This window comes from Stenotrophomonas sp. 22DLJC03 (genome assembly GCF_056861405.1).
The window spans coordinates 114377-172047 of sequence record NZ_JBSPUG010000002.1 but is presented as its reverse complement, the minus strand read 5'-3'; the positions used below and the strand labels follow the sequence as shown (position 1 = coordinate 172047).

Annotated in this window: 49 protein-coding genes (1 of these 49 cut by a window edge); 22 read left to right on the top strand and 27 right to left on the bottom strand. The window is 65.8% G+C overall.

Annotated features, from left to right (window positions below; translation table 11 throughout):
- Positions 1-329 carry the beginning of a tryptophan synthase subunit beta gene (gene trpB / locus AC13GA_RS06635; protein ID WP_006381255.1) on the bottom strand. It extends 889 nt beyond the left edge of the window, so the window shows 329 of its 1218 coding nt (coding positions 1-329); its start codon is at positions 327-329; its stop codon lies beyond the left edge, outside the window.
- A gap of 97 nt (positions 330-426) precedes the next feature.
- On the opposite strand from trpB, the gene AC13GA_RS06630 reads away from it, so the two are divergent.
- Positions 427-1314, top strand: coding sequence for a LysR family transcriptional regulator (locus AC13GA_RS06630; RefSeq protein ID WP_482997743.1), 888 nt, complete (start codon positions 427-429; stop codon positions 1312-1314).
- 48 nt (positions 1315-1362) lie between these two features.
- On the opposite strand, the gene AC13GA_RS06625 is transcribed toward AC13GA_RS06630, so the two are convergent.
- The 10 genes from AC13GA_RS06625 to prmB form a co-directional block, all read right to left on the bottom strand.
- The gene (locus AC13GA_RS06625; RefSeq protein ID WP_482997742.1) at positions 1363-3219 is read right to left on the bottom strand and encodes a C40 family peptidase; all 1857 of its coding nucleotides are present in this window, start codon (positions 3217-3219) and stop codon (positions 1363-1365) included.
- A gap of 48 nt (positions 3220-3267) precedes the next feature.
- Positions 3268-3957 (bottom strand): hypothetical protein, encoded by a 690-nt coding sequence (locus tag AC13GA_RS06620; protein ID WP_482997741.1) that lies wholly within the window; start codon positions 3955-3957, stop codon positions 3268-3270.
- 309 nt (positions 3958-4266) lie between these two features.
- A complete protein-coding gene (locus tag AC13GA_RS06615; protein ID WP_135274607.1) occupies positions 4267-4923 on the bottom strand; it encodes a phosphoribosylanthranilate isomerase in 657 nt (218 codons plus the stop codon).
- Entirely contained in the window at positions 4920-5690 is a 771-nt protein-coding gene (gene truA / locus AC13GA_RS06610; protein ID WP_136639381.1) for a tRNA pseudouridine(38-40) synthase TruA, read from the bottom strand. The genes AC13GA_RS06615 and truA overlap by 4 nt, the downstream gene beginning before the upstream one ends.
- 32 nt (positions 5691-5722) lie before the next feature.
- On the bottom strand, positions 5723-6085 hold the full coding sequence (locus AC13GA_RS06605; protein WP_253078243.1) for a VOC family protein: 363 nt from the start codon (positions 6083-6085) through the stop codon (positions 5723-5725).
- 26 nt (positions 6086-6111) lie between these two features.
- Positions 6112-8157: a FimV/HubP family polar landmark protein gene (locus AC13GA_RS06600; RefSeq protein WP_482997740.1), complete on the bottom strand. Its 2046-nt coding sequence runs from the start codon at positions 8155-8157 to the stop codon at positions 6112-6114.
- 150 nt (positions 8158-8307) lie between these two features.
- The gene (locus tag AC13GA_RS06595; protein WP_482997739.1) at positions 8308-9336 is read right to left on the bottom strand and encodes an aspartate-semialdehyde dehydrogenase; all 1029 of its coding nucleotides are present in this window, start codon (positions 9334-9336) and stop codon (positions 8308-8310) included.
- Positions 9337-9428: 92 nt separating this feature from the next.
- Positions 9429-10466, bottom strand: coding sequence for a 2-hydroxyacid dehydrogenase (locus AC13GA_RS06590; RefSeq protein ID WP_136639378.1), 1038 nt, complete (start codon positions 10464-10466; stop codon positions 9429-9431).
- The gene (gene aroC / locus AC13GA_RS06585; protein ID WP_136639377.1) at positions 10459-11562 is read right to left on the bottom strand and encodes a chorismate synthase; all 1104 of its coding nucleotides are present in this window, start codon (positions 11560-11562) and stop codon (positions 10459-10461) included. Before aroC ends, AC13GA_RS06590 begins: the two co-directional genes overlap by 8 nt.
- The gene (prmB, locus tag AC13GA_RS06580) at positions 11559-12488 is read right to left on the bottom strand and encodes a 50S ribosomal protein L3 N(5)-glutamine methyltransferase (RefSeq protein ID WP_136639376.1); all 930 of its coding nucleotides are present in this window, start codon (positions 12486-12488) and stop codon (positions 11559-11561) included. Before prmB ends, aroC begins: the two co-directional genes overlap by 4 nt.
- A gap of 122 nt (positions 12489-12610) precedes the next feature.
- Between prmB and AC13GA_RS06575 the strand changes: the two genes are divergently transcribed.
- The gene (locus tag AC13GA_RS06575; RefSeq protein WP_136639375.1) at positions 12611-13261 is read left to right on the top strand and encodes an SCO family protein; all 651 of its coding nucleotides are present in this window, start codon (positions 12611-12613) and stop codon (positions 13259-13261) included.
- A complete protein-coding gene (gene asd / locus AC13GA_RS06570) occupies positions 13258-14100 on the top strand; it encodes an archaetidylserine decarboxylase (protein WP_482997738.1) in 843 nt (280 codons plus the stop codon). Before AC13GA_RS06575 ends, asd begins: the two co-directional genes overlap by 4 nt.
- 92 nt (positions 14101-14192) lie before the next feature.
- Here the strand turns inward: asd and AC13GA_RS06565 are convergent, their stop codons facing one another.
- Both AC13GA_RS06565 and AC13GA_RS06560 read right to left on the bottom strand, forming a co-directional pair.
- A complete protein-coding gene (locus AC13GA_RS06565) occupies positions 14193-14540 on the bottom strand; it encodes a ribonuclease E inhibitor RraB (RefSeq protein ID WP_136639373.1) in 348 nt (115 codons plus the stop codon).
- Positions 14541-14564: 24 nt separating this feature from the next.
- On the bottom strand, positions 14565-16169 hold the full coding sequence (locus AC13GA_RS06560; RefSeq protein WP_006381476.1) for a transglycosylase SLT domain-containing protein: 1605 nt from the start codon (positions 16167-16169) through the stop codon (positions 14565-14567).
- A 122-nt stretch (positions 16170-16291) separates the two neighbouring features.
- Between AC13GA_RS06560 and AC13GA_RS06555 the strand changes: the two genes are divergently transcribed.
- A complete protein-coding gene (locus AC13GA_RS06555) occupies positions 16292-17797 on the top strand; it encodes a helicase HerA-like domain-containing protein (protein ID WP_136639371.1) in 1506 nt (501 codons plus the stop codon).
- Between the two features lie 87 nt (positions 17798-17884).
- Positions 17885-18391, top strand: coding sequence for a transcription elongation factor GreB (gene greB / locus AC13GA_RS06550; protein ID WP_006381559.1), 507 nt, complete (start codon positions 17885-17887; stop codon positions 18389-18391).
- A 67-nt stretch (positions 18392-18458) separates the two neighbouring features.
- Here greB and AC13GA_RS06545 read toward each other — a convergent pair whose 3' ends face one another.
- Together AC13GA_RS06545 and rimO are read right to left on the bottom strand one after the other, a co-directional pair.
- Positions 18459-19304, bottom strand: coding sequence for a DUF3025 domain-containing protein (locus tag AC13GA_RS06545; RefSeq protein ID WP_253078231.1), 846 nt, complete (start codon positions 19302-19304; stop codon positions 18459-18461).
- The gene (rimO, locus tag AC13GA_RS06540) at positions 19301-20662 is read right to left on the bottom strand and encodes a 30S ribosomal protein S12 methylthiotransferase RimO (protein WP_049436796.1); all 1362 of its coding nucleotides are present in this window, start codon (positions 20660-20662) and stop codon (positions 19301-19303) included. Before rimO ends, AC13GA_RS06545 begins: the two co-directional genes overlap by 4 nt.
- Positions 20663-20866: 204 nt before the next feature.
- Here rimO and AC13GA_RS06535 point away from each other — a divergent pair, with 204 nt between their 5' ends.
- Genes AC13GA_RS06535 through AC13GA_RS06525 form a run of 3 tightly spaced genes read left to right on the top strand, consistent with a single transcriptional unit; the run spans position 20867 to position 22139 of the window.
- Positions 20867-21538, top strand: coding sequence for a dienelactone hydrolase family protein (locus tag AC13GA_RS06535; protein WP_046983627.1), 672 nt, complete (start codon positions 20867-20869; stop codon positions 21536-21538).
- Positions 21535-21957, top strand: coding sequence for an HIT domain-containing protein (locus tag AC13GA_RS06530; protein ID WP_006381641.1), 423 nt, complete (start codon positions 21535-21537; stop codon positions 21955-21957). Before AC13GA_RS06535 ends, AC13GA_RS06530 begins: the two co-directional genes overlap by 4 nt.
- Before the next feature lie 14 nt (positions 21958-21971).
- A complete protein-coding gene (locus AC13GA_RS06525; RefSeq protein ID WP_005418011.1) occupies positions 21972-22139 on the top strand; it encodes a LiaI-LiaF-like domain-containing protein in 168 nt (55 codons plus the stop codon).
- A gap of 98 nt (positions 22140-22237) precedes the next feature.
- On the opposite strand, the gene dcd is transcribed toward AC13GA_RS06525, so the two are convergent.
- Complete coding sequence (gene dcd, locus AC13GA_RS06520) at positions 22238-22810, bottom strand: dCTP deaminase (protein ID WP_012511735.1); 573 nt, start codon at positions 22808-22810, stop codon at positions 22238-22240.
- A gap of 79 nt (positions 22811-22889) precedes the next feature.
- The gene (apbC, locus tag AC13GA_RS06515; protein WP_046983626.1) at positions 22890-23783 is read right to left on the bottom strand and encodes an iron-sulfur cluster carrier protein ApbC; all 894 of its coding nucleotides are present in this window, start codon (positions 23781-23783) and stop codon (positions 22890-22892) included.
- A 175-nt stretch (positions 23784-23958) separates the two neighbouring features.
- Here apbC and AC13GA_RS06510 point away from each other — a divergent pair, with 175 nt between their 5' ends.
- A complete protein-coding gene (locus AC13GA_RS06510) occupies positions 23959-26748 on the top strand; it encodes a TonB-dependent receptor plug domain-containing protein (RefSeq protein ID WP_046983579.1) in 2790 nt (929 codons plus the stop codon).
- 385 nt (positions 26749-27133) lie between these two features.
- Positions 27134-29941: a TonB-dependent receptor domain-containing protein gene (locus AC13GA_RS06505; protein WP_253078233.1), complete on the top strand. Its 2808-nt coding sequence runs from the start codon at positions 27134-27136 to the stop codon at positions 29939-29941.
- A 117-nt stretch (positions 29942-30058) separates the two neighbouring features.
- Here the strand turns inward: AC13GA_RS06505 and AC13GA_RS06500 are convergent, their stop codons facing one another.
- The gene (locus tag AC13GA_RS06500; protein WP_337302893.1) at positions 30059-33175 is read right to left on the bottom strand and encodes a TonB-dependent receptor domain-containing protein; all 3117 of its coding nucleotides are present in this window, start codon (positions 33173-33175) and stop codon (positions 30059-30061) included.
- Between the two features lie 569 nt (positions 33176-33744).
- Between AC13GA_RS06500 and AC13GA_RS06495 the strand changes: the two genes are divergently transcribed.
- From AC13GA_RS06495 to AC13GA_RS06480, 4 genes are all read left to right on the top strand, one after another.
- On the top strand, positions 33745-35847 hold the full coding sequence (locus tag AC13GA_RS06495) for a M13-type metalloendopeptidase (protein ID WP_046983625.1): 2103 nt from the start codon (positions 33745-33747) through the stop codon (positions 35845-35847).
- 203 nt (positions 35848-36050) lie between these two features.
- A complete protein-coding gene (locus AC13GA_RS06490) occupies positions 36051-38057 on the top strand; it encodes a M13 family metallopeptidase (RefSeq protein WP_046983575.1) in 2007 nt (668 codons plus the stop codon).
- Positions 38058-38180: 123 nt separating this feature from the next.
- A complete protein-coding gene (locus AC13GA_RS06485) occupies positions 38181-38675 on the top strand; it encodes a VOC family protein (RefSeq protein ID WP_482997737.1) in 495 nt (164 codons plus the stop codon).
- Positions 38676-38750: 75 nt separating this feature from the next.
- A complete protein-coding gene (locus tag AC13GA_RS06480) occupies positions 38751-40334 on the top strand; it encodes a phytoene desaturase family protein (RefSeq protein WP_482997736.1) in 1584 nt (527 codons plus the stop codon).
- 229 nt (positions 40335-40563) lie between these two features.
- Here AC13GA_RS06480 and AC13GA_RS06475 read toward each other — a convergent pair whose 3' ends face one another.
- The 6 genes from AC13GA_RS06475 to AC13GA_RS06450 form a co-directional block, all read right to left on the bottom strand.
- Complete coding sequence (locus tag AC13GA_RS06475; protein ID WP_005410509.1) at positions 40564-41238, bottom strand: rhomboid family intramembrane serine protease; 675 nt, start codon at positions 41236-41238, stop codon at positions 40564-40566.
- 93 nt (positions 41239-41331) lie between these two features.
- On the bottom strand, positions 41332-41760 hold the full coding sequence (locus AC13GA_RS06470; RefSeq protein ID WP_482997735.1) for an MGMT family protein: 429 nt from the start codon (positions 41758-41760) through the stop codon (positions 41332-41334).
- Complete coding sequence (locus AC13GA_RS06465; RefSeq protein WP_482997734.1) at positions 41667-42587, bottom strand: DMT family transporter; 921 nt, start codon at positions 42585-42587, stop codon at positions 41667-41669. Before AC13GA_RS06465 ends, AC13GA_RS06470 begins: the two co-directional genes overlap by 94 nt.
- A gap of 564 nt (positions 42588-43151) precedes the next feature.
- Positions 43152-44510: a glutathione-disulfide reductase gene (gene gorA / locus AC13GA_RS06460; protein WP_482997733.1), complete on the bottom strand. Its 1359-nt coding sequence runs from the start codon at positions 44508-44510 to the stop codon at positions 43152-43154.
- Positions 44511-44725: 215 nt separating this feature from the next.
- The gene (locus tag AC13GA_RS06455; protein WP_482997732.1) at positions 44726-45970 is read right to left on the bottom strand and encodes a DUF418 domain-containing protein; all 1245 of its coding nucleotides are present in this window, start codon (positions 45968-45970) and stop codon (positions 44726-44728) included.
- Positions 45971-46069: 99 nt separating this feature from the next.
- Positions 46070-46552 carry an FKBP-type peptidyl-prolyl cis-trans isomerase gene (locus AC13GA_RS06450; RefSeq protein ID WP_012511747.1) on the bottom strand — a complete coding sequence of 161 codons (483 nt, stop codon included), beginning with the start codon at positions 46550-46552 and terminating at the stop codon, positions 46070-46072.
- 111 nt (positions 46553-46663) lie between these two features.
- Here AC13GA_RS06450 and AC13GA_RS06445 point away from each other — a divergent pair, with 111 nt between their 5' ends.
- Positions 46664-47203 (top strand): C40 family peptidase, encoded by a 540-nt coding sequence (locus AC13GA_RS06445; RefSeq protein WP_012511748.1) that lies wholly within the window; start codon positions 46664-46666, stop codon positions 47201-47203.
- Positions 47204-47349: 146 nt separating this feature from the next.
- Complete coding sequence (locus AC13GA_RS06440) at positions 47350-48108, top strand: C40 family peptidase (protein ID WP_426355739.1); 759 nt, start codon at positions 47350-47352, stop codon at positions 48106-48108.
- A 231-nt stretch (positions 48109-48339) separates the two neighbouring features.
- Here AC13GA_RS06440 and AC13GA_RS06435 read toward each other — a convergent pair whose 3' ends face one another.
- Entirely contained in the window at positions 48340-49674 is a 1335-nt protein-coding gene (locus AC13GA_RS06435) for a dicarboxylate/amino acid:cation symporter (protein ID WP_046988032.1), read from the bottom strand.
- 154 nt (positions 49675-49828) lie between these two features.
- Between AC13GA_RS06435 and AC13GA_RS06430 the strand changes: the two genes are divergently transcribed.
- The 5 genes from AC13GA_RS06430 (at position 49829) to AC13GA_RS06410 (ending at position 55063) form a co-directional block, all read left to right on the top strand.
- Positions 49829-51535, top strand: a complete 1707-nt coding sequence (locus AC13GA_RS06430) for an alkaline phosphatase (protein WP_482997731.1) — start codon at positions 49829-49831, stop codon at positions 51533-51535.
- Complete coding sequence (locus tag AC13GA_RS06425) at positions 51532-52077, top strand: WG repeat-containing protein (protein ID WP_099589359.1); 546 nt, start codon at positions 51532-51534, stop codon at positions 52075-52077. The genes AC13GA_RS06430 and AC13GA_RS06425 overlap by 4 nt, the downstream gene beginning before the upstream one ends.
- 534 nt (positions 52078-52611) lie before the next feature.
- On the top strand, positions 52612-53898 hold the full coding sequence (gene tilS / locus AC13GA_RS06420) for a tRNA lysidine(34) synthetase TilS (RefSeq protein ID WP_482997730.1): 1287 nt from the start codon (positions 52612-52614) through the stop codon (positions 53896-53898).
- A 36-nt stretch (positions 53899-53934) separates the two neighbouring features.
- Positions 53935-54195: an exodeoxyribonuclease VII small subunit gene (locus AC13GA_RS06415; RefSeq protein ID WP_006381978.1), complete on the top strand. Its 261-nt coding sequence runs from the start codon at positions 53935-53937 to the stop codon at positions 54193-54195.
- The gene (locus tag AC13GA_RS06410) at positions 54185-55063 is read left to right on the top strand and encodes a polyprenyl synthetase family protein (protein ID WP_295381143.1); all 879 of its coding nucleotides are present in this window, start codon (positions 54185-54187) and stop codon (positions 55061-55063) included. Before AC13GA_RS06415 ends, AC13GA_RS06410 begins: the two co-directional genes overlap by 11 nt.
- Positions 55064-55175: 112 nt before the next feature.
- On the opposite strand, the gene AC13GA_RS06405 is transcribed toward AC13GA_RS06410, so the two are convergent.
- On the bottom strand, positions 55176-55547 hold the full coding sequence (locus tag AC13GA_RS06405; protein ID WP_012511754.1) for a DUF4870 domain-containing protein: 372 nt from the start codon (positions 55545-55547) through the stop codon (positions 55176-55178).
- An 87-nt stretch (positions 55548-55634) separates the two neighbouring features.
- The gene (gene pmbA, locus AC13GA_RS06400; protein WP_482997729.1) at positions 55635-57002 is read right to left on the bottom strand and encodes a metalloprotease PmbA; all 1368 of its coding nucleotides are present in this window, start codon (positions 57000-57002) and stop codon (positions 55635-55637) included.
- Positions 57003-57070: 68 nt separating this feature from the next.
- Between pmbA and yjgA the strand changes: the two genes are divergently transcribed.
- Entirely contained in the window at positions 57071-57661 is a 591-nt protein-coding gene (gene yjgA, locus AC13GA_RS06395; RefSeq protein ID WP_012511756.1) for a ribosome biogenesis factor YjgA, read from the top strand.
- Positions 57662-57671: the final 10 nt, after the last annotated feature.

Here is a 57671-nt window from a genome sequence, read left to right as displayed (position 1 = left end):
GCCGCCAGCAGCGCCTGGCCAATGGTGTTGTTGATCTTGTGCGCGCCGGTGTGGTTCAGGTCCTCGCGCTTGAGCAGGATCTGCGCGCCACCGACGTGGTCGCTCAGGCGCTGCGCGTGGTAGATCGGGCTCGGCCGGCCCACGTAATGGGCCAGGTCGCGGTCGTAGGCCAGCTGGAATTCCGGATCCTGGCGGGCCTGGTCATAGGCCTGGGCCAGTTCCTGCAGCGGGCCGACCAGGGTTTCGGCGACGAAGCTGCCGCCGTAGCGGCCGAAGTGGCCCTGGGCATCCGGGAAGGCGTGGTAGTCGGCAATGGGGGAGGCAGACATGGAAGCGACCGCTGGTTCGAGACAGGTGGATACTCTAGCGCACGGGTCGTGACCGGAAAATCGATATTATCTCGCGTATATCGTCAGGAAATCTCACATGAGCCACTCCCTGCTGCCACCGCTCAATGCGCTGCGCGCCTTCGAGGCCACCGCCCGTCTGGGCGGGGTTGGCCGCGCTGCACAGGACCTGCACGTCACCCACGGTGCGGTCAGCCGGCAGCTGAAGCTGCTGGAAGACCACCTCGGCCTGGCGCTGTTCCAGCGTGCCGGCCGTGGCCTGCGCCTGACCGCTGCGGGCATCCGTCTACAGGCCGCCTGCAGCGAAGCCTTCACCGGCATCGAGGACTGCGTGCGCGAGCTGGGACGACCCGCGGCCTCTCCGGTACTGGTCCTGGGTTGCAGTGGCAGCGTGCTCGCGCGCTGGATGATCCCGCGCCTGCCCGCGCTGCAGGCCGCCTTGCCCGGCGTGCGCCTGCAATGGTCGGCGCTGGACGGCAGCTTCACCGAGGCGCAGGCGGCACTGGATGCGGTGCTGCTGCTTGCACAGGGACCGTGGCCACGCGGTTGGCAGGTGCGCGAACTGGCAGCGGAACGGGTCGGCGTGGTGGTGGCCCCCTCGCATCCGGCGGCACTGCGCCTGCGCAACGTGCCGCCGTCTGCACTGCTGAAGGAGACACTGCTGCACACCAGCTCACGGCCACAGGCGTGGCCGGCGTGGGCGCAGGCGCACGGCCTGGAAACGTCCAGACTGCAGCTGGGCACTGCCTTCGAGCACCTGTACTACCTGCTTGAGGCGGCTGTGGCCGGGCTGGGCCCTGCGATCGCGCCCGAGCCGCTGGTCGCGGAGGATCTGGCGGCGGGCCGGCTGGTCGCGCCGTGGGGATTTGCCGCCACGGGTGGCTTCTGGGTATTGGCGCGGCCGGACGGCCCGGTCGATGCGCGCGTGGATGCCCTGGCCGACTGGGCAGCAGCGCAACTGCGATGAGGCGAGGCCCCGGGCGGCGTTCACCCCCCGGAGCCGGCAATACATTCCTCAGCGACCGCCCATCGCGACCCGCTGCTGCTCCTCATGCACCTGCTGCTGATGCGACGGATCTGCAAGCAGCTTGGCACTGGTCTGCTCCAGCGACGGCGGCGCCTGGGCCAGGTCGACCGCGGTGCGAAAACCCGGCGTCGTGCCCATCACGAACGCCTTGCCATCCTGCACCGTGATGCTCTGCAGCTTGTCGGCCGCGTCGATACCGTTCTGCTTTGCATGCAGGGTGATATTGGCCGCAGCCTCTTCGGAGAACACGCTGGGAAGCTTGCTGCGGACGGCGTTGTGCAGTCCGTGGTCCGGATGCGATGCATCGTTCAGCGACGGCCCTTTCGGCACAGCCGCTGCAGGTTCATGGCCCTGCACACGGCCCGCCGCCAGTGCGGCAGTGGTCTGGCGACCGACAATTCCATCGGCCACCAGCCCCTGCTGTTTCTGGAGCGCAATCACCGCTTCGCGGGTGTGGTCACCGAAACGGCCATCCTCTGACAATCGATGGCCCTGTGCATCACGCACGCCGAGCTGGTTGAGGGTCTGCTGCAACGCCTGCACGTCGGCGCCACGCTGGCCCTGCTTCATCACCTCGTTGGCCGCGGGGTGCGATGCAGCCGGCTGCACGCTGGCGGCAGGCCGGGACAGCGCAGGTTCGCCACTGCCGTGCAGCGGCGCGCGCACCTGGAATTCCGGCTTCGGTGTCAGCGCACCAACGATGCGGGTGCTTCCGCCATCCCAGTACCCGCCTGGCCGGATGGTCACTTCGGCCGGCCCGGTGCTTCCCTGCGAACCGATGAACTGGATGTTTCCCTGTGCATCGTAGCCTTTGAAAATGCCGACATGCTGGCCCTGCGACGAGGAGAACATCAGGATGTCGCCCTGCTTCAGCGATCCGTGCGGCTTGCGTGCTTCGGCAGCTGGGGTCACATCGAAATGCTCACGTGCATAAGCCGTGGTGTTCGCACCATTGAACAGCGTCGAGGTAGTGAACCCGGCAGCACTCTCGCCACGCACGTCGTAACCCGCGTTCTTCAGGCCGCGCCATACGAACGCCGAGCAATCCACGCCGAAGCGTCCGTCACCATCAAGGTCACGCTCCAGCCGGCTGCTGTCGCGCCCGGGACGTGGATGGTCCGGGCGCCCGTATTCGTACTGGCGGCCCGAGGCCATGAAATGCTGATAGGCCTCGTTGTAGACCGCGGCACCGCCGACTGCAGCCGCGGCCCGGCCCACAGCGGGCGCCGTCACCGAAGGCGCCTGTACCTGAGCCTGGGTCGGTGTCTGCACCGGCGCGGCCGACTGAGTGCGCGTGGGTTGCTGCAACGTGGCGACCTCACCCGGCTGCCAGCCCTCGAAACGGCGGATGCCGTCTGCCAGCACCTCGCGCTCGCGCACGCTCATCTGGCCGACGGTCTTCGAGCGCAGGTCGACACCCTGGCGATCGCCCTCGGCATAGATGGTGGCCGCCTGTTCCTTGTGGTGGGTGGTGCCGCTGTAATCCTTCGTGGAGTAGCTCGGCAGCATTTCCTCCACGGTCTTGTCACCGAACCGGCGTTCGAGCAGCTGGATCTTCGCCACCCGGCCGGCTTCATAGCTCTCGAAAACCGCGTTGCCCCACTGGTCGAGATCGACCACGCCCTTGTAGCGCCCCTGCGCCGATTCCAGCGCCTGCTCGCGGGTACGCGGATTGGTGACCGTTTTGTCCGCGCTGCCGGCGAATTCGAACTTGAGATTGCCAGGATTGTTGTTGCGCCACGAGACGCTGCCACCTGATCGTTCGACGACGCTGCCATCGTCCATTTCCAGCGTGCGGGTGGTACCTACGCTGCTGACCAGCCGGGTGATTTTTGGATCCGACATGAGCTGTTCCTTTGCCAGTGGTTGATTGGACCGCTCCCCTGGCGGTGATTACATTCCGTTGGAAAACACGTCGAGCACGTCCGCACTGACCCAACCCTGTGCGCAGTTCCCGGCGTAATGTCCCGGCGCCGCCGCATGGCAGGCCTCGCCCCCCGTGTTCGCCAGGCCAGTGATCGGCCTGTCGCCATAGGTGTCACACAATGTGTTTCCCTTGCACTTCCCGACTGTCGCAGCGGGAACCGCAACGACGTAATAGAACAGCGGGTTCTGTCCGGCGCGCCCGATGCCCTGCACACAGACCAGCTGCCCCTTCGACAGCTTCGCGGTCACGCTGACCTTGCTGCCGGTGGATGGCACCGCATTCAATGTCTCCACGCCCTTGGCGTCGGCCACGCCAGCGAAGAAACCCTGGTCGCCACAGTCCGGCGACAATTCGACATCGTAGAAATCACCGCTGTCCACGTCGCCGGCCGTGCAGCCGCTGCCTGTACTCGCGTTGCTGCATTTCACACCGCTGGCCTGGATCAGCGCAGCCAGGCCGTCGGCAGCCGGTGCTGCCGACGGAACCGTGGCCGGTGCCGTGGCAGGTGCGGCTGCCGGTGTGGCAGCGGCCGGTGCCGATGTGGCCGGGGCGGATGAGTCACCGGCCGCACACGCGCCCAAGGCAAGCAGCAGGCCGGGCACGATCGCCAGGCGGGCCAGGCGGATACGGTGGGAAGAGAGATGGGGCATATCCATTGCGTCCTCGTTGGAAAGGTAAGGCGTATCTCGAGGGTGCTGCCAGCGACACGCACGCAGCGTCGCACCCAACCGTGACAGGCTGGGCGCATTGTGTCCGATCAGATGTTTGGGGGCTGTCGACTTTTTGGCGCTGGAACCTGAATCAGCCGAAAGCGTGATGCTCGTCGCATTCAGGGGGCGCCCGCCTTCAAGGCGCGGCGCGCTACAGGCCAGGCTCGCAGGCTACGCACACCCTCCAAGGAGACAGACCCGGCGGAATGCACCGTCGCCGATGACATTCCGGGCGCCCCCCTCAGGTGACGCGGATCACTCCAGAACGGTGCAATCGGCGCGGCGCACTTCCTCGACGAAGGTGCGCATCTTGTAGCCATCCTTGATGCCCGGCTCCAGTTCGATGCCGCTGGAGACGTCCACGCCCCACGGCAGCGTCGCCAGCACGGCGTCGTAGACGTTTTCCGGGTTCAGGCCTCCGGCCAGCAGGAACGGACGGTGCAGTCCGGTCGGGACGCGGCTCCAGTCGAACGCCACGCCGGTACCGCCACCGCCGCCCGGCGCATGGCTGTCGAACAGGAAGCCGGCTGCGCTGGGGTAGCGCAGCTGCAGGGTGCGTGCGTTGACCTCTTCACGCCCGCCCATGGCGATCGCCTTCAGGTACGGCATGTTGAAGCTGCGGCAGAAGCTCTCGTCTTCCTCACCGTGGAACTGCAGCAGGGTCGGCCGCACCGTGCGCAGCACCTCACGCACCTCTTCCTTGCTGTTGTTGCGGAACAGCGCCACCACGTCGACCATCGGTGCGATCGCCTGGCGCATCGCGCGCGCTTCGGCCGGAGCGACCCGGCGACTGCTCTCGCGGGCAAAGATGAAACCCACTGCGTCCACGCCCAGCTCACCGGCCAGGCGGACGTCGCCGGCACGGGTCATGCCACAGAACTTGATGCGCGTACGGTAGTAGGAACGGCTCATAGCGTGACCTCGGCGGGCAGATGCCAGTTGTCGGGGTACAGGGGCCCAAGGAACACCAGGCCCTGCGGCGGTGCGGTGGGACCGGCTACGGTTCGATCACGCCCGGCCAGCAGTTCAGCGATCCATTCCACCGGTTTTTCGCCGCTGCCCACCAGGATCAACGAACCGACGATATTGCGGACCATGTGATGAAGGAATGCATTGCCCTGTACTGAGACTTCGATCACCTCGCCGTGGCGGCTGACCTGCAGCGACTGCAGCTCACGCCGCGCGTGCAGCGCCTGGCACTGGACCGAGCGGAATGCACTGAAGTCGTTCTCACCGAGCAGGGCCTGTCCGGCGGTGTGCATGAGCGTCTCGTCCAGCGCACGCCGCTCCCAGCTCAGGGTCTGCCGCTCGAGCGCCGGCCGCACTTCGCGGTTGAGCAGTCGGTAGCGGTAGCGGCGCGCGCGCGCCGAGAAACGGGCATGGAAATCGTCGGCGACCGGAACACACCAGCGCACTGCGATTGAACGCGGCAGACGGGTGGTGGTGCCCAGCATCCAGGCGCGCGGATCGCGCACCACGTCGGTATCGAAATGCACGACCTGGCATTGGCCGTGCACACCGGCATCGGTACGACCGGCACAGACCACCTGCAGCGGCGTGTCCGCCACCGAGGACAAGGCCTGTTCAAGGCTGGCCTGCACGCTGGGACCACCTTCGCCCAGGTTCTGCCAGCCCCTGAAATCGCTGCCGTCATACTCGACGCCAAGCGCGTAACGCATGTGCTACCTCGAAGTTGCGGAGGGGGTGACGCTCAGGCCGGGTCGCGTTCGGACCAGACCGCCAGTTCATTGCCACCGGGCTCGACGAACTGGAAGCGGCTACCGCCGGGGAAAGAGAACACCGGGCGCACGATCACCCCGCCGGCATCACGCACGGCCGCTTCGACCGGCGCCAACTGATCGGCATACAGCACCAGCAGCGGTGCGCCACCTTCCGTGGCCCGCTGTGGCTGGCCGCGGAAGAAACCGCCCTGCAGGCGGCCGTCGTCGAAGGCGGTGTAATCGCTGCCGTAGTCGACGAATGACCAGCCAAACACTTTCTCGAAGAATGCACGGCTGGCGGCCGGATCGCTGGAAGCGAATTCAACGTAATCGATGCGGCGCTCGCGGCTCATGGCACAGTCCTTGTCGGCAGGTTCGGTCACGGCAGGCGGGCCAGCAGTTCCCGGGCCTGTGCCTGGCTGTGCAGGTCGCCGCCTTCGGCGACTTCCAGCAGCAGGGTACGCGCAGTCTGTGCGTCACCCAGGTCGAGATAGGCGATGGCCAGTTCCAGGCGCTCCTGGCCAGCACGCGGTGACCAGCCAGCATCGTTGGTGGGTGCGGCATCCGTCGTAGCGACGTCATCAGTGTGCGCGTTGTCGATGCGGTCATGGTGGACGCGGTCGACCACGGCCTCGACCTCATGCGACTCCGCCGGCAGGTCAAATACGCCACGGAACTGCGGCTGTTGTTCGGCGTGCAGCGCATAGTCCGGCACACCGACGTCGGCAGCGGCTTCCTGCACCGCCGGTTCGTCAGGGTGCTGTTCGACGACAAGCCCGTCGTCATGTCCGGACGCTGGCTCGTCCCAGCGCGGCTGTTCGGTCACTGCCGCAGGCAGCTCCACCACATCCTCTGCGCGCAGCGTCCCGACCTGCCAGTCGGCCTGCACTGCGTGATCGGCCGTCGGCTCGGCATGCGACGGGTCATGCGTTTCGAGCTCGGTTTCGGTGGCCCAGGCTGGCATCGCCGGCTCCTGGCGGCCCCCTTCGGCAACCACCGACGACCATGAAGACTGCTCGGCCAGGGTATCCAGCGCGGCTCCAGCCGGAACCGCCGCAGCAAGCCCGGTGGCATCGTCTTCTTCACGCAACGGCGGCAATGGCGACGGCTTGCGACGGCGCAGCAGCCACGCCGCAGCGGCCGCCAGCAGCAGCACCGGCAGGCCCAGCCAGTACCATGGCGTTGCTGCGTCGCGGGCACCGGGGGCCTGCGCGAGGCGTTGCTGCGCGGCGGCCAGATCGTTGTCCTTCATGGCAATCAGCGACTGCTGCTGCTGCTTCAGCGCTTCCAGGTCGGCCACGCGCTGCTTCAGCTCGCCGATCTCGGCATCGCGGGTGGCGATGTCCTCACGCGCCTGGCGCAGTTGTTCGTTGCCCAGCATGTCACCCTCGCTGCCGGCAGCGGTGCCGGTGGTTGTGCCCGCACGCGCGGCGTCGGACGCCAGCGCCGGAGCGATCTCAAGTCGTGCCCCGTTGGCCGCAGCCGGGGAGGAATCGGTGGCCGCGACCGCCTTGGCGACCGGGGCGACCGTGCCCGCGGGTTGCGGCACGGTACGCGCCTGCCGCCATTGCGCGGCGTGCTCGCGCACCAGCGCAGCGGCCTCGGCGGCATCGACGGCTGCCAGCGCATCACTGCCCGGCATGCGCAGCACCGCGCCCTGCTTGAGCAGGTTCACGTTGCCCCGGATGAAGGCTTCGGGATTGGCGCGCAGCAGGGCGATCATCGCGCGGTCGCGGCTGATCTGGTTGCCACGTGCCACCGCGCCGGCGATCTGCGACAGGGTCTGCCCGCGCTGCACGGTGACACTGCCATCGGCTGACGGCGCGGCAACCGGTGTAGCTGCTGTACGCGGGCGAGCCGGCACCGGCTCAGCGGTGGATGCACGCACGGGCGCTGGCACGCTTGCCGTTTCGGCTGCTGCAGGCTCAGGCGCCACGTCGCGGGTGATGGTGTTGGACAGGGTGCCTGCAGGAGCAACGATCTCCGGTTCGGCCACGGCCAGCGCACTGGACGGTGCATCGACCAGCGCCGAGTACTCGCGCACCAGTCGGCCCTGGCCCCAGTCGGCCTCGATCAGGAAGCTCAGCGACGGGGTCTCGACCGGTGCCTGCGAGGTCACCCGCACCACTGCCCTGCCCTGTGCATTGCGGGTCAGTTCGAACTGCAGCTCGCTGACCAGCCCGGTCGGCCGTTGCAGGCCCACGCGTTCGAAGGTGACCGGTGACGCCAGCGCCACGCGCAGGTTTTCCAGCTCGGACGGGTCGGCAGAGATCACCGGGATTTCTGCCAGCAGGGGCTGGCCCGGCTTGGACAGGACACGGATGTCACCCAGGCCCAAGGCAAGCGCCGAACTGCTGGCCAGGGCCAGCAGCGCGGCGGAAAGATAGCTGAGCGGGCGCTTTGCGCCCTTGGCCCGTTTATTCATGGGCGACACTATAAAGCGTGCGGACCGGGGTCCGCACCCACCGGAAAGACCCTTGAGGTAGTGCCGGCCGCTGGCCGGCAATCCTTTCAGCTGGTGGATCAGGGCAATGCCGGCCAGCGGCCGGCACTACCGGTGAGGCAACCGATGTGATCAGCGCTGTTCGGCGGCGACCAGCTCGGCCAGCTGCACGGCGTTCAGTGCCGCGCCCTTGCGCACGTTGTCCGACACGATCCACAGGTTCAGGCCGCGCGGATGCGACAGGTCCTCACGGATGCGACCGACGTACACTGCGTCGGTGCCCGACGCATGCGTGACCGGGGTCGGGTAGCCGCCAGCCTCGTGGCGATCGACCACTTCGATACCCGGCGACTGCTCCAGCAGCGCGCGTGCTTCGGCGACGGTCACCTTGTCACGGGTTTCGATCGCTACCGACTCGGAGTGACCATAGAACACCGGCACGCGCACTGCAGTCGGGTTCACCAGGATGCTGTCGTCGCCGAGGATCTTGCGGGTTTCCCAGACCAGCTTCATTTCTTCCTTGGTGAAGCCGTTGTCCTGGAAGTCGTCGATGTGCGGGATCAGGTTGAAGGCGATCTGCACCGGGAAGCGCTGCGGATCGATCTCCTGGAAGCTCAGCAGCTGGCCGGTCTGCTTGCCCAGCTCTTCCGTCGCCGAACGGCCGCCACCGGACACCGACTGGTAGGTCGAGACGTTGATGCGCTCGATGCCGTACTTGCGGTGCAGCGGCGCCAACGCCACCAGCATCTGCATGGTCGAGCAGTTCGGGTTGGCGATGATGCCGCGCGGACGGTTGGCGACCTGCTCTGGATTGACCTCGGACACCACCAGCGGCACGTCATCGTCGTAACGGAAGGCCGAGGAATTGTCGATCACCACCGCACCGGCGGCGGCGAACTTCGGTGCGTATTCCTTGGACACGCTGCCACCGGCCGAGAACAGGGCGATCTCGACGCCGCTCGGGTCGAAGGTTGCCAGGTCCTGGACCTTGACCTTCTGGCCGTTGAACTCGATCTCGCCGCCGGCCGAACGCTCGGAGGCCAGGACGCTCAGGGTTCCGACCGGGAAATCTCGCTCGGCCAGGATCGACAACATGGTCTCGCCGACGGCACCGGTGGCACCGACGACGGCGACGTGAAAACTGCGCTGTGCATTGCTCATGGGGGGAAACTCTCACGAAAACAGGGATGGGGAAAATCACGCACGACAGCTGGGTTCGGGGAACCTCCTCAAGCGGCACGCACGGAGGCTCCCTATCGTTTCCCGGTTTTTTTGCCCAGCGTCACGCGCGCGGCTATTGCCGCGTCAGCGTTGATCGCGCTTGGCATGCGCGATGGGGCGCCGTCCAGGCCAAGCCCGGCGAGCAGATTATCCACCGCCAGCTGTACCATCGCCGTGCGCGTGGCCAGCGAGGCACTGCCGATATGCGGGGTCAGCACCACGTTGCGCAGCGCCAGCAGTTCCGGACGCACCGTCGGCTCGCCTTCGTACACATCCAGCCCGGCAGCGGCGAGGCGGCCATTGGCCAGTGCGTCGGCCAGTGCCAGTTCGTCGACGATGCCGCCGCGGGCGATGTTCACCAGCGTGGCCGTCGACTTCATCTTCGCCAGTGCAGCTGCATCGATGATGTGATGCGAGGACGGCGAATAAGGCAGCACCGTGATCAGGTGATCGGCCTGCGCCAGCAGCGTATCCAGATCCACATACGAAGCGCCCACAGCGGCCTCGGTGTCGGCCGGCAGGCGCGAACGGTTGTGGTAAAGCACCTTCATGCCAAAACCGTGCGCACCGCGGCGGGCGATGCCCTGGCCGATGCGGCCCATGCCAAGGATGCCCAGCGTGCTGCCATGGATGTCGGCGCCGAGCATGGTCTGGAACGACCACTGGCCCCACTGCCCCTCGCGCAACCAACGTTCGGATTCGGTGATCCGGCGCGCGGTGGCCATCAGCAGCGCAAAGCCGAGATCGGCGGTGGTTTCGGTGAGGACGTCGGGGGTGTTGCTGGCGAGGATGCCGGCCGCGCTGAGCGCGTCGACGTCCAGGTTGTTGTAGCCGACACCGACATTGGCGATCACCTGCAGCTGCGCGGCATCGGCCAGCTGGGCCGCGCCGATGCGCTCGTTGAGGGTGATGATCGCGCCGTCGGCGCTGGCCAGTTGTTCGGCGATCTGCTCAGGCGACCACGCGGTGACGGTGTCGGTGCTGCGCAGCTGCACGCGATCGCGCAGCGGCGCGATGGCCGCGTCGATCAGCGGCTGGCTCACCCATACCGTCGGCCGCGTGTCAGCCATCGAGCTGACCAGGAATACGCGGGGTGACGGTGCCGACGTCGCCGCACTGCGCACGGTGGCGCAGAGCCTGGTCCATCAGCACCATCGCCACCATCGCCTCGGCGATCGGCGTGGCGCGGATGCCAACACAGGGATCATGGCGACCGGTGGTGACCACCTCGACCACGTTGCCGGATGTATCCAGCGACGGGCCGGGCAGGCGCAGGCTGGAGGTCGGCTTGAGCACGATCGAGGCGACCACCGGCTGGCCGGTGGAAATGCCGCCGAGAATGCCGCCAGCGTGGTTGCTGGCAAACCCCTGGGGGGTCAGCAGGTCACGGTGTTCGGTGCCCTTCTGCACGGCGCTGGCGAAACCGTCGCCGATCTCCACGCCCTTGACCGCATTGATGCTCATCAACGCGGCGGCCAGGTCACCGTCGAGCTTGCCGTAGATCGGCTCGCCCCAGCCGGGCGGCACGTTGTCGGCGACCACGTCCACGCAGGCGCCGACCGAATCACCGGACTTGCGCAGCGCATCCATGTACGCCTCCAGCTCCGGCACCTGTGCGGCATGCGGCCAGAAGAACGGGTTGTCTTCCACCGCCGACCAGTCGAAACCGGCCGGGGTGATCTCGCCCAGCTGCGACAGGTAGCCGCGCACGGTGACGCCGAAGCGCTCGGCCAGCCACTTCTTGGCGACCACGCCGGCGGCCACGCGCATGGTGGTCTCGCGCGCCGAGGAACGGCCGCCGCCACGCGGGTCACGGATGCCGTACTTGTGCCAGTAGCTGTAGTCGGCATGGCCCGGGCGGAACTGCTGGCCGATGTTGGCGTAATCCTTGCTGCGCTGGTCGGTGTTGCGGATCAGCAGTGCGATCGGGGTGCCGGTGGTCAGCCCTTCGTACACGCCGGACAGGATCTCGACCTCATCGGCCTCGCGGCGCGCCGATGTGTGCCGGCTCTTGCCTGTGGCGCGGCGCTGCAGGTCGTGGGCGAATTCGGCCGCGTCCAGCGCCAGCCCCGGCGGGCAGCCATCGATCACGCAGCCGATGGCCGGCCCGTGCGATTCGCCGAACGTGGTGACGGTGAACAGCTTGCCGAACGAATTGGAGCTCACGGGCGCTGCGCCGCCAGTTCGGTGATGCGCGCGCTGTGGGCGATCAGCTCGCGGCATTCGACCGCGAAGATGCCCATCTGGCCGACCTTGAACTCGATCCAGGCGAAGTCGACTTCCGGTAGCAGCTTGATCAGGTGCTGCTCGGACTCGCCCACTTCACAGATCAGCAGGCCGTCTTCGCTCAGGTGGAGCGGCGCGTCGCGCAGGATCTTCAGCACCAGGTCCAGGCCGTCGTCACCGGCACGCAGGCCCATGTCCGGCTCGTAGGAGTACTCCTGCGGCAGGGCATCGGTCTCGTCGTTGGTGACGTACGGCGGGTTGGTGACGATAAGGTCGTAGTGGCGGCCGGTCAGGCCGTTGAACAGGTCCGACTTGAGCAGGGTCACGTTGTGCGCCTGCAGGCGTTCCTTGTTCTCGGTGGCCAGCGAAAGTGCGTCGTCGCTGAGGTCCACGCCGTCCACTTCCCAGTTCGGGTAGTAGTGCCCCATGGCGATGGCAATGCAGCCCGAACCGGTGCACAGGTCCAGCGCGCGGCTGACATCGCGGCCAGCCAACCACGGCTCGAAGCCGCATTCGATCAGTTCGGCGATCGGCGAGCGCGGCACCAGGGCGCGCGTATCGCTCTTGAAGCTCAAGCCAGCGAACCAGGCTTCACCGGTCAGGTAGGCGGCCGGGATGCGCTCGTCGATACGGCGCTGGAACAGTTCCAGCACGCGCACCTTCTCTTCCTGCAGCAGACGCGCCTGGCCGTAGGCCGGGCCCAGATCGTGCGGCAGGTGCAGGCTGTGCAGCACCAGCTGGGTCGCTTCATCCAGCGCGTTGTCGTAGCTGTGGCCGAAGGTCAGCCCGGCAGCGTTGAAACGGCTGGTGCCGTAGCGGATCAGATCGATGATCGTGTGGAGTTCGGCGGCCGTTTCAGCGGTCATGGCGGTACTGCGGGCAAAGTGGCCCCCGATTATAGGGGCTGGCGCCCGTGGCGGCATCCGTTGCGGCGGAAACGATCGGGCCACAGCCGGTATGATGGAGCCCACTTCGCGCGGGGGCTCCCATGTTCAATCGCAACGCCGGCATCATCCTGCTGGTCGCCCTGGCGGCGGGCCTTGGCCTGCTGGCCGCGCAGCAGGTGTTCGCGCCGAAGCCTCCGGCCAATGCAGCGGCCACCGAAGCGATCACCCTGTACCCGCAGGCCCGCGAACTGCCCGACTTCAACCTGGCCCAGTCCGACGGCACCCGCCTGATTCCGGGCGAGCTGAAGGGCCACTGGACCCTGGTGTTCCTGGGCTTCACCTTCTGCCCGGACGTCTGCCCGACCACCCTGGCCGAGCTGGCCGGCGCCCAGAACCAGTGGGAGGCCCTGCCCGACAGCCTGCGCCCGCGCGTGCTGTTCGTCTCGGTCGACCCCGACCGCGACAGCGCCACCCGCCTCGGCGAATACGTGCACGGCTTCCACAAGGACACCCTGGCCGCGACTGCCGATGTGCCCTCGCTGGAGCGCTTTGCCACCTCGTTGGGCTTCGTGTTCCAGAAGGTGCCGGGCAAGCACTTCGACGAAAATCCCGAGGACTACACCGTCGAGCACTCGGCCAGCCTGGCCGTGCTCGACCCGCAGGGTCGCCTCGCCGGCCTGGTGCGGCCCCCGTTCAACGCGCCGGCGATTGCCCGCGACCTGCAGAAGCTGACCGAGAAAACCGCCCCATGAGTCTCACCACCGCCCTGACGTACGCCCTGCCCCACCGCCTGCTGTCCTCGATGGCGCGTTCGCTGGCGTACTCGGACGATCCGCGCGTGTCGCGCTGGCTGATAGACACGGTCACCCGGAAGTTCAATGTCAACCTGGACGAAGCGGCCAATCCGGACCCGCGCAGCTATGCAACCTTCAACCAGTTCTTCACCCGTGCGCTGAAGCCGGGCGCGCGCGTGGCCGATGCCGATCCGCGCAACCTGGTGATGCCGGCCGACGGCCGCATCAGCCAGCTCGGCAGGATCGAGGCCGGCCGCATCTTCCAGGCCAAGGGCCAGTCGTTCACCGCCGCCGAACTGCTGGGCAGTGACGAGGATGCCAAGCCGTACAACCACGGCCTGTACGCCACCGTGTACCTGTCGCCGCGCGACTACCATCGCGTGCACATGCCGTGGACCGGCACCCTGCGCGAAACCGTGCACGTGCCCGGCCGCCTGTTCAGCGTTGGCCCGGCCGCCGTCAACGGCGTGCCGCGCCTGTTCGCGCGCAACGAGCGCCTGGTCTGCCATTTCGACACCAGCTTCGGCCCGATGGTCAGCGTGATGGTCGGTGCGCTGCTGGTGTCCGGCGTGGAAACCGTGTGGAGCGGCGAAGAAATTCCGGCCTACGGTGACCGCATCACCCGCAAGGACTACCGCGGCCAGGGCATCCAGCTGGAGCGCTTCGCCGAGATGGCGCGCTTCAACTACGGCTCGACCGTGATCGTGCTGCTGCCGCCGGGCGTGGCCGAGTTTGCCCCGCAGCTGGGTGCCGAAAGCCCGGTGCAGCTGGGCCAGGCCCTGGCGAAGCTGCGCTGAGGCTTCCGTTAGTGCCGGCCGCTGGCCGGCATCTCCGTTGATCCAACGCGTCGAGCATTGCCGGCCAGCGGCCGGCACTACTGGTACGCGCGTTACTGCAGGGCCGGTGCAGGGCCGACGTCCATGCCGTCGTAGTCTTCCACACCCTTTTCCGCAGCCAACGCCGCGAACTCCTGGTTGCGGCGGTCCAGCGACGCTTCGTCGTGGATCTCCACGCGCTCCACATGCAGCACATGGAACGGTGCACCGCCCTCTTCCGGCTCCTGTTCGAACAGTTCGACGAAGCTGTAGCCCTGCGCCTGCAGATGATCCGCCAGTGCCTGCAGCGGCTCGGCGCTGGAATGGACGAAGAAGTACCCCCACAGCAACGGGCCGTTGATGTCCCAGTCGGTGTTTTCGCGGAGGTTGGCGAACAGGTTGCGGGTGTCTTCGAGGTCCATGCAGGTTCCAGGGGTCGTGGGGGATTACTTGTCGCAGCCCTGCAGCTTCAGCGTCTGGCCGTGGCGCAGGCTGTAGGCCGGGGCTTTCAGGCCGTTGGCGCGGGCCAGGGTCGGCACATCGCACTGGAACTTCGCGGCGATGGCGCCGAGGGTTTCGCCCTTGCCCACCTTGTGGCTGCGCACCGGCTTCGGCCGCGCAGCCGGACGTGGCGTGGCCACCGGCGCTACGGGCGTGGTCGGCACGCTGGTGGATGCGGCCGCATCGGCCACCGGCACCACCCCACCCACGGCCACGCTGCCGGTGTAGCTGGCGGCGGTCGGGCGCACGATCGCTGCATTCAGATCGGCGGTGATCAGGGTGCGGGCGAGGTCGGCACGCGGACCGCTGACGCAGTTGCGCTGGTACAGGCCGGCAATGCGGGTAGTGGCGTTGATCAGCGTGCCGGCCGGAATCCAGCCATCAGCCTCATAGCGCGGGTTGAGATTGCGCAGCGCGCGCATGTAACCATCGCGGGTGCCATGGCTGCCCAGGCAGATGGTCAGTTCATAGATCGTGGTGGATCGCGCCAGGCGGATGGTGGCCGGCTGCGCGCTGATCTTCGGGAACTCCACGCCGTACTGCTGCGGGTGCAGGAAGATCCACGCCGCGGCGATCACCATCGGCACGTAGTCCTTGGTTTCGCCCGGGAACTGGTTGTAGACGCTGTCCACCCAGAAGCTCTGCCCCGGGTACTGCTTGTAGACGCGCGCTGCGCGGCCTTCGCCGCCGTTGTAGCCGGCCAGCGACAGTTCAACGTTGTTGTTGAGCTCGCGCATGCGCTCGTTGAGGTAGGTGGCACTGGCTTCTGCAGCACTGCGTGCATCGAAGCGGGTGTCGAAACCGGTGCCATCCGGGCCCAGGCCGAAGCGGCGGCCAGTGGCCGGCATGAACTGCATCAGGCCGGCGGCACCGGCACGCGAAGAGGCATGTACGCGGCCATTGGATTCCTTGGCCATGATGCCGAACAGCAATGCCTCGGGCAGACCGCGCTTTTCCCACTCCGGCCACATCACCGCGCGCAGGTTCTGGTAGTTCTCGTAGGTGGTCATCAGCGCCGGGCGCATGTCGGTCAGCCAGCGGCGGATACCGGCCTGTACCGCCGGGTTGTACTCCACCATGCTGTCGAAGGCGTGCCGCTTGTCGTTCAGCAGCGCAGCGGCGCGGGCCGCCTCGGGCACGTCGGCGGTGAGCGGGCCGATATGGTCGGGGTCGGCTTCCAGGCGGTCGCCACCTTCATCGGCCACGTCATCGCTGGCAGCTGCATCGGCATCGTGCTTGAGCAGGCGCTTGTAGCTGGCCAGCAGGGTGCCCATCTGGCAGCCCTTCTGCTTCACGCAGTCGTTGAGGACATCTTCCATGTCCTCCAGCGCGGCATCGGCCTCGTTGCTGCCCTTGGGGTCGGCATTGGCGACCAGCAGCAGGGCATCGCTGTAGCGCTTCTCGGCGGCGGTCATGCGCTGCTGCAGCGCATCCACCTTCACCTTGTCCCGAGCCGAGACCCGCTGTGCATGGGCATCGGGTGCCAGGGAAACCAGGCCGGCAAGGGCCAGCAGCGGCCAACCGCGGGAAATCAGGACAGGAACGGGCATTGATGGCACTGTGTGCGAAACAGGCAGGCAGAGTAGCGGCGCCGCCAAGGTCCGGGCAAGCGGACCTTCGGACCGTCACCGCCGGCGGTTAACATTGGGCTATTCACCACAAGGGCTGGACCATGGATCCGATTCTGCTCGGCAAAGGCATCACCGACGATGTTGCCGTCACCCTGCTGCCGAAACTGGGCAACCGTCACGGCCTGGTTGCCGGTGCCACCGGTACCGGCAAGACCGTGACCCTGATGACCCTGGCCGAGGGCTTCTCGCGGCTGGGCGTGCCGGTGTTCCTGGCCGATGTGAAGGGCGATGTATCCGGCCTGGCCGTGCCCGGCACCGGCGCCGAGAACCTGCTCGCGCGCGCCGCCGAGATCGGCGTGGCCGACTATGCGCCAGCGGCAAGCCCTACCATTTTCTGGGACCTGTACGGCAAGCTCGGCCACCCGGTGCGCACCACCGTCAGCGAAATGGGCCCGACCCTGCTGTCGCGCATCCTCGAGTTGAACGACACCCAGGCCGGCGTGCTCGACATCGTGTTCAAGCTGGCCGACGACCGCGGCCTGCTGCTGCTGGACATGGACGATCTGCGCGCCTTGCTCGGACTGGTTGCCGAGGAACGCAAGGACATCTCCACCGAGTACGGCCTGGTCAGCGCACAGTCGATCGCTGCCATCCAGCGTTCGGTGCTGCGCCTGGCGCAGGACGGCGGCGAGAACTTCTTCGGCGAACCCGCGCTGGAACTGGCCGACGTCATGCGGGTCAATCACGACGGCCGCGGCGTGATCGGCATCCTGGCCGCCGACCAGCTGGTGCTCAAGCCCAAGCTGTACTCCACTTTCCTGCTGTGGCTGCTGTCGGAGCTGTTCGAGCAGTTGCCGGAAGTGGGTGACCTGGACAAGCCGAAGCTGGTCTTCATCTTCGACGAGGCCCACCTGCTGTTCGACGATGCACCCGCCTCGCTGGTGCAGCGCATCGAGCAGGTGGTGCGGTTGATCCGGTCCAAGGGCGTGGGCGTGTACTTCTGCTCGCAGTTCCCTGACGACGTGCCGGGCAACATCCTCGGCCAGCTGGGCAACCGCGTGCAGCATGCACTGCGCGCGTTCACCCCGCGCGACCAGAAGGCGGTCAAGACCGCCGCCGAAACCTTCGTGCCCAATCCGAAACTGGATGTGGTGAAGGTACTGAGCCAGCTCGGCACTGGCGAAGCGCTGGTTTCCACGCTGCAGGACAAGGGCGTGCCGATGCCGGTACAGCAGACGATGATCGCACCGCCGCGCTGCCGGATGGGGCCGATCACCGAGGCCGAGCGCGCCCAGGTGCGTGCCGGCAGCCCGGTCGGTACCCGTTACGACACGGCGATCAACCGCGAATCGGCTGCCGAACTGTTGGCACAACGTGCGCAGAAGGCGGTTGAGAAAGCAGAGGCTCCCGCTGCCCGCAGCCGTGAGCAGGACGAGGCGCAGGAAGGTGGCTTCGGCCAGTCGATCAAGGACGCGATCTTCGGCACCAAGCGCCGCCAGGGCATGATCGAGACCATGGCCAAGCAGACCACGCGCACCGTCGGCACCAAGCTGGGCAACCAGATCGTGCGCGGCATCCTGGGTGGCATTTTCGGCGGCAAACGCTAGCTGCCCCTGCTGGGGTCGGAGCCCTTTCCCGTGGAAAGGGATCCGACCCCACGCCTCCATCGCTCCCCTGAAAAGAAATCGCACCATATGTCGCGTTGGCGTCCCCCTGCAGAAAAGAGCACCGCACTGATCACCGCCTCCGGCCATGCACGGTTGAAGGCTGAACTGGATGAGCTGTGGCGTGTGCGGCGCCCCGAAGTGGTGAAAGCACTGGCCGCGGCGGCTGCAGAAGGCGACCGTTCGGAAAACGCCGAGTACACCTACCGCAAGAAGCAGCTGGGCGAGATCGACCGTCGCGTTCGCTACCTGACCAAGCGGCTGGAGTCGCTGCGGGTGGTCGATACCACGCCGACCGATCCGCAGGCGGTGTTCTTCGGTGCGTGGGTGGAGCTGGAGAACGTGGACAGCGGGCAGACCAGCCGCTACCGCATCGTCGGCCCGGACGAGACCGATGCGGGATTGGGCTGGATCAGCATCGACTCACCGCTGGCGCGTGCGCTGCTGAAGAAACGGCTGGATGATGAATTCTCGGTGGAGCTGCCGAGCGGGCCGCATACTTTTGCGGTGATCGGCGTGGACTACGAGCCCCTGTAGAGTCGACTGTCAGTCGACTATCGCGCTCAGCGCGGGGTTTTCGCGGTGCTGCAGGAAGAGCAGTCGACTAACAGTCGACTCTACCGCCAGGCAACGGCGCCGGATACGCGCGGCCGGCACGCAGCGGGCGGAAATAGTCCGCATCTGCGTAGAAGGCAGCATCCTGCACCTCGTACCAGCCGGGAATGCCAGCCAGCGGCAGGGGCCGCAGTTGCAAGGGATCCGTCAGTACCCCGCCCACGGTGATGGCCCGTGCGACGGCATCGACACACTCCGCGTCGGCATCACCCTGCACCACCACGCACTTGCCCACCAGCCTGCGTCCAGGCAGCACCGCCTGCTCCATCAATGCATGGCCGAATACCGCAGCGATGGCGATGTCGCCGCTCTGCCAGTGCGCAGGTTCGAACAACGCGCGCCAGTCGTGCGCATCCCACGCAGCCAGCAACGCGTGATTGCGCACGCGCACGATCACGCCGGTTTCGTCGAACTGGGTCAGCGCGGCCTGCGCGCGGTTGCGCTGGCCCGGCGGCATGGACTCGATATGCATGCACTGCCGCGCATTGAGTGCATGTTTGAGTTGCCGATGGCGTGCCCACACCAGCGCATTGAACAGGTCGTGCCAATTGTCGGCACGGGTCGCGAGGCGCCCCTGTGCGATGCGCACTTCGTAGTGCAGGCCGTCGGCCAGCAGCGTGGCATCCTGCTCGACCAGGTGCAGTCCCGGCAGCCCCAGCCGCACATCCAGATCGGCGATGGCTGGCCATTCGCGGCCAGCCAGCAGGTCATGGAAGTCCTTCAACCCCGCAAACACCGGGTGCTCGAATACAGTGGCGTCGACCGCCGCACGCGGCGGCGGCACGAAGCGACGGACACCGCTGCCGTCACCGGCGGCGGTCGTCGCTGCGGTCACAGCATCTTGAGATCAAATGCCGGGCGGGTGGCGGCCGGCAGCGCGTCACCGTACAGGTCGTGCTCGTCGCTCTCGGTGATTTCCACGTCGACGAACTCACCCACGCGCAGCGGCACCTGATCGGCGTTCTGGATATGCACCAGGCCGTCGATCTCCGGGGCATCGGCCTTGGAGCGGGCCACGGCAATATCGCCTTCGATGGCGTCGACCAGGCACTGCTGCACGGTGCCGATCTTGGCTTCCAGTCGTGCGGCGGAAATCTGCGCCTGCTTTTCCATGAAACGGGCCAGGCGCTCCTGCTTCACTTCTTCCGGCACTGCATCGGGCAGGTCATTGGCGGTGGCACCTTCGACCGGCGAGTAGGCGAACGCACCGACGCGGTCCAGCTGCGCTTCGTCCAGGAACGACAGCAGCTCTTCGAATTCGGCTTCGGTCTCGCCCGGGAAGCCGACGATGAAGGTGGAGCGCACGGTGATGTCCGGCGCGATGCGGCGCCAGTTCTGCACACGCTCCAGGGTCTTTTCGACCGCGCCGGGGCGCTTCATCAGACGCAGGATGCGCGGGCTGGCGTGCTGGAACGGGATGTCCAGGTACGGCAGGATGCGGTTCTCGGCCATCAGCGGCACCACCTCGTCCACGTGCGGGTACGGGTAGACGTAGTGCATGCGCACCCACGCATCCAGCTCGGACAAGCCTTCGCACAGTGCCTTCAGGCGGGTCTGGTAGGCCTTGTCGCGCCACATCTTCTCGGCGTACTTCACGTCCACGCCGTAGGCCGAGGTGTCCTGCGACACCACCAGCAACTCACGCACGCCGCCGCGCACCAGGCGCTCGGCTTCACGCAGCACCTCATCAACCGGGCGCGAGACCAGCTTGCCGCGCATCGACGGAATGATGCAGAAGCTGCACTTGTGGTTGCAGCCTTCGGAAATCTTCAGGTACGCGTAATGCCGCGGGGTCAGCTTGATGCCGTAGTCAGGCACCAGATCCACGAACGGGTCGTGCTTGGGCGGCAGCGCTTCGTGCACGGCCTCCATCACGCTCTGGTAGTCCTGCGGGCCGGACACCGCCAGCACGTTCGGATAGGCCTCGCGGATCTGTTCCGGGCGCTTGCCCAGGCAGCCGGTGACGATCACCTTGCCGTTCTGGTTCATCGCCTCGCCGATGGCGTCCAGCGATTCGGTCACCGCCGAATCGATGAAGCCACAGGTGTTGACCACCACCACGTCGGCCGAATCGTAGGACGGGACGATGTCGTATCCCTCGGACCGCAACTGGGTAAGGATGCGCTCGGAATCGACAAGGGCCTTCGGGCAGCCAAGGCTGACGAAGCCGACTTTGGGGTTCAGCTGGGACATGGAATTGCGGGACTCTGGGGGCCTGGGCCCCTGCCGTCGTGGCAGGGGTTCCTGGGGGCCGGGGCCTGAAAGGGCGCCAGTATACCGGGGTTGGCGGCCGCGCTCTGAATGGCCAACCGCCTGATCACGCACAGCCGCTGACACCGCGCTAACCCGCGCAGCACCGACAATGCAGTCCGGTTCCCCACAACGAGGTAGATGACGATGGCCGAGTGGATCACCCTGGATACGCATCATGGCCCTGTCCGCGCCTGGCAGGCCCTGCCCGAGGGCGCCCCGCGCGGCGGGCTGGTGGTGGTGCAGGAAATCTTCGGCGCCAACCCGCACATCCGCAGCGTGGCCGAGCGCTTTGCCGCCGAAGGCTATGCGGTGCTGGCGCCGTCGTTCTTCGACCTGGTCGATGGCGCTGATGCCGATCCGGACGCCCTGCCCTACGACGCCGACGGCGTGAAGCAGGGCCTGGAGCGGGTGACCGCTCTGGGCATGGAGAAGGCACTGGAGGTGGTCCGTGCCGCAGCGACCCGGCTGGCCCCTTACGGCAAGGTCGGCACGGTCGGTTACTGCTGGGGCGGCAGCGTCGCCCTGCTGTCCGCGCTGCGCCTGGGCCTGCCTTCGGTCAGCTACTACGGTGCACGCAACGTCCAGTTCCTCGATGAGACGCCAAAAGCCCCGGTGATCTTCCACTTCGGCGCCCAGGACAAGAGCATCCCGCCGGAAGCCATCCAGGCCCATCGCCAGAAGCTGCCGCAGATGGCCACCTACGTCTATCCGGCCGATCACGCCTTCAACCGGGAGGTCGGACATGCGTATGATCCAGACAGCGCCACCCTGGCGCTGCAACGCACCCTGGACTTCTTCTCGGAGCATCTTGGATGAGCGATTTCGAACTCGATTCACGCCTGGCCACCGATAGCGTGCTGGTGGCGGAAGGACCGTTGTCGCAAGTGCGGCTGATGAACGACGAACGATTCCCCTGGCTGGTGCTGGTACCGCGCCTGGCCGGGGTGACCGAGTGGATCGAGCTGGACGGCGAGCAACAGGACAAGCTGCGCACCGAGCTCAACCGCGCCTGCAAGGCCCTGCACGGTTCCGACGGGGTGGAGAAGATCAATATCGGCGCGCTGGGCAACATCGTGCGCCAGCTGCACTTCCACGTGATCGGCCGCCATGACGGCGATCCGGCCTGGCCGGGACCGGTCTGGGGCAGCGGCCCGGCGCACCGCTACGAGCCGGCCGCGCTGGACCAGCATGTCGCCTACTGGAAGGAACGGCTAGGATATCCGGCCCAGTCCTGAGCCGTTGCCGACCGATGCGATTCAACCTCGTTGCCGCCGTCCTGCTGATCCTGATCGGGCTGTTCATGCTCGCCAGCAACCTGGGCTGGACCCACCTGAACCTGTCCAAGCTGCTGCTGACCTGGTGGCCGGTGGCGCTGGTCGGCGTCGGCATCGCGATGCTGTTCGGTCGCGGCAAGTAAGGTAGCGCCGGGCCAAGCCCGGCGAGCGCAGCGCGCGGCCCCACAAACGGAAACGCCGGGCATGGCCCGGCGCTACCGATACGCGTTGACGCAGGCAGTCAGGTACGCGGCAGGGTCACGCCGGTCTGGCCCTGGTACTTGCCACCGCGATCGCGGTACGACGTCTCGCAGACGTCATCGGCTGCGGCCTGGAAGAACAGCATCTGCGCCACGCCTTCGTTGGCGTAGATGCGCGCCGGCAGCGGCGTGGTGTTGCTGAATTCCAGGGTCACGTGGCCTTCCCATTCCGGCTCCAGCGGGGTCACGTTGACGATGATGCCGCAGCGCGCGTAGGTGCTCTTGCCCAGGCACACCACCAGGGTGTCGCGCGGAATGCGGAAGTACTCGACCGTGCGTGCCAGCGCGAAGCTGTTCGGCGGAATGATGCACTCGTCACCGACGATGTCGACGAAGCTGCCCGGGTCGAAATGCTTGGGATCGACGATCGTCGAGTTGATGTTGGTGAACACCTTGAACTCGCGCGAGCAGCGCACGTCATAGCCGTAGCTGGAGGTGCCGTAGCTGACGATGCGCTCGCCGTTGGCCTGCTTGACCTGCCCGGCCTCGAACGGCTCGATCATGCCGTGCTGCTCGGACATGCGGCGGATCCAACGGTCACTCTTGATGCTCATGCTTTGTCCTGGGGAATACGAGGGGGCGCGAGGATTCTAGCAGGGGGCCGGGCATCGTCGCCGGCCCCTGCCCCGTCCCTTACAGCAGCGACGACAGGATCGGGATCGAGGCGCGCGGGCGCTTGCCCACTTCCTCGATCAGGCGCTGTGCGGCATGACGATAGGCCTGCGCCGGTACCGAGTCCGGCTGGGCGACGGTGATGGGCGTCCCGGCATCGCCCTGCTCGCGGATGCCGATCTGCAGCGGCAGCGACCCCAGCAGCGGCACGCCGTACTGCGCCGCCATGCGCTCGCCACCGCCCTCCCCGAACAGGTGCTCGACATGGCCGCAGTTGCTGCAGGTATGCACTGCCATGTTCTCGACGATGCCCAGTACCGGCACCTCGACCTTCTCGAACATCTTCAGCGCCTTCTTCGCATCCAGAGTGGCGATGTCCTGCGGCGTGGTGACGATCACCGCCCCGGCCAACGGGATCTTCTGGGTCAGGGTCAGCTGGATGTCACCGGTACCCGGCGGCAGATCGATCAGCAGGAAGTCCAGGTCGTCCCACAGGGTGTCGTTGAACAGCTGGGTCATCGCCGAGGTGGCCATCGGACCGCGCCAGATCATCGGCGTGTCCTCTTCGATCAGATAGCCGATCGACATGGTGTCCACGCCGAATGCGCGCAGTGGCTCGATGCTCTTGTTGTCGGGGCTTTCCGGGCGACCGGACAGGCCCAGCATGGCCGGCACGCTCGGGCCGTAGATGTCTGCATCGAGCACGCCGACGCGCGCGCCCAACTGTTGCAGCGCCACGGCCAGGTTGACCGACGTGGTCGACTTGCCGACACCGCCCTTGCCCGAGCCGACCGCGATCACGTTGCGGATGCGGGCATGCGGCGTCAGTCCCTTCTGGACCTGGCTGGCATGGGGACGGCGGGGAGAACTGTTCACAACGAGCACCGGCGGGGTCAGGGGGTAATAACCCAACATCATACAAGCTGGACGCAACCTGACTGAAATTCAGGGTTGCTACAGATTCGTGCACAGATTGTTAAGTTCATGTTACGTTCGCAGAGCACTGTTTTGGGCTGCGAAGCTGGCTTTCCAGCGCGCACGATGGCGCATGCGCAGTGCCGATTTTGTTTTTGCTCTCCAATGGAACTACATGAAATACGTAAGCAACACCGCACGTCGCAATACGCTCGCCGTCGCCCTGATTTCCGCTCTGATGGCCGCCTCTCCGGCAATGGCCCAGGACAAGGCGACCAACCTGGACAAGATCACCGTCACCGGTTCGCTGATCCCGCAGACCCAGGTTGAAACCCAGACCCCGGTGATGTCCATCACCGCCGAAGACATCCAGACCCGCGGCTTCAGCAGTGTTGCTGAAGTGCTGCAGCAGTCGTCGCTGACCACCGGCGGCCTGCAGGGCGGCCAGACCTCGGGTTCGTTCACCCAGGGCGCCGAGGCAGCCGGCATGTTCGGCCTGAATCCGGGCTACACCAAGTACCTGATCAACGGCCGCCCGATGCTCTCGTATCCGGCGCTGTACAACGGCAGCGAAACCTTCAACAACATCAGCGGCATTCCGATCGACATCGTCGAGCGCATCGAAGTGCTGCCGGGCGGCCAGTCCTCGCTGTACGGTTCGGACGCGATCGCCGGTGTGGTCAACATCATCCTGAAGGAGCGCATGGACGGCGGCACCATGACCCTCCGTGGCGGCACCTACACTGAAGGCGGTGGCAGCAACATCCGCTTCAGCGCCGCCAAGGGCATCAATGCCTTCGATGACCGCTTCCATGCACTGTTCAACGTGCAGATCGAGAACGGCAGCCCGATCTGGGGCTACCAGCGCGACATCACCCGCCAGAACAATCCGGTCGGCTACACCGCCCAGGTTCCGTCGAACGACTTCGCCGTCATCACCAACGCTGACAACAAGCTGCTGATGATGGACCCGAGCCGTTGCGCCAACGTGGCAGGGCTGTATGACGGCACCACCGTGGTCGGCCAGCGCCCGTCGGGCGAGTCCTGCGGTTCGGTGTACAGCGCCGGCTACAAGACCCTGAAGAACGGCAAGAACAGCGGCCAGTTCTACTCGTCGATGACCTTTGACGTGAACGACAACTTCCAGCTGTTCGCCGACGTGCTGTACAGCAAGGAAAAGACCGAGTTCACCTCCGGCTCCAGCGCCCTCTGGTGGGGCACCAAGTCGGTCATGGGCGGCTTCTACGACCAGGGCCTGGGCAAGGTCGTGAACCTGCAGCGTGCCTTCGCGCCGGAAGAAATCGGCCCGGGCCACTACAACAACATCATGAACTCCGACGAAAGCCGTGCCTACCAGGTCACCCTGGGCGGCAAGGGCATGGTCGGCGACTGGGACTACAGCGCCAGCTTCACCCGTGGCGAGTACCGCCTGGACCAGAACCGCTTCGTGCGCTGGAAGGACAAGATCGAAGATTTCTTCGGCCAGACCGTGCTGGGCCCGCGCCTGGGCACCTCGGCTGGCGGCTTCGGCATCTACAACCCGGACTACGCGGCCTTCTACTCGCCGATCACTCCGGACCAGTTCGCCAGCTTCACCGGCTACGGTACCCACCGCAGCAAGACCTGGCAGAACCTGGGCCGCGTGCAGGTGACCAACGGCTCGCTGTTCAGCCTGCCGGGCGGTGACGCCGGCCTGGCCGTCGTGCTGGAAGGTGGCAGCGAAGGTTGGGACTACTCGCCGGACCAGGCGTTCGTCGATGGCAATGTGTGGGGCACCACCGCCGTCGCCGGTGCCGGCCACCGCAGCAACTACGCGGTCACCAGCGAGCTGCGCATGCCGCTGCACGACAAGCTGACCGTCAGCGCGTCGGGCCGCTATGACGCCTTCAAGATCGCCGACAAGACCGTCGACAAGGCCACCTACAGCATCGGCCTGGAATTCCGTCCGATCGAGAGCCTGCTGCTGCGCGGCAAGTACGGTACCGCCTTCCGCGCACCGACCCTGTCCGATGCCTTCCAGGGCATGAGCGGTTCGTACTCGTCCGGCCAGAACGATTACTACCGCTGCAGCCAGCTGGGCTATGGCCTGCGTGATGAGGCCTGCTCGTTCTACAAGAACACCTCGGTGTACAGCGAAAAGTCCGGCAACCCGGACCTGAAGCCGATCACCGCCGATGTGTGGAGCGCAGGTGTGGTGTGGGCCCCGGTCAGCAACTTCTCGCTGTCGGCCGACTACTACAACTGGAAGATCAAGAACGAGGTCAAGACTCTCAGCAGCGACCAGCTGCTGCTGGCCGAGTACCAGTGCCACAACGGCCTGCCGAACAACACCTCGGCCAGCTGCGGTGACGTGACCAACTGGGTGTCCCGCGATGCCGGTGGCAACCTGACCCGCGTGTACACGCCGAAGCTCAACGTTGCCAGCCAGAACCTGGAAGCGGTGACCGTGGCGGCCAAGTACCAGCAGGATATCGGCCGCTTCGGCTCGCTGATGTTCTCCGGCAACTACACCAACATGCTGAAGCGTGAAGTGCAGCCGATGCCGGGTGCCGCCAAGCTCGACCTGCTGAGCGATCCGTACAACATGTGGTACTACGACAACTTCGCCAAGGTCCGCGGCGATCTGTCGGTGGCGTGGAACATCGCCAAGTTCACCACCACCGTGTACGCCAACTACGTCGGCAGCACCCCGAACTACCTGGCCTACACCGGCCGCAGCTACGGCTATGTCCACTCCTCCGGCGCCAAGGCCGGCAAGTGGGGTTCGTACACCACGTACAACCTGAGCATGAACTACCAGGCACAGGAAGATCTGGTCCTGTCGCTGATGGTCAACAACGTGTTCAACAAGCTGCCGGAAGGCCAGCGCTACAACTACCCGGGCAACGAATCGACCCCGTTCAACGACGGCTTCTACAGCGTCTACGGCCGTCAGATCTCGGCCCAGGTCAAGTACAACTTCTGATCCCGTCGTTTTCCGGACTTCGTGTCTGGACCAGGCCCCGCTTCGGCGGGGCCTTTTTTTTGCTCGCAGAAGGCGGTCGAGCGGCCGCGATCCAGGCAACGGACATCGGCGTCGCAGCTAGCGCAACCCATTGATGCAGAAGCGTTGCGTGCAGTACGAAAGGATCCACCGCACATTGCCATGTTTTGAAACACACCAAAACAATGGTCGTTAGTCACTGATTTCAGGGAAGTTTTCAACTCATAGGCCGCTTGAGGAGATGACGGTTGCGTGTTGAACGCGTTAAACGCGTGTTACGGTCCAACTGAATGGAATGCAACTGAACAGATTGTTAAACCGGCAAGGAGGCCGGTCGCCAAGACATTGCTCACTACGGGGATTCACCATGTCTCGCCATCGTTCCACACTCCCACGCCACCCACTGACCCTCGCCCTGCTCGGCACCCTCCTCGCCTCGGGCACCGCCCTGGCACAGAGCGGCAACGCGCCGACCCAGCTCGACCGTGTCACCGTCACCGGCTCGCTGATTCCGCAGACCGAGATCGAGAACCACACACCGGTCCTGACCGTGACCGCCGAGGACATCCAGACCCGAGGCTTCACCAGCGTCGCCGACGTACTGCAGCAGTCCTCGCTGTCCACCGGCGGCCTGCAGGGTGGCCAGACTTCGGCTTCGTTCACCCAGGGCGCAGAAGCGGCCGGCATGTTCGGCCTCAGCCCGGGCTATACCAAATACCTGATCAATGGCCGCCCGATGCTTTCGTATCCGGCGCTGTACAACGGCGGCGATACGTTCAACAACATCAGCGGCATTCCGATCGACATCGTCGAGCGCATCGAGATCCTGCCGGGTGGCCAGTCCTCCCTTTACGGTTCGGACGCGATCGCCGGCGTGGTCAACATCATCCTCAAGGAACGCATGGATGGTGGCGTCCTCAACGTACGTGGCGGCGCCTACAGTGAAGGCGGCGGCAACAGCTTCCGCCTCAGCGGCGCCCGCGGCTTCAATGGCGTCGATGATCGCTTCCATGCCCTGGTCAACGTGCAGTACGAAAAGACCAGCCCGATCTGGGGTTACCAGCGTGACCTGACCAAGGTCAACAATCCCGACGGCTACAGCCCGCAGTACGTCTCCAACGACTTCCTGGTGCTGCTGCCGGCTGCCAACAACGCCTACGCCATGATGGACCCGAACCTGTGCGCCAATGTGGCCGGGCAGTTCGATGGCACCACCGTGCTCGGCACCCGGCCCACCGGCCAGGCATGTGGCTCGACCTATGGCACCGGCTACAAGACCATCAAGAACGGCAAGGAAAGCGCGCAGATCTACAGCTCTGCCACCTTCGACGTGAATGACAACTTCCAGCTGTTCGGCGATGCGCTGTACAGCCTGGAAGAGGTCAAGTACGCCACGGGTTCCGGCTACACCTGGTGGGGCACCTCGTCCGGTTGGGGCCGTTTCTACGACCAGGCAAGTGGCCAATACATGAACCTGCAGCGCGTGTTCGCTCCGGAGGACATCGGCGGCGGTGGCTACCGTGACATCATGAACACCGACCGCAACAAGGCCTACCAGGTAACGCTGGGTGGGCGCGGCACGGCCGGCAACTGGGACTACAGCCTCAGCTTCACCCGCGGCGAGTACAAGCTGACCGAGCGCAACTTCGTGCGCTGGAACGACCCGATCAACGACTACTTCGAGCAGCGCGTGCTGGGCCCGGTACTGGGCACCACCAGCACCGGCTACGACATCTACAGCCCGAACTGGGAAGCGTTCTACTCACCGTTGCCGTCTGGCGACTTCCAGAGCTTCACCGGTTACAGCTACAGCGAAAGCCGTACCTGGCAGAACCTGGCCCGTGCGCAGGTCACCAACGGTTCGCTGTTCAAGCTGCCGGGTGGCGACGCCGGCCTGGCCGTGGTCGTTGAAGGTGGCAGCGAAGGCTGGGACTACAGCCCTGATCCGGGCCTGATGGATGGCAGCGTGTGGGGCACCACGGCGGTTTCCGGTGCCGGCCACCGCAGCAACTACGCAGTGACCGGTGAACTGCGCCTGCCGCTGCATGACACGCTGACGGTCACCGGCTCCGGCCGCTACGACGCCTTCAAGATCGGCAGCAACACCGTCGACAAGTCCACCTACAGCATCGGCATCGAGTTCCGTCCGATCGAAAGCCTGCTGTTCCGCGGCAAGTACGGCACGGCGTTCCGCGCTCCGACCCTCTCCGACGCATTCCAGGGCCGTAGCGGCTACTACGCCAACGGCTCCACCGACTACTACCGTTGCGGCCAGTTGGGCTACGACCCGGCCAATACCACCGGCTGTCCGTATGACAGCGTCTCGGTGTTCGGCACCCGCGCCGGCAATCCGGACCTGGAACCGATCACCGCCGACGTCTGGAATGCAGGTGTTGTGTGGGCACCGATCAACAACCTGTCGCTGTCGGTGGATTACTACAACTGGAAGATCAAGAACGAGGTCGATACGCTCAGCTCCGACCAGCTGCTGCTGGCCGAGTACTACTGCCGTGGCGGCCAGGCCAACAACACCTCGGCCAGCTGCCAGAACGTCAACGACTGGATCACCCGCGATGCGTCCGGCGTGTTGGACGAGATCTACACCCCGAAGATGAACGTCGCCCGCCAGAACCTGGAAGCGCTGACCGCCAGCTTCAAGTACGTGCACGACATGGGCCGCTTCGGTTCGCTTCAGTTCTCGGGCAACTACACCGACATGCTCAAGCGTGAACTGCAGCCGCAGCCGGGCGATGAGTTCCTGGACCTGCTGCGTGACCCGTACGCGATGTGGGTGTACGACTCGTATGCCAAGGTGCGTGCCGATGGTTCAGTCGGCTGGGCCAAGGACAAGTGGACCACCACCCTGTACGCCAACTACATCGGCAAGACGCCGAACTACATGGCGTACGTGGGCAATGGCTACGACTACGTCCACAGCTCCGGCTACAAGGCAGGCAAGTGGGGCTCCTACACCACTTACAACCTGAGCGTGAACTACCGTGCGCTGGACAACCTGACTCTGTCGCTGATGGTCAACAACGTGTTCAACAAGATGCCGGACAACCAGCGCTTCAGCTTCGCCGGCACCAGCGGCCAGCCGTACAACAACTACCTGTACAACGCCTACGGGCGTGCGATCTATGTGCAGGCCAAGTACGAGTTCGGCGGCAAGTAAACGTTTGCTTCAGCAGCAACGAGAAAGCCCCGCCATGGCGGGGCTTTTTCTTGCCCTGCAGTACGGGAAAAGAAAGAGGCCCTGGCAAGCGGGACCTCCCCCTATCCCCTCTTCCGGTCAACGGAAGGCGTAGCGCAGGCTGGCCATGTAGCGGCGGCCGAGCGCATCGAGCACGTACGGGAACGGGCCGATGTCATCGGACAGATTCAGTACCGACAGATTGATGCGGGCGCTGTCCGTCAAACGGTAGCTGACGTTGGCGTCCCAGGTCGTCCAGCTGTCACGCTTGAAGTACTGCCGGCTTTCCGGGGTTGCGGTCAAGCTGAACTGCGAGCCGCTCGTGTAGTTGGACGTCACGCCATAGCTCCACTTGCCGATGGCATGCTGCGCCGTCCAGCGGAACTGGCGCTTGGGCTCGTCGAACGTACCCACGCGCTCCACGAACGGCACATCGGCGCTGGCGGCCTGGCCACGGTTCTTCGGCATGTAGCCGTAGAAGCCCAGTGCCACCTGGCCGAATTGGCCCATATCCCAGTTGTAGTCCACCTCGGCCGTCCAGCCGCGGAACATCAGCACCGGGCCATTGCCGTACTCGGTGCGGATATCGGTAGCCGCACCGCTCAGCGGATTGCGCGTCACCAGGCTGCAGAAGCGGTTGGCGTTGGGCACGTTGGACGCGTTGAAGTCCGGGTTATCGAAGCAGCCGGTGATGATGTCGGTCGGGCTGAGACTGGTGATCACATCGGTGATCTTGATGTCATACCAGTCAGCCGCGACCCGCAGGCCCTTTGCCCAGTCCGGCGCGAACACGATGCCCGCCGTCCACGACTTGGCCTTCTCGTTCTTCAGGCCGGTATAGCCGTTGACCGAGCCGAGGGTGTTGGTCGGCGACGCCTGGAAGGTTGCCGGATCCGCACCTGGGTAAGCCTGGAAGAAGGCCTCGCAGTTGCGGCGGCGAACCGCGGGATTGGTGCCGCCGTTGATGGCCGACACGGAGCAGACTTCCGGGATGTTGTAGTACGCCGGCTGCAGCGAGGTATAGAGCTCGGCAATCGACGGTGCACGCAGCGACTGCGTCTTACTGCCGCGCAGCTGGATTCCCGCGAACGGCTCGTACTGGATGCCATAGGTGTACGCATTGAAGCCGCCAGCCACCGAGTTGACCACGCGGCGGCCCTTCAGGGTCACGTCCAGGCGATGCAGGCCCGGTAGATCCCAGTCGGGGTTGAACAGCGGCGCCAGGAACTCGGCGAAGATTTCATTGGTGTGATAGTCGCCCTTGGCGCCCTGGATCGGCACCGAACGGCCCTGCCCCAGTCGCTGGTACTCGCTCGGGGTGAACGAACCTTCTTCACGGCGATGCTCCACACCCGCGGCGAAGGAGAACTCGCCACCCGGAAGGTCAAACAGACCGCCGGTCACCGACGCGTTGAACACGGTCTGGCGCGTTGTTGCCTTGGCCAGTGTGGGCGTTGACACATAAGCCAGCGCTTCGGGTGATGCCTGGTTCTCGCCGAATAGATTCAGCGGACGGCAGTTCGGATCCGCAGTGGTGCCCGGCGCGGATGCATCACAGACGATGTTGCCGCTGGCATCACGCTTCACGTTGAGCGCGTTGATGAAGTTCTGCTGGATCAGGCCAGTACCCTTGTAGTCGAAGTCGCCTCGACCGTGGGTCACACTGGTTTCCCAGTTGAAACGGCGTTCGCCGATATCGAAGAAGCCGTCCAGGCCTAGCACGATACGACTGAGGCGCGTGTCGGTGCTGGCGTTGTTCATGCTCAGGTCGCGCGACGAGCGCGACAGGCGGAACGAGGTGATGCCGTTCTCGGCCAGGATGCGCCGCGACTCAGCGCTGAGGAATGGATTGCTCGCGCTGAACAGCATCGCGCCGCTCTGGTCACCACTGCCATCGGGGTTTGCTGCACCAAAACCAGCCGCGTTGTAGACGTTCTGGTCCAGCGTCTCGCGGGCGGTGGCGCTGTAGTGCGACAGTTCGAAGAAGCCACGCACGTTGTCGTTGAAGTCGAAGCTGCCGGTCGAGTAGACCGAACGGCGTTCGAGGTCGGCGATCAGCGGGAGGGTTTCGTTGAGGTTGAGTCCATCGCCACCGGAAGCATTGCCACTGGGATAGCTGATGCCCGGATCATAGGCAACCAGATCACCCTTGTTGTTGAAGTGCCAGAGCTGATTGTTGGCACCGAAGCCATTCAACTCACCCGTAGCATTCCGCTGGTAGCTGCGTCGCACCTGAATGTCCGACGGCATGATCAGGCCACCGAAGGTCATGCTGGAAATGCGCCGGTTTCGGATCCAGACCTGGTCGGCAATGCCATCGGCCGGTCCGGTGTTGAACGGGATGCCGGAATCGATGCGACCATCGTTGCCCGGCGTGCGCCACGACTGGAAACGCGCCACGTTTGCAGCCGTCGGATTGGTCTGCAGGCTGTAGCCGTTGCGGTAGAAGTCGCGCTGGAGCGCATTCACGCCGTCGCTGTTATCCAGTTCGGCAGCAATGGTGAAGTGGCCACGACCATCGGCGAAACCACTACCGAAGATGGCAGACCAGGAGTAGCGGTCATTGTCATTCTTGGTGGTTCTACCAAAGCCCAGCTCGACCTCGGCACCTTCGAACTTGTCGCGCAGGATGATGTTGTTCACGCCGGAGATGGCATCGGAACCATAGGTGGGTGCACCACCGATGCTCAGGCTTTCCACGCGCTCGACCATCACAGTCGGGATCGAATTCATGTCGACCTGGATGCCCGAACCGCCGCCCGCGCCGAATACGGTTGGCGGTGCAGAGGTCACGAAGCGTCGGCCATTGACCAGGGTCAGCAAGCGGTTGCTGCCCAGGCCGAAACGACTGGCGAAGTTCACGCCCGCACCGAAGCCGGCCTGGTCACCGCGCGAGGAAACACCAGCCGAAACACCGGGGATCTTGGTCAACGCATCGATCAGGTTGGTGTGCCCGTAAGCCTCGATGTCCTGGCGGGACACCACGGCCGCTGGTTCCAGGGTGTCATAGCCGGCGCGGTAAATGTGCGAGCCCGTTACCGTGATGCGGTCCAGCTGGGTGGCCGCGGCTTCATTGGAAGCCTTCTTCGCGCTCTCGGCGGTCTCCTTTGCAGCATCCCCATCCTGCGCGAAGGCAGGCAGGGCGACAGCAAGCAGAAGGGCCGAGCTGAGCGCGAGACTCAACGGATTGCGGGGTAGTGGGCGAGTCTTCTCCATGTCTCTCTCTCTGAAAAGTGAAGGCATAAAAAGCTCTGCATCGGCAAGGCAGAGGCAATACGGTCAGCAACCGTTCACGTGCCGATAACGGAATTCATACACATAACGACACTAAACAGCAACATTCAGCAAAAATTCAAGTTCACTGAATACGTCACCGAAGGAGTGCACAAGGTGGAGATTAGGCACAAGAGATGAAACATTATTTAAATAAATCAACAACTTAATTATAATCGCTCTATGCAGCGGCAGCTGGAAAGCGCCGTGCACGGCGACCTCGCCCCGTCTCATCCAGCACGCTTCCACTGCCAATGACTGCGCCTGCCCAGGCTGCAACTGAGATCACATATTCACAATAAATTCACTCGACTTGAATGGGAAAAAGTGACCTTCCCTCAATGCCGGGCACAGCCTTCCACCGACCCGGCTCACGCCTTTGTGGCACCTGCGCCCCCTTGCATGGGGCCATGACCTTCGACACCCTTGCTGCTCTGGCCGGCGGCGTATCGTTCGGCCCACGGCCGTCCCCGCGGCCCTTCCCTGACTCACTCGGCCTGGAGGCCATTCAAGTGACCCGTACTCCCAAGATCGTGCTGCTGACCCTGGCCGTTTCGGCCGCGCTGGTCGGCTGCGGCAAGAACGAAACCCCGGCCAAGGACGCCACCGCCTCCACGCCGGCTACCGCCGAAGCCACCAACTACACGCTGGACGAAAGCAAGCTGCCGGCCTACAACGCCTTCCAGCCGAGCGATCTGGACACCAGCAAGGACGCCTGCGGCGCCTTCGGCGACTACGTCAACAGCAAGTGGCTGGCCGCCAATGAAATCCCGGGCGACCGCACCAGCTGGGGCGCGTTCACCATCCTCGACGAGCGTTCGGTCGCCGTGCAGCACCAGCTGGCTGAACAGGTGGCGCAGGTCAAGAACCCGAACCACATCGAGAAGATCGTCGGCGACCTCTGGGCCACCGGCATGGACGAAGCCAAGATCAACGCGCAGGGCATCGAGCCGCTGAAGGCCGACCTGACCGCGATCGAGGGCCTGCAGGACAAGGCAGCCATCGCCAACTACCTGCGCACCAGCGCCGCCAAGGGTGACAACATCCTGTTCGGCTTCGGCGCCGAAGCAGACTTCAAGAACTCGGCCGTGAACATGGCCTACGCCAGCCAGGGCGGCCTGGGTCTGCCGGACACCACCTACTACACCGATGCCAAGAACGCGGACAAGCTGAAGGCCTACCAGGCGCACGTCGCCAAGGTGCTGGAACTGTCCGGCGTCGCCGCGGCCGACGCCGCCAAGCAGGCCGAAGAAGTGGTCAAGTTCGAAACCCGCCTGGCCAAGGCCTCCAAGTCGCGCGTAGAGCTGTCGCGCAACGTTGAGCTGTTCTACAACCCGGTCACTCTGGCCGACGCCGACAAGCTGACCCCGAACTTCAACTGGACCGAGTTCTTCAAGTCGCAGGGCGTTGCCGCGCCGGAGAAGTTCTCGCTGGCCATGCCGGCCTTCCATGAAGAAGTGAGCAAGGCGCTGGGCGATACCGATCCGTCGGTGTGGCGTGCCTACCTGCGCTTCCACACCGTGGACAGCGCTTCGCCGTACCTGGCCGACGCCTTCGTGCAGGAGAACTACGAGTTCTACGGCAAGACCCTCAATGGCCAGAAGGAACAGAAGCCGCGCTGGAAGCGCGTGCTGGGCACCATCGAGAACGATGCCGGCGAAGCCTTCGGCCAGCTGTACGTGAAGGTGGCCTTCTCGCCGGAAGCCAAGGCGAAGATGGAAGAGCTGGTGAAGAACCTGGCGGCTTCGCTGAAGGAACGCATCCAGGGCTTGAGCTGGATGAGCGAGGAAACCAAAGCCAAGGCCATCGCCAAGTGGGAAACCTTTACCCCGAAGATCGGCTACCCGGACAAGTGGCGTGACTGGTCGGGCCTGCAGACCCAGCGCGACAGCTTCCTGGGCAATGTGCGCGCCGCCAGCGAATTCAACTACAAGTTCAACCTGTCCAAGATCGGCAAGCCGGTGGACAAGACCGAATGGGGCATGACCCCGCAGACGGTCAATGCCTACTACAACCCGCTGCAGAACGAGATCGTGTTCCCGGCTGCCATCCTGCAGCCGCCGTTCTTCGATCCGAAGGCCGACGACGCGCTGAACTACGGCGGCATCGGTGCGGTGATCGGCCATGAAATGACCCACGGTTACGACGACCAGGGGGCGCGCTTCGGGCCGACCGGCAACATGGAAGACTGGTGGACCCCGGCCGACAAGAAGAACTTCGAAGGCCTGACCGGCAAGCTGGTCAAGCAGTTCGACCAGTACAAGGTCGACGGCCAGGCGGTGAACGGCCACCTGACCCTGGGCGAGAACATCGCCGATCTGGGTGGCCTTGCCACCGCCTACGATGCCCTGCAGAAGGCCACCGCCGGCAAGGAAGATGCGAAGGTCGACGGCTTCACCCGCGACCAGCGCTTCTTCTTCAACTGGGCCACCGTGTGGCGCACCAAGTACACCCCGGAGAACGCAAAGGTCCGCCTGGCCACCGATCCGCACGCCCCGGCGCAGTTCCGTGCCATGGGTGCGCCGTCGAACCTGCCGACCTTCGCCGCTGCGTTCCAGTGCAAGGCCGGTTCGCCGATGGTCCGCGCCGGCGAACAGCAGGTGGTGATCTGGTAAGCCCTGGCTGATGCCAAGGTAGACCTGCAGAGGCCCGGGAATTCCCGGGCCTCTGCTTTTGGCGGCGCATTGCATGTCATCCACGCATGGCCTGGATCTACTGATGCCGGTGACCCGCGAACAGGGCGTGACGCCTGCATGCCGCGTCGATGCACAGCTTGCTATAGTGCGCGCGCCCTCAATCCATCACGGATTCGTTCCACATGCCCAATTTCCGTCCGCTTGCCATCGCCCTGGGCATCAGCCTGGCGACCCTGGTCCCGACCCACGATGCATTCGCCGCCAAGAAAAAGGCCGCGCGCGCCCCGGCTGTCAGCGCCCAGTGCAGCGACTTCTACGACGCCACCAATGCAGGCTGGCTGAAGGCCAACCCGGTACCGCAGACCGGCGCCATCACCGCGCTGGGCCAGCTGGTCGACCGCAGCCGCCAGCAGCAGCGCGAACTGCTCGACGCGGCGATGAAGTCGCCGCAGGGCAACGTGCAGAAGCTGCTGGGTGATTTCTGGGCCAGTGGCCTGGACGAAGCGGCCGTGGAGGCGGACGGCTCCAACCCGATCGCACCGCTGCTGACCCGCATCAACGCGATCAAGAAGGCCAAGGATGTACCGGCCTCGATCGCGGCACTGCACCAGGTCGGCATCCCGGTGGCCTTCAACTTCGGCCCGGACGTCGACCTGAAGGCACTTGACCGCCACATCGGCTACTTCATGCAGGGCGGCATGGGCTTGCCGGATCCGGCGTTCTATACCCGTACCGATGCCGACACCGTGGCCCTGATGGGGCGCTACCGCAACTACGTCAAGCAGATCCTGGCGCTGACCGGCACCCCGGCCGCCAAGCTGGATGCCGAGTCGCAGGCGGTGATCGCGCTGGAAACCGAGCTGGCACGCAATGCGCAGTCGCTGGCCGGCATCAACAACCCGTTCAACAACTACGCGCCGATCTCCACCAAGGAGCTCAACAGCCGCTACCGCAACCTGCAGCTGGACGCTTTCCTGAAGGCACAGGGCGTGGATGACGACCTGGTCTCGCTGGCCGACCCGGGCCTGTTCAAGCAGCTCGACGGCATGGTCACCAAGCTCAAGCCGGACCAGTGGAAGGCCTACCTGCGCTGGCGCGTGGGCGACTCGATGGCGCCGTACCTGTCCAAGGCCTACCGCGACGCCGAGTTCGAATTCCGCGGCCGCGTGCTGCGTGGCGAGACCCTGCCGCCGCAGCGTTGGGAAGACGTGCTCGATGCGATCAACGTGGCCGCTGGCCCGATGGTCGGTCGCGAATACGCCGCCCGTTACCTGCCGGCCGAAGACCGTCGCCAGGCGGCGTGGATCGTCGACAAGGTCCGTGAAGTGCAGATCGAAGCGGTCAAGAACAGCAGCTGGATGAGCGCCGAGGCCAAGACCGAAGCGCAGGCCAAGCTGGCCGCGCTGAAGATCGAGATCGGCACCCCGCTGCGCGACCTCGACTACAGCGTGCAGCCGATGGGCCGTGGCTCGTTCGGCGGCAACATGCTGATCGCTTCGACCTGGCGCCATCGCGAGGAAATGAAGCGCATCGGCAAGGGCAACGCCGACCGTCGCTGGGACGTGCTGCCGCAGCAGCCGTCGCTGGCCTACGACCTGGCCCAGAACCGCCTGATCGTCACCGCCGCGATCCTGCAGGGCCCGGTGTTCAACGCCAAGGCCGACGCCGCCGACAAGTTCGGCAGCTTCGGTGGCCTGGTTGGCCACGAACTGACCCGTGCGATCGATGCCAAGGGTGCGCTGGTCGACGCCAAGGGCGAGTTGCGCAGCTGGTGGACCCCGGCCGACAAGACGGCCTGGACCCTGCTCGGCAACCGCGTGGCCGCGCAGTACGGCAGCTATGATTTCCCGGGCGTGAAGGGTGCCAAGGTCAACGGCACGCTGACCCAGGAAGAGAACCTGGCCGACATCGCCGGCCTGGAGCTGGCCTGGGCGGCTTATCTCGCACAGGAGCCGAAGGCCAAGCAGGCACAGCAGCAGGGCTTCTTCCGCGCCTGGTCGGCGCTGTGGGCACAGCAGCTGTCGCCGAACGAAGCCGTGCGCCGCCTGACCGCCGACATCCGTGCGCCGGGCCTGTGGCGCAGCAACGGCACGCTGGCCAACCTGCCGGCATTTGGCGCCACCTTCAGCTGCAAGGCCGGCCAGCCGATGCAGCGCAGCGAAGCCGAGCAGATCAAGGTCTGGCGCTGAGCCAACTGCCGCACCGGTAATGCAGAGGGCGCCTTCGGGCGCCCTTTTTTGCGGGTGCAGCACGATCCCGGGTTAACACCGGGCGTGCTATCGCTGCGGCTTCGTCCATCGCGGAGCCCCGACATGGCACACAAGAATACGATCTGTGTCTGGTACGACAACGGCGCGCTTGAGGCCGCCACCTTCTACGCCAGCCTCCTGCCCGACAGCGCGGTGACCGCCGTGCATTACGCCCCCGGTGACTATCCCGACGGCAAGGAAGGCAATGTACTGACGGTCGAGTTCACGGTCTGTGGTGTTCCCTGTGTCGGCCTCAACGGCGGCACCGCGTTCAAGCACAGCGAAGCGTTCTCCTTCCAGATCCAGACCGAGGACCAGGCCGAGACCGACCGCCTGTGGAATGCGATCGTCGGCAACGGCGGACAGGAGAGCCAATGCGGCTGGTGCAAGGACCGCTGGGGCATCTCCTGGCAGATCAGCCCGCGCGTGCTGATCGAAGCGGTGACCAGCAAGGACAAGGCACTGGCCAAGCGCGCCTTCAACGCGATGATGCCGATGAAGAAGATCGACATCGCCACCATCGAAGCGGCAATCAAAAAAGGGGACGGAGGGGATTAAGTCGTTTCTGCCCCTGTCCTGTGCTCAGATGCAGATTGCGACTTAACTCCCTCCGTCCCTTTTTCCGAGGTGCTGATGACCTGGGATGCGATCATCGTTGGCGGTGGCCACAACGGCCTGGTCTGCGCGGCCTATCTGGCGCGCGGCGGAAAGAAGGTGCTGGTGCTGGAACGTCGTGGCGTTCTCGGCGGCGCGGCAGTCACCGAGGAATTCCATCCCGGTTTCCGCAATTCGGTGGCGTCATACACGGTCTCGCTGCTGCAACCGCAGGTGATCGATGACCTGCAGCTTCATGCACATGGGCTGCGCATCGTCGCGCGTCCGGCCAACAACTTCCTGCCGTTGCCTGATGACCGCTATCTGCTGTCGGCGCTGGGCCGCACCCAGGCCGAAGTAGCGAAGTTCTCCGAACGCGATGCGCAGGCGCTGCCCGCCTATGAAGCGCGCCTGGAGATCTTCGCCGACGTACTGCGCGCGTGGGCTCTGCGTGCGCCACCGGACCTGGGTGTGACGGGCGGTTGGCGTGCCCTGCCCGCCCTGTGGCAGATGGGCCGCCTCGGTCGTGAACTGGCTACGCTGGATACCTCGCTGCGGCAGGAACTGCTCGACCTGTTCACGCTGTCGGCGGCCGAGTATCTGGATCGCTGGTTCGAGAGCGCGCCGATCAAGGCGCTGTTTGGTTTCGATGGCATCGTCGGCAACTACGCAAGCCCGTACACACCGGGCAGTGCGTACGTGCTGCTGCACCACGTATTCGGCCAGTGCAATGGCGTGAAAGGCGCGTGGGGCCACGCGATCGGCGGCATGGGAGCGATCAGCCAGGCGATTGCGGCGTCGGCACGCGAGGCCGGCGCGGAACTGCGCGCGGAGGCCGAGGTGCAGCGCGTGCGGATCGAACAGGGCCGCGCGGTGGGCGTGGAACTGGCCAACGGTGAAATCCTGCGTGCAAGAGCAGTGATCGCCAACGTCAATCCAAAACTGCTGTACGAGCAATTGTTGGAACCTTCGCAGGTACCGGCAGCTACGCGCGAGCGGATGGCGAACTGGCGTTGCGGCTCCGGCACCTTCCGGATGAACGTGGCGCTGTCGCGTTTGCCGGACTTCCGCGCCCTGCCCGGCTCCGGCGATCACCTCAGCGCCGGCATCATCATGGCGCCCAGCCTGGACTACATGGACCGGGCCTGGCTGGATGCGCGCCGCGACGGCTGGTCGCGCGAACCGATCGTGGAAATGCTCATTCCCAGTACGCTGGACGATTCGCTGGCGCCGCCCGGCCAGCATGTGGCCAGCCTGTTCTGCCAGCACGTGGCGCCGGTGTTGCCTGAAGGCCGCCATTGGGATGATCACCGCGAAACCGTGGCCGACCTGATGATCGCCACCGTTGAACGGTATGCACCCGGCTTCGCCGACAGTGTTCTCGGTCGACAGGTGCTGTCACCGCTGGATCTTGAACGGACCTTCGGCCTGATCGGTGGCGACATTTTTCATGGCGCGCTCAGTGCCAACCAGCTGTTCTCGGCTCGACCGATGGTCGGCCAGGCCGGCTATCGCGGCGCCCTGCCCGGACTATACCTGTGCGGGTCGGGCACCCATCCCGGTGGCGGTGTGACCGGTGCGCCGGGACACAATGCCGCCCAGGTGGTGTTGCAGGATCTGTAGATCCTCGCCACGCGCGGATGCGGGTTTGCCCTGCCGTTGTCGCGATCTGCTGTTGGTAGGTGCCAACCATGGTTGGCACGAGTCAGCAGAAGCGATTGCCAACCACGGTTGGCAACTACCGGGCAATGCGTGCCGACCAACGGTCGGCACCTACAGCGTCAAATGATCCCGTTCAAAGCGTGCCAACCAAGGTTGGCACCTACCCGCGTGAAGCGAGGCGCATCGCGCCTCACTTCACGCTGCGCAGATGGTTCGGGCGCTTCGGCGGGCCGGGCGGGCGGCGCTTGTTGAACGGCGGCTGCCCGCGCCAGTAGCGGATCAGCAACCAGCCGAACAGCATGCCGCCCAGGTGCGCGAAATGGGCCACGCCCGGCTGCCAGCCGGTCATGCCCAGCACCAGCTCGCCCACGCCGAACAGGATCACGAAGGTCCGTGCCTTCATCGGAATCGGCGGGAACAGCAGCATCACCCGCTGGTTCGGGAACAACATGCCGTAGGCCAGCAGCAGGCCGAACACGCCACCGGAAGCGCCCAGCACCGTGGCCGGGTTTTCCAGCAGCGTGCCCACCAGCAGCTGGCAGACGCCGGCACCGGCCACGCACACCAGGTAATAGAGCAGGAAGCGCTTCTCGCCCCAGGTCTGCTCCAGTGGCGCGCCAAACATGAAGACGGCCAGCATGTTGAAGAACAGGTGCCCGAAGCTGCCGTGCAGGAAGCCATAGGTCAGCAGCTGCCACGGCTGGAAGTTGCCACCCGGCGAGAATGCGTCGAAGCCCTGCTGCAACGGTTGCAGCATGAACGGCTCGAAGGTCTGCATGCCGAGCAGGAACGGCTGCTGCAGCAGGAACAGGATCGCGTTGGCGATCAGCAGGGCCTTGGTAACGGTAGGCAGTCGCGGGAACATGGGAGCACCGGCATGGAACGGCCTCCATCATAGCCGCAGCACCGTGTCTTGTTGGCGACCGGCAGGCGTAGCCTGTTCAGTCGCCAGCGGCGCTCAACCGGGGCCCCACACGGCCGCATCCAGCGCTGCAACCGGATCGGTCGCGGGCATCCGCACCCGGCCATTCTCCACCACTACGCCCTCGGCACGCAGCCGCTGCGACTGCTCGCGCCAGCCGGCCGACCCTTCTTCCATGGCAATGCGCCCATCCGAGCGCAGCACGCGGTGCCAGGGCAGGTCTGGATCGTCGTTCTGGCCGAGGATGCGTGCGGTCAACCGCGCGCGCCCAGGCATGCCGGCACGCATCGCCACCTGGCCGTAGCCCATCACCTTGCCAGGCGGAATCGCACGGATCACCGCCAGGATGCGCGCGCGCGCCTGCTCCGGCGTCAGCGTCGCAGGCGGGTCACCAGCAGTACGCCGATCAGCACCAGTACGGTGCCGGCGATCTGCGCCGGCCCCATCGGTTCGTCGAGCAGCCATAGGCTCATCACGATGGTGGAAACAGGACCCAGCATACCGACCTGCGCGGCCAGCGACGAACCCACGCGCTGCACCGCCAGCATGATCGCCAGCACCGGCAGCACCGTGCACACGGTGGCGTTGACCAGCGACAGCCACTGCACCGGCGCCGGAGCCTGCCACAGCAGCGGCAGCGGATGGGTCACCGCGAAATGCAGCAGCACCAGCGCGCTGGCCACGCAGCTGGCATAGGCGGTCAGCCGCACCGCACCGATGCGCGCCACCACCTGCCCACTGCCGAACAGGTACAGCGCGTAGCTGAGTGCACTGCCCAGCACCAGCAGGCTGCCGAGGATGATCTGCCCGCCCTCACGCTGCAGGTCGTGGCCGAAGGCGATCAGCACGCCGATATAGCTCAGCACCAGCGCACCGATCTGCCAGCGGCCCGGCCGCTGTCGTGCCAGCAGCACGTTGATCAGCAGTACCAGGGTCGGGTTCAAGTACAGGATCAATCGTTCCAGGGTCACGCTGATGTACTGCAGCCCCTGGAAGTCGAGCAGGCTGGACAGGTAATAGCCGGTGAAGCCCAGCCACAGCACGCGTGCACGGTCAGCCCAGGAAAGTCGCTCTGCACGGCGCGAGGCCCACACCGCCATCAGCGCGAACAGGGGCAGCGCCATCAGCATGCGCAGCGCCAGCAGCGTTGTGGCATCCACGCCATGGCGCAGCCCCAGCTTGACGATGATGGCCTTGCCTGAAGCGGCAATGGCGCCGATTGCAGCCAAGCCGATGCCGCCCAGAGCGATGCGCGGGGACGTGGTGGCGATGCGGGGGGAAGAAGTGGACATCAGGAAGAAAACGGGCCGCATGGGCGGCTGGAAGCAGCCGGATTGCTTCCAATTGTCTCATGGCACTTCCGGGCGAACGATCCGATGTCCGTTCATGCTCACTGCAACTCCTGATCCACGCATGGCGTGGATCTACGTGTCGACCAAGGTCGACACCTACCAACAGCAACACAAAACGCAGTTCGGACAGATCGCAGGAGTCTGTCGAAGGCGGGGTGGGTCCGGTTGCGGGGGCGTGAGCCGCATGGGCCCGAGGCACGCCTCGGGCGGGTTGGGCAGGACGCCCAACCCCGGTCTTGCCGTGTACGCAGGACAGCGCACACGAGCAAGCGGCGACCGAGCTTGCGGGGGTGAGGGCGCTTTGCTTGCGAAGCACTGCTTCGCAAGCGCCCGAACGCACAGCCGCCAGGCGGCTGGGCCGGGCCCCGGAGGGGGACTTGCAGCGTCCCCCGCAACCGGACCCACCCCGCCATTCCACGGAATGCACGCTGTTGCTGTTGCTGTTGCTTCGGCCGTTGCTGTCGAGGTTGCCGGCCAGCGGCCGGCACTACCGTGAGTGTCGGCTCAGCGCATCAGCACCACTTCCTCGGCCGACGTCGGGTGGATCGCCACGGTGTCGTCGAACTGGGCCTTGGTCGCGCCCATCTTCACCGCCACTGCGAAGCCCTGCAGGATCTCGTCTGCGGCCTCGCCCAGCAGATGGATGCCGACCACGCGTTCTTCCGGGCCGGCGCAGACCATCTTGAACAGGCTGCGCTGGGTGCCATTTGCCAGCGCCTGCAGCATCGGGCGGAAACGGCTGTGGTAGACGCTCACCTGGTCGAAACACGCGCGTGCTTCTTCTTCGCTCATGCCCACCGCGCCCAGCGGTGGGTGCGAGAACACTACGCTGGCCACGTTCTCGTAATCCATCTTCGATTGCGGCCGACCACCGAACAGGCGGTCCATCAGCCGCCGCGATGCCGCCACCGCCACCGGGGTCAGGCCGACCTTGCCGGCGATGTCCCCCACCGCGTGCACGCTCGGCACGTTCGTGGTCTGCCACTCGTCCACCTGCACCTGCTGGTGCTCGCCGATGCCGATGCCGAGTGCTTCCAGGCCCAGATCACGGCTGTTGCCGCGGCGGCCGGTAGCAAAGAACACCGCATCGAACACGCTGTCGAGTGGGCCGTCATGGCCGAATGCACGCACGCGTTCACCATCGCGCTGCAGTTCGCGCAGGCGGTAGTCGAAATGGATGCGCACGCCCTGCTGTTTCAGGTTCTCGGCCAACTGATCGGTCAGTTCGTAGTCGAACCGCTCCAGCAGTCGCTTGCCGCGTACCAGCAGGCTGACCTTGCTGCCCAGTGCCTGCAGCAGGCCGGCCAGTTCCACCGCGATGTAACCACCCCCGATGATCGCGACCTCGGCAGGCGCCGCGCGCAGATCGAAGAAATCGTCGGAGACCAGGCCCAGTTCGGCACCGGGAATGTCGGGCCGCAACGGGTGCGCACCAGTGGCGATCAGGATGTGCTCGGCGCTGTAGCGCACACCATCGCTACAGGCCACGGTGTGCGCATCCAGCAGATGGCCACGCGCTGGAATACGCACCACGCCGGTCTCATCCAGGCGCTTGTGGTAGCTGGTGTGGATGTTGCTGATGTAGGCCTGGCGATGGATCACCAGTTCCTTCCAGGAAAGTGCCGGGCGCGCTTGGACATCGAAGCCCATCGCACTGGCCAGGCCGATGCGCTCGTGCAGGTCGGCCGCCAGCCACATCGCCTTCTTCGGCACGCAGCCGACATTGACGCAGGTCCCGCCCAGTTCGCCCGGCTCCAGCATCGCCACGCGCTTGCCGTGCTGCGAGGCGCGGATCGCGCCAGCCAGGCCGGCGGAGCCACCGCCAAGGACGATCAGATCGTAATCATAGGGTGCAGTGCTCATCGGAATCGCTCGGGTCGGTAGGAGGCAGGATCGATCACGGGTGGACGGTCGCAGACAGGATCGGTGATCAGCGGGCCGGTGCCGGCACTCATGCTGATATCGAGCATGACACGGCCCACTGCAGGCCAGACGTGAACTGACGCGACCGATGATCTGCGGCAACTGCGCAGATGGTGGCGGCGATCAAGGTCAACGGCGTGTGTGGCAGGCATCGATCAGCTCTGCCCGGCATCGCGTCGCATCGCGGGCCATTGCCGGTAGGTCATGGCCCGCCACAGCCATTCCATCGGACCAAAGCGGAACCGACGCAACCAGAGATGGCTGATCACCACCTGGCTGGCGAACAGCAGCAATGCCGACAGCAGCTGCACGCTGCGAGGCATCACCTCGAACCATCCCAGGCCGTAGTGATAGAACAGGAGCGTGCAGACCAGCGACTGCGCCAGGTAATGGGTCAGCGCCATGCGCCCGACCGGTGCCAGCCAACCCAGCTGCGTGCGCCAGCGCACGATCCACGCCAGGTAGCCCAAGCACATCAGCAGACCGCCGATCGTCACCAGTGCCATCGCGGCTGTCACCGGCAGGTCGTAGGCACCCGGCACCAGGTACGGCTTCCAGGCAACGCCCAGTACCGTGACCAGCAGGCCCAGCGGCAGCGCAATCCAGCGCAGCACCGCGTACAGCCGCGGGAAGCGCTCCGGCGCCACCAGCGCACCGCTGCCGGCGAACCAGCTGCCAATCAGGAACATGCCCAGCACTTCGGGGCCGGTGATCAGCAGCGCACCCATCGACGTGCCGAACTCGCTCAACCGCTGCACGTTGGCCTGCATCCAGCTGCCGTGCCCGTACACCAACCGTTGCTGATCGATGCTCTGCTGCGCCTCAGCCAGCATTTTCTGCACATCCTCGTCCGAGGCCATCGATACCATCGCGCCGACCATCAGCATCATCACCACACCGCCCAGATAGAGCATCACGCCCATCCATGGCAGCCAGCTGCGCGGCGCCTCGCGGCAAGCCAGCAACGGCAGCGACACCAGCGCGTACATCACCAGGATGTCACCGGACCAGACCAGCAGCGCATGGCACAACCCGATCAGCAGCAGTCCGGCGCTGCGGCGCAGGTAGAACGGAGTGAAGCCACGCCCGGCCACTTCAGCGCGCTGCGCCATCACCGCAAAGCCGGCACCGAACAGCAGCGAGAACAAGGTAAAGAACTTGCCCTGCACGAACACGTAGACGAAGGCGTCAGCCCAATAGTCGATGCCCTGCCAATGCGCGTCGATGCCGGTGAAAGCCAGATCCAGCGGTCCGCTGAAGGCCTCGATGTTCATCAGCAGGATGCCCAGCAGCGCGGCACCGCGCAGCATGTCCAGCACCGCGATGCGTTCGCCGGAAGCCACCGGCTGCAGGGAAGGAGAAGCGGCGTTCACGGGGGATCCGTCGGGCAGATTCGCCATTATGCCGCTGGCCTGCGCGCCATGGATGGCCGCGCCGTGTTCCACAAACGCAACGGCCCGCCGTAGCGGGCCGTTGCAGCCATCACGATCGCGCTGCGATCAGTGCTGGTGACCACCGTCGCCGTGGACGTGGCCGTGGTCGAGCTCTTCCTTGCCGGCTTCGCGCACGTCGACGATTTCCACGTCGAAATGCAGGTCCTTGCCGGCCATCGGGTGGTTCAGGTCAACGTCGACAACGCTCATGCCGACCTTCTGCACGGTCACCGCACGCGGGCCGAAGTTGGTCTGCAGCACGACCTGCTGGCCCGGGACCAGCTTGGTGTTGCCGAAGTGCTTCTTCGGCACGCGCTGGGACAGGCCGTCACGGCGCTCGCCGTAGGCGTCGGCCGCCTTGACGTCGACATTGAAGGTCGCGCCGGCTTCCTTGTCCATCATGGCGTTTTCCAGGCCCGGGATGATGTTGCCGTGGCCAATCAGGATCGCCAGCGGCTCGCCGCGGTCCTTGGACGATTCGATCGGCTCCTGGCCGGCTTCGGAAACGGTGTAGTGGAAGCGGACAACGCGGTCTTTTTCGATCTTCATGCGCAACTCTGTATGGATCTGCCGGAGGCAGGCGGGTTGGGGCGGGTTGTCGCCCGGCGGGGACGCCGCCATCATGACGGCCAATCCAAGGTGGCGCATTATCCGGAGATCATGCAGATCACGCCAGTTTCGTCCGGCCCGCGCCGGCTCCTCGCCCCGGCCCTGCTGCTGGCCCTGCCCCTGTTGATGACCGCCTGTGGCGGCGGCAAGGCCACGCGCCCGGCCCCACCACCGCCCTCGGCGAACTGGCCGAAGACGGTGCCGGACAATCCCGAGGCCGCCAACTCGGTGCTGATGCGCGCCATCAGCCTGGTCGGCACGCCTTACCGCTATGGCGGCAACACGCCTGATTCGGGCTTCGACTGCAGCGGACTGGTCGCCTACGTCTATCGCGAGATGCTGGACCTGAAGCTGCCGCGGACCTCGCGCGACCTGGCCGCGGTGCAGGGCCCGAAGATCGATCCGCAGCGCCTGGCCACGGGTGACCTGGTGTTCTTCGGCAGCCGCGGCAGCGTCACCCATGTAGGCATTTATGTAGGTGAAGGACGCTTCGTGCACGCGCCGAGCACCGGCGGTACGGTTCGCCTCGATTCGCTCAGCGGGCCCTATTGGAAAGACCACTACACCGGCGCAAAACGTGTTCTTCGCTAAAATGAACAGGCGATATGTTCAAAAGTGTGACGCCCATCACCATCAAAATAACGGTTTTATAACGGAATTTTTAACTTTTAGATGCGTCCGCAGGGCATGATGCCCCATCGTTTTTTTCCTGTGACCGACGCGTGACGACTGACGACCTGAAAAGCGAAGGCCAGACTTCCGTATCTTCACGTAGTGCCCGCCCGCTGTTGCTTGGCTTGGCACTGTGTCTGACCAGCCTTCCGGCTTGGTCGCAGACTGCTCCGAACCGTTCCGATGTGACCCCGGCCCCGGCGGCCGAGAACACCGCCCGACCGGCTGCCAAGGCCGAGGCTGCTGCTCCGCAGCGCAGCCGCGTCGATGCCGCCGCCAGCGCCACGCTGGCCGCCCTGCTGCCGCACCTGGCCGCCAACGACACCATTCCGCTGATGGACCGCTCGGCCGTGGTGGCCGGCGACCTCAGCCGCCTGCTTGCCAACTACGACACCAGCAGCGCCGCCAACGGCAGCGTTGTCGGTACCGCCGCCGACAACGGCAAGGTGCAGTCGCTGCTGCGCCGCGCAATGACGCTGCTGGGTACCCCGTACCGCTGGGGTGGCAGCAACCCGGACAGCGGTTTCGATTGCAGCGGCCTGGTCGGCTACGTGTTCCGCTCGGCCCTGGGCATCGAGCTGCCGCGCGTCTCGCGCGAGATGGCGCACGACGACAACGCCGAACTGATCAATGACCGCACCGCGCTGGCCGCGGGTGACCTGGTCTTCTTCGGCCGCAAGGGCCGTGTTGACCACGTCGGCATCTATGTTGGCGACGGCCGCTTCCTGCACGCTCCGAGCTCGGGCAAGGACGTCCGCGTGGACACCCTGCTCAGTGGCTACTGGGGCAACAAGTTCATGCAGGCCCGCCGGGTCGACCTCTGATCTGGCCCGCTGGCGCCACGGCGCCGCCTGATAGGAGAAAAAGCCGCTGCCCCTGCAGCGGCTTTTTTGTTGTGCCCGTTATGGGTGGGTAGCTGCCGACCTTGGTCGGCACTCTCCATCCACGCATGGCGTGGATCTACCGGGGGGGGGCCGCCTTGGTCGGCAACGCGTCCGCCATCCCCCAAACAAAAGGCCCGCCGGTCAGGGCGGGCCTTTCATTTCCACGCAACCTCAGCCGCGTGGCGGCGTCGGATCTGGATCGTCCACGCCCACGTTGCTGGACGGGTTGTCGTACACCGCCTGGTCGAGCAACCCGGTTTCCTTGGCCACGATCACCGGTACCAGCATCTGGCCGGTCACATTGGTCATCGTGCGCATCATGTCCAGGATGCGGTCGATCGCGTACAGGTAACCGATGGTTTCCAGCGGCAGGTTGGCCGCACTCAGCACCACGGTGGCCATGATGACCGCCGTACCCGGTACGCCGGCGGTGCCGAAGCTGCCCAGCACCGAGGCGATCAGCACCACCACGTACTGTTCCGGCGTCAGCGGCACGCCGCTGTACTGCGCGATGAACACCGCGCACAGCGCCGGGTAGATCGCGCCGCAGCCGTCCATCTTGATGCTCGCGCCCAGCGGCACGGCGAACGAACCGTAGTCCTTGTTCACACCCAGGTTGTGGGTGATCGAACGCAGCGCCACCGGCATCGCAGCGAAGCTGGACGAACTGACGAAGGCGACCTGCATGCCCGGCGCCGCACCACGGAAGAACTTCAGCGGGTTCAGGCCATGGGCAAGCAGCAGCGCGCTGTAGACCACCACGATGTGCAGCGCGCAGGCGACATACAGCGCCAGCACGAAATGACCCAGTGGCAGCAGCTTCTCGAAGCCATAGCTGCCGACCAGGCCGGCGATCAGGCCGAAGGTACCGATCGGGGTAACCTCAAGCACGAAGCGGGTCACCTGGATCATGATGTCGCTCATCTGCCCGACCAGCTTGCGCGCTTCGGTCACCTTCTCGCCCAGCTTGACGATGGCAAAGCCGACCAGGCCGGCGAAGAAGATCACCGGCAGGATCGAGCCTCGGCCGGCGGCCAGCACGGTTTCACCCGCTGCGTTGACCTTGGTGCCGATGCCGGACAGCGCGTAGAAGACATTGGCCGGTACCACGTCCAGCAGCACCTGCACCACGCTGGGCACTTCACGCGGCACGTAGTTGCTCGCCATCGACAGCTGCAGGCCACCGGCGCCGGGCTGCAGAACGGTGCCCACGCCCAGGCCGACGCAGACCGCCAGCGCTGCGGTGATCACGAACCACAGGAAGGTGCGGCCACTGAGCGCGGCGACCGACTTCTGGCCGTGCAGCGACGAGATCGCGTTGATGACCGCGAAGAACACCAGCGGCACCGCGATCATCTTGATCAGGGTGACGTACAGCTCGCCCAGCGGGCCGAACCAGGTTTCAGCAGCCGGGCCGAGCGCCCAGCCGGCCAGCGCACCGAGCACGAAGCCACCGACCACGCGCTGCCAGAATGGAATCCGCAGCCAGGCAGAGACCAGCTTCATAGGCAATCCAAGGGGGTAGGAAGGGATGCTGGCACAATAGCCCAAGGCGGGCCGCAGAACGACCGCCGGGCGGGCAAATCAGTGTGTCATCGGCGTGCCTTGCGAGGGCGGGCATAATGAACGTCCCGTTACAGTTTGTGAGATCCCAGCGTCCATGCGCCGTTCTGTCTCCCTGTTGGCCGCCTGCGCCACCACCCTGCTGCTGGGCGCCTGCGCCAGCACCACCCCCGCGTCCGCCCCGGCCGGCCTGAAGGTCGCCGTCGATCCCGTTGCCCATCCGGCCGGCGAGACCCCGCAGTGGTGGTACCGCAGCGGCGCCGCCCAGGCCGCCGCCAACGGCGCGATGTCCGGCAAGGCCAGAAACGTCATCCTGTTCCTCGGCGACGGCATGAGCCTGACCACCGTGGCCGCCTCGCGCATCTACGAAGGCCAGCAGAAGGGCGGCTCGGGTGAAGAGAACCTGCTGTCCTGGGAGCGCTTCCCGGCCACGGCGTTCAGCAAGACCTACAACACCGATTCGCAGACACCGGATTCGGCCGGCACCATGACTGCCATCACCACCGGCGTGAAGACCCACATGGGCGCGATCGGCGTCAGCGCCGGCAGCCGCACTGACTGTGCCGACAGCCTGTCCAAGGGTCTGCTCACCTGGCTGCAGCTGGCCGACAGCGCCGGCCTGGCCACCGGCGTGGTCTCCACCGCGCGCCTGACCCATGCCACCCCGGCCGCCACCTACGCGCACTCGCCCGAGCGCAACTGGGAAAACGACACTGATCTGACCGAAGCGGCCAAGGCCGCCGGCTGCAAGGACATCGCCCAGCAGCTGCTGTCCACCTCGCGCTATGGCCGCGGCCCGCTGGTCGCCCTGGGCGGTGGCCGTGGCGAGTTCACCACCGTGGAGGAGCGCGATCCCGAGTACGACGACAAGGTCGGCCAGCGCCTGGACGGCCGCAGCCTGGTGCAGGAGTGGCAGCAGGCGCATCCGCAGGGTGCCTACGTCTGGAACAGCAAGCAGCTGGCGGCGGCCGCGAATGCGCCGGCCATCCTCGGCCTTTTCGAGCCGGACCACATGCGCTACGAATACGAGCGTCCGCAGGATCCGGGTGGTGAGCCGAGCCTGGCCGAACTGACTGCCGCCGCGATCAAGAATCTTTCAAGGCACCAGGAAGGCTACGTGCTGATGATCGAAGGCGCGCGCATCGACCACGCCAACCACAGCGGCAACGCCTACCGGGCGCTGACCGAGACCGTGGCGCTGTCCGACGCCGTGCGCGTGGCCAACGAACTGACTTCGGCCGATGACACCCTGATCATTGTCACCGCCGACCACTCGCACACCCTGAATTTTGTCGGCTACCCGGCGCGCGGCAACCCGATCCTGGGCAAGGTGAAGGACAAGGGCGGCGAAGATGGCGCCGGCAAGCTGGACTACGCACTGGACGGCACCGGCCAGCCCTACACCACCCTGAGCTACGCCAACGGCCCGGGCCACACCGGCAGCAGCAACCAGCAGCCGGCCGGCAGCAAGCGCTATCCGCACAATCCCAGCACCTTCGAACCGGCCAACGGCCGCCCGAACCTGCGCGAGGTCGACACCGAGCATCCGGACTACATGCAGGAAGCGCTGGTGCCGATGAAGTCCGAATCGCACGGTGGCGAGGACGTCGGCATCTGGGCCCGTGGCCCCGGCAGCAAGGCGATCCGCGGCACGCTGGAACAGAACGCGATCTACCACATGATCGTGCAGGCCACCCCGGCCCTGCGCGAGCGCCTGTGCCAGGCCGGCACCTGCGATGACAAGGGCGTGCCGGTGCAGCTCCCGGCGCCGACCGTCTTCGAGCGCAAGGCCGAGGCCAAGTGATGGCGTGGCCGGCACGCCCTGCCCCCGCCAGCGGCCGCCTCGCGCGGTCGCTGGTCCTGGTCGGCGTGCTGGCCAGCGGCAGCGCGCTGGCGCAGGGACCGGCCTGCAAGGTCATGACCGAAGAGCATGGTCTCTGGATGCTGCCGGGCTGCGAGGTCGCCAACGGCCGGCCGCAGATCAGCCGGGACATACTGGCGCAACTGCCGTACGACGATCACGGCCTGGCCGTGGTGTACGCAGGCGAAGGCTTCCACTACGTCAACCGCAAGGGTCGCAGCCTGCCGGTGATCACCTGGGACAACGGCCCGGAGACACCGCAGGAAGGCCTGTTGCGCGGGCGCGTTGGCAATCGCGTGGCCTACTTCGATCTGAAGTTCCAGCAGACGGTACCAGGCACTTTCGATTTTGCGTGGCCATTCCAGGATGGCGTGGCTGAAGTCTGCAATGGCTGCCGTCGTGGCACGCCGGATGGCGATGGCCACACGCCGATGGAAGGCGGCGACTGGTTCCGCATCGACCGCAAGGGTCGTCGAGTGAAGTAGGTTTTCGGCAGGGCTGCGCCCTGCACCTGCAGACGCAACGGCAACAGCCGAAGCAACAGCGTGCATTCCGTGGGATGGCGGGGCACTGTGGGTTTGCGGGGACGGCGCAAGTACGTCCATGTAGCCTTGATCGCCGCATCCATGCGGCTCACACCCCGCAAACCCACAGTGCCCCGCCTTCGACAGTTTTCCGGCGGCCGGTAGATCCACGCCATGCGTGGATCAGATCTGTCAGATATCGAATTGAATCCGGGGTCAGATCCGTTTTCCTGCGGAAAACGGATCTGACCCCATCAGCATGCCCAACAGATCGCAGGACACTGTCGAAGGCGGGGTGGGTCCGGTTGCGGGGGCGTGAGCCGCATGGATGCGGCGACCGAGCTTACATGGATGTACTTGCAGCGCCCCCCGCAACCGGACCCACCCCGCCTACCCTCAGGAAACCCGCTTCTGCTGTTGCTTCGGCCGTTGCCGTTGCTTGCGCGTCTGCGGGTGCAGGGCGCAGCCCTGCCGACCAACCCTATACTTGCCGACGTGAGTGAATTCCCTGCCCTTGTTCCGCTGGATGCGCCCGTGCTGGTGGGCTACAGCGGCGGTGTCGACTCGACCGTGCTGCTGCACTGGTTGTGGCGCTGTGCACAGGCCTCCGGTACCCCGCTGCGCGCGGTGCACATCCACCATGGCCTGCAAGCTGCAGCTGACGAGTGGGTACTGCACTGCCAACAGCAGTGCATAGCATTGGGCATCGAACTGGCCGTACACCGCGTGCAAGTCGAAAGCGATACAGGCCTGGGACCCGAAGGTGCGGCCCGGCAGGCACGGCGGGCGGCGTTCGCGGCCGAACTGCGCGAGGGCGAAACGCTGGCGCTGGCGCAGCACCAGGACGATCAGGCCGAAACGTTCCTGCTGCGCGCCTTGCGTGGCTCCGGCGTCGACGGCCTTGCGGCGATGTCCGCCGACAGCCTGCTCGACGGTCACCGTCTGTGGCGACCACTGCTGCAGGTGCCCCGCAGCACCCTGCTCGACCATGCCCGCCAGCACGCACTGCGCTGGATCGAAGACCCCAGCAATGGCGATGACCACGCCGATCGCAATTTCCTGCGCCTTCAGGTGCTGCCGCTGCTGCGCCAGCGCTGGCCGCATGCGGCCAGCGCATTGGCGGGCAGCGCGTTGCATTGCAGGCAGACGCGGGACCTGCTGGATGAAGAAGACGCGGAACTGATCACGCATCTGGAAGTGGCACCGCGCGTGCTGTCGCTGCAGCTGCTGCGCCAGGTCTCGCCGGGCCGCGCCGCGCGCGTGTTGCGTGCCTGGGTGGTCGGCCACGGTGCCGCGCCGCTGCCGGCCACGGTGCTGCAGCAGGCACTGGACGAACTGCTGCCGGCCGACAACGACCGCCAGGCGCGCGCGTGCTGGCACGATCACGCGATCCAGCAATGGCGCGACCATGCCTACCTGCTGCCCGCGCAGCTTCCCGTGCTGCCGAACGACTGGCAGACCGAATGGGACGGGCGAGCGCCGCTGCCCCTGCCCGACGGTGGCCAGCTGCGCCTGCAGGGCATCGCTGCCTTCGAACGCCCGCTGCAGGTGCGCGCGCGCGTGGGTGGCGAGCGCATCCAGCTGCCCGGACGCCAACATTCGCACGCGCTGAAGGACTGCCTGCAGCGCGAACATCTTGCGCCGTGGCGTCGCGCGCAGCTGCCGTTGATCTTTGATGGCGCGCAGTTGCTGGCCGCCGCCGACGTGGTCATCGCCGCACCACTGCAGGCCTGGTTGCAGGCGCACGACGCGCAGCTGCAGTGGCGGCCGGGCGGCTGGTGAATTGACCCCCGCGCGCGGCCCGTCCACACTTGCCGCATGGCCAAGAAGTCCCCCGAAAACGCCTCCCCGGTCGCCCAGTTCGAGCAGTCGCTCGAATCGCTGGAGCAGCTGGTGGAGCAGATGGAAACCGGCGAGCTGAGCCTGGAAGCGTCGCTCAGTGCTTACGAACGCGGCGTCGGTCTGTACCGCCAGTGCCAGCAGGCGCTGGAGCAGGCTGAACTGCGCGTGCGCCTGCTCAGCGATCCCGCCCAGCCGGAAACCGCCGAACCCTTCGACCCGCCCAGCCATGACGGCTGAGGCATTGTTCGCGCGCTGGCGCGACCGTATCGAAAGCCAGCTCGACGCCGCCCTGCCCTCGCCGGCCGAGGCGCCACAGCGCCTGCACCAGGCCATGCGCTATTCGGTGCTCGGCGGCGGCAAGCGCATGCGCCCGCTGCTGGTGTATGCCAGCGGCCAGCTGTTCGGCGCGCAGCCGGAAAGCCTGGACGCGGCGGCGATGGCGGTCGAATTGATCCACGCCTATTCACTGGTGCATGACGACCTGCCGGCCATGGACGACGACGCCCTGCGCCGCGGCAAGCCGACCACCCACATCGCCTTCGACGAAGCCACCGCGATCCTCGCCGGCGATGCGCTGCAGACTCGTGCTTTTGGTCTGCTGGCCGATGCACCGCTGCCGGCAACGCTGCGCGTGGCCTGCCTGCAGACCTTGGCGCATGCCTCCGGTGCCTCCGGTATGTGCGGCGGCCAGGCCTTGGATATCGATGCTACCGGCCAGCAGCAGACGTTGGCGGCTCTGACCCGCATGCACGCACTGAAGACCGGCGCGCTGATCCGTGCAGCGGTGCGCATGGGCGCGCTGTGCGGCCAGGCCCACGAACCTCAGCTCGCCCAGCTCGACAGCTTCGCCGATGCGCTCGGCCTGGCTTTCCAGGTGCGTGACGACATCCTTGATGTCGAAGCCAGTTCCGAGCAGCTGGGCAAGACCGCCGGCAAGGACCAGGCGCAGGACAAGAGTACCTTCCCCGCCCTGCTCGGCATGGACGGTGCGAAGGCGCAGCTGCGCGAACTCGCGGCCCGCATGCAGTCCACTCTGGCCGGATACGGCGAGGAAGCCGACGCGCTGCGTGCGCTGGCGACGCTGGCGGTGGAACGCGATCACTGATCGCTGGCGGTGATGCTGCCGCGCTGCGCGCTCGCCGGGCATGGCCCGGCGCTACCGCCAAGCAAAAACGCCCGGCAATGCCGGGCGTTTTCGTTTCAGCATGCAGCCGGTCTTACTTGATCAGGCGCAGGGTGAACGGGTAGCGGTACGCTTCACCGTTGTTGGCCTTGACCGCTGCGATGATGCAGAACACCAGGTTGATGATGCCGACGATCGGGGCCAGGATGCCGCCGATGATCACGATCATCAGGATGATGCTGATGACCATGGCGATGGTCACGGTGATCTGGAAGTTCAGGGCTTCCTTGGCCTGGTCGGTGACGAACGACTTGGCAGCATCGTCCTTGTTGATCAGCCAGATGATCAGCGCGCCGATGAAGCCGGTGAAGATGCCCAGCAGGTGGGCAGCCAGGGCCATGGTGCGCTGGTCGGCCGGCACATCGGTGGTGACCGGCGGCGGCGGGACGTTATCGAATTCGCTCACGACAAAACTCCTTTTCATTGGGTGGTCTTGACCCACCAGCACCAAGCTGGTTGGGTCAGGCGGGCATAGCTTACGCCATCGACGCCATCAATCATTACCGGCGATGGTCATCCGCCCCAACAGGATCGAGCCGGTGCGGATGTGCGAGCGCGGGTCGACATCGCTGCCGACCGCTTCGATCGAACGGAACATCTCGCGCAGGTTGCCAGCGATGGTGATGCCGTCCACCGGGTACTGGATCTCGCCGTTCTCGACACGGAAGCCGCCAGCCCCCCGCGAGTAGTCGCCGGTCACCCCGTTCACGCCCTGTCCCATCAGCTCGGTCACCAGCAGGCCGTCGCCCATCTGCCGGGCAATCTCCTGCAGGGAACCGGCGTTGGCGGCCAGCTGCAGGTTGTGCACGCCGCCGGCATTGGCGGTGGTCTGCAGGCCCAGCTTGCGCGCCGAGTAGCTGCCCAGCACATAACGCTGCAGCACGCCGTCGCGGACCAGGGCCGAGGCGCAGGTAGCCACGCCATCACCGTCAAAGGCGGCCGAGCGCAGGCCGCGGCGCATGTGCGGCAGTTCCTCGATCTGCATCCAGTCCGGGAACAGCTGCTGGCCGACGCTGTCCAGCAGGAAGCTGGCCTGGCGGTACAGCGCACCGCCGGACACGGCCGAGAGCAGATGGCCGACCAGGCTGCGCGCCACTTCCGGGGCGAACAGCACCGGCATGCTGCCGGTGGACAGCGACCGTGGCTGCAGGCGGGCAACGGTGCGTTCGGCGGCACGGCGGCCGACCAGGCCCACATCCTCCAGGTCTTCACGGGCCAGCGCACCGGTGTACCAGCCGTCGCGCTGCATGCCATCACCCTGGCCAGCGATCAGCGCACATCCGATCGAATGGTGGGTGCCGCGCTCACGGCCGATGAACCCATGCGAATTGGCGTACACCGACAGGCTCTGCATGCTCGACACCGAGGCACCGTCGGAATTGCGGATCTGCGCGTCAGCCTCACGGCCGGCGGTTTCACAGGCCAGGGCCAGGTCCACGGCCTCATCGGCCTGCAGCGCCCACGGATGCCAGGCATCCAGATCCGGGAAATCGGTGGCCATCAGCGCGGCCTCGGCCAGCCCGGCGGCCGGGTCGTCCTCGGTATGCCGGGCAATGGCGCAGGCCTGCTCGACGGTGGCCGCCAGGCTGGCCTCGTTCAGGTCGCCGGTGCTGGCACTGCCCTTGCGCTGGCCGAAATAGACGGTGACGGCGATGCCGCGGTCACGCGTGGACTGCACGGTCTCCACGTCCCCGAGGCGCACATTGACCTCCAGGCCGCGGTCCTCGCTGCAGCTGACCTCGGCCTGGCTGGCGCCCAGCGCGCGGGCACGGTCGAGCAGCTGCTGGGAGAGGTCGGCCAGCCGTTCCAGCCGGGCCGGGCTGTCGTCACCGACGGCGACTTCAGGGGCGATCACGTTCAATGCTTTATCCTGTACAGGTTGGGCCCGGCATCACGCCGGGCGACTTTTTTTGAAATCAGGTATGGACGATGCGCGGACGCGACGAAGAAACCGGTGAATTCCACGACAAGAGCCGCAGCCAGAACCGGCGCGACGCGCTCGACGTTCTGGCCCTGGGCGAGAAGCTGGTGTCGCTGACCCCGGCCCAGTTGGCGCGCCTGCCGGTTCCGGAAGACCTGCTGCCGCACATCGCCGAGTGCAAGCGGATCACCGCCCACATCGCCCACAAGCGCCAGCTGGCGTTCCTGGCCAAGCACATGCGCCGCGAAGAAGATGCCACCCTGGATGCGATCCGCGATGCGCTGGATGCCAACAGTGAGACCGGCCGCCGCGAAGTGGCGATGATGCACCGTGCCGAAGACTGGCGCGAGCGCCTGCTTGCCGAGGGCGACAAGGCGCTGGCCGCCCTGCTCGATGACTACCCGCAGGCCGACCGCCAGCAGCTGCGCACGCTGGTGCGCAACGCCCAGGCCGAAAAGGCCAAGAACAAGCCGCCGCGCGCCTACCGCGAGATCTTCCAGGTGCTGCGTACGCTGATGCTGCCGGCCGCGCTGGGCCTGAAGGCCAGCGACGACGAGGTCGAGGCCGACGACACGGCCGACGCCAGCGACGAGGACTGAGTCCCCGCCG

Coding starts and splice junctions, on each gene's coding strand:
- AC13GA_RS06505 (WP_253078233.1), top strand. CDS start 27,134: ATGTCTCGCCATCGTTCCACACTCCCACGCCACCCACTGACCCTCGCC.
- AC13GA_RS06535 (WP_046983627.1), top strand. CDS start 20,867: ATGGCCGAGTGGATCACCCTGGATACGCATCATGGCCCTGTCCGCGCC.
- dcd (WP_012511735.1), bottom strand. CDS start 22,810: ATGAGCATCAAGAGTGACCGTTGGATCCGCCGCATGTCCGAGCAGCAC.
- AC13GA_RS06530 (WP_006381641.1), top strand. CDS start 21,535: ATGAGCGATTTCGAACTCGATTCACGCCTGGCCACCGATAGCGTGCTG.
- gorA (WP_482997733.1), bottom strand. CDS start 44,510: ATGAGCACTGCACCCTATGATTACGATCTGATCGTCCTTGGCGGTGGC.
- AC13GA_RS06490 (WP_046983575.1), top strand. CDS start 36,051: ATGCCCAATTTCCGTCCGCTTGCCATCGCCCTGGGCATCAGCCTGGCG.
- AC13GA_RS06510 (WP_046983579.1), top strand. CDS start 23,959: ATGAAATACGTAAGCAACACCGCACGTCGCAATACGCTCGCCGTCGCC.
- greB (WP_006381559.1), top strand. CDS start 17,885: ATGTCGCGTTGGCGTCCCCCTGCAGAAAAGAGCACCGCACTGATCACC.
- AC13GA_RS06555 (WP_136639371.1), top strand. CDS start 16,292: ATGGATCCGATTCTGCTCGGCAAAGGCATCACCGACGATGTTGCCGTC.
- AC13GA_RS06455 (WP_482997732.1), bottom strand. CDS start 45,970: ATGGCGAATCTGCCCGACGGATCCCCCGTGAACGCCGCTTCTCCTTCC.
- AC13GA_RS06575 (WP_136639375.1), top strand. CDS start 12,611: ATGTTCAATCGCAACGCCGGCATCATCCTGCTGGTCGCCCTGGCGGCG.
- AC13GA_RS06465 (WP_482997734.1), bottom strand. CDS start 42,587: ATGTCCACTTCTTCCCCCCGCATCGCCACCACGTCCCCGCGCATCGCT.
- AC13GA_RS06470 (WP_482997735.1), bottom strand. CDS start 41,760: ATGGCTGCTCGACGAACCGATGGGGCCGGCGCAGATCGCCGGCACCGT.
- AC13GA_RS06525 (WP_005418011.1), top strand. CDS start 21,972: ATGCGATTCAACCTCGTTGCCGCCGTCCTGCTGATCCTGATCGGGCTG.
- AC13GA_RS06600 (WP_482997740.1), bottom strand. CDS start 8,157: ATGAATAAACGGGCCAAGGGCGCAAAGCGCCCGCTCAGCTATCTTTCC.
- AC13GA_RS06435 (WP_046988032.1), bottom strand. CDS start 49,674: ATGAAGCTGGTCTCTGCCTGGCTGCGGATTCCATTCTGGCAGCGCGTG.
- AC13GA_RS06485 (WP_482997737.1), top strand. CDS start 38,181: ATGGCACACAAGAATACGATCTGTGTCTGGTACGACAACGGCGCGCTT.
- prmB (WP_136639376.1), bottom strand. CDS start 12,488: ATGACCGCTGAAACGGCCGCCGAACTCCACACGATCATCGATCTGATC.
- asd (WP_482997738.1), top strand. CDS start 13,258: ATGAGTCTCACCACCGCCCTGACGTACGCCCTGCCCCACCGCCTGCTG.
- yjgA (WP_012511756.1), top strand. CDS start 57,071: ATGCGCGGACGCGACGAAGAAACCGGTGAATTCCACGACAAGAGCCGC.
- apbC (WP_046983626.1), bottom strand. CDS start 23,783: ATGTTGGGTTATTACCCCCTGACCCCGCCGGTGCTCGTTGTGAACAGT.
- AC13GA_RS06625 (WP_482997742.1), bottom strand. CDS start 3,219: ATGTCGGATCCAAAAATCACCCGGCTGGTCAGCAGCGTAGGTACCACC.
- AC13GA_RS06590 (WP_136639378.1), bottom strand. CDS start 10,466: ATGGCTGACACGCGGCCGACGGTATGGGTGAGCCAGCCGCTGATCGAC.
- AC13GA_RS06595 (WP_482997739.1), bottom strand. CDS start 9,336: ATGAGCAATGCACAGCGCAGTTTTCACGTCGCCGTCGTCGGTGCCACC.
- AC13GA_RS06500 (WP_337302893.1), bottom strand. CDS start 33,175: ATGGAGAAGACTCGCCCACTACCCCGCAATCCGTTGAGTCTCGCGCTC.
- AC13GA_RS06620 (WP_482997741.1), bottom strand. CDS start 3,957: ATGGATATGCCCCATCTCTCTTCCCACCGTATCCGCCTGGCCCGCCTG.
- truA (WP_136639381.1), bottom strand. CDS start 5,690: ATGCGTTACGCGCTTGGCGTCGAGTATGACGGCAGCGATTTCAGGGGC.
- AC13GA_RS06415 (WP_006381978.1), top strand. CDS start 53,935: ATGGCCAAGAAGTCCCCCGAAAACGCCTCCCCGGTCGCCCAGTTCGAG.
- AC13GA_RS06445 (WP_012511748.1), top strand. CDS start 46,664: ATGCAGATCACGCCAGTTTCGTCCGGCCCGCGCCGGCTCCTCGCCCCG.
- AC13GA_RS06630 (WP_482997743.1), top strand. CDS start 427: ATGAGCCACTCCCTGCTGCCACCGCTCAATGCGCTGCGCGCCTTCGAG.
- AC13GA_RS06450 (WP_012511747.1), bottom strand. CDS start 46,552: ATGAAGATCGAAAAAGACCGCGTTGTCCGCTTCCACTACACCGTTTCC.
- AC13GA_RS06475 (WP_005410509.1), bottom strand. CDS start 41,238: ATGTTCCCGCGACTGCCTACCGTTACCAAGGCCCTGCTGATCGCCAAC.
- AC13GA_RS06605 (WP_253078243.1), bottom strand. CDS start 6,085: ATGAGCCGCGAGCGCCGCATCGATTACGTTGAATTCGCTTCCAGCGAT.
- AC13GA_RS06560 (WP_006381476.1), bottom strand. CDS start 16,169: ATGCCCGTTCCTGTCCTGATTTCCCGCGGTTGGCCGCTGCTGGCCCTT.
- AC13GA_RS06615 (WP_135274607.1), bottom strand. CDS start 4,923: ATGAGCCGTTCCTACTACCGTACGCGCATCAAGTTCTGTGGCATGACC.
- AC13GA_RS06430 (WP_482997731.1), top strand. CDS start 49,829: ATGCGCCGTTCTGTCTCCCTGTTGGCCGCCTGCGCCACCACCCTGCTG.
- AC13GA_RS06565 (WP_136639373.1), bottom strand. CDS start 14,540: ATGGACCTCGAAGACACCCGCAACCTGTTCGCCAACCTCCGCGAAAAC.
- AC13GA_RS06480 (WP_482997736.1), top strand. CDS start 38,751: ATGACCTGGGATGCGATCATCGTTGGCGGTGGCCACAACGGCCTGGTC.
- rimO (WP_049436796.1), bottom strand. CDS start 20,662: ATGTCCCAGCTGAACCCCAAAGTCGGCTTCGTCAGCCTTGGCTGCCCG.
- AC13GA_RS06410 (WP_295381143.1), top strand. CDS start 54,185: ATGACGGCTGAGGCATTGTTCGCGCGCTGGCGCGACCGTATCGAAAGC.